This is a genomic window from Amycolatopsis sp. NPDC051045, from assembly GCF_040682955.1.
Classification (GTDB): Bacteria; Actinomycetota; Actinomycetes; order Mycobacteriales; family Pseudonocardiaceae; genus Amycolatopsis.
In genome coordinates this window covers 132,951-188,076 of sequence record NZ_JBFBCC010000016.1, presented here as the reverse complement: position 1 = coordinate 188,076, position 55,126 = coordinate 132,951, and the positions used below count along the sequence as shown (strand labels likewise).

The following is a 55,126-nucleotide window of genomic DNA, read 5'->3' as shown; positions in this document are numbered from 1 at the left end:
GCCTTTGTCCAGGAGCCCGTCGCCGGCGCGCTGGTCGTGCAGCGTCCGCAGCACTTCCGGCAGGTTCGCGGCTTCGTTGTACACCGGCAGCACGACGCTCAGCCGCGTCGCCGCTCCCATCGGTGGCGGGTACAGCCGGTCGACCAGGTCGTCGACGACCCGCGCGCCGAACCGCGCCTGCCCGAGTTCGGAGTTCACCCGCACCACTTCCGCCCGTTTCCCTTCGTCGGTGATCAGCTCGGCCACTTCGCGGGCGAACGCCGCGTCCGGCAGGTCGCGGGCCCGGATGTCCAGCACCGGTGCCCGGAAGCCCTTGCTGCCGTAGACGACGTCGTACAGCTCGTACCCGCTGGTCACGTACGGCGTCCCGGACGCGATCGCCTCGCTGACCGGGTTGCCGTAGCTCTCGTAGTCGTAGGAGGTCAGGAACGACACGACCGTCGCGTGCGCGAGGAGGTCGCGCACGGAGTACCGGCCGGGGACGGCCGTGTCGTACGGGGTCAGCCAGCCACCGAACACGACGCGGTCGCGCACGCCCAGGCGGGTCGCGAGGTCGACGAGCCGGGCGTGCTCGGTGGGGGTCTCCCCGACGTCGCCGGCGACGAACAACCACACGCCCGGCAGCAGCGCCAGGAGGTGGAGGTCCCGGTCGATGCGCTTCTGCGGGATGACCCGGGTGATCCGGGCGAGCAGGGGGACGTCGCCGGGAACGCCGTGGTCGCGCCGGAACCCGGCGTTGCGCTCGTCGATCCGCGCGGGGGCGATGGTGAAGCTGTTGGGCAGGACGTCGATGTTCGCCAATCCCGGCACCCACTCCAGCGTCCGCGCCTTCGCCTGCTCGTGCAGGGCGAAGTAGTGGATGTGCGGGGAGTTCCGCGGCGCGGGGACGCCGGGGTACGGGAACGTGCCGTACTTGGCGATCCCGGGTTCGCTCTGCCACATCAGGTCGTGGTCGCGCCAGAACACGAACCGGCCGAGCCGGTGGCGGGCGCCGTAGCGGCCGATGGCCCGGTACAGCGCTTCGGTGTAGGCGAGGTTTTCGGGCAGGGTCCCGTTTTCCACCATCACCACGGTCACGCCGCGGCGCTCCCAGGTGGCCACGATCCGGTCCGCGAGCTCGTCGGCGATGCGGTCGATCTCGGGCCGCAGCGCGTCGTCGCCGGCCTGGACGACCCGGCTGAGCACCCGTTCGACGAACTCGCGGTCGTAGCCGCGGATCGCCCCGACGTCCTCGACGCGGTCGAGCGTGACCCACTCGGGCAGCAGCTGCGCCTCGTCGCGGTAGGGCCGGAAGAACGCGCCCTTGTCGGCTTTGATGTCGTATCCGAGGTCCAGGTGGACGCGGTGCCCGCGAGTGGCGAAGCGGCGCGCCGTCTTGAGGAACTCGACCACGACCCCGGACAGCGGGGTGGCGTCGAAGGACACGCCCCAGAGCACTGACATCGATGTCAAACCCCCGAATCGGCTTGGCCGTCGTCTCCAGGGTAAGCGCCGGGGTGTCGGGCGGCCGTGTGAGCGCTTTCCCGGTTGACCGCGCGGCGCCGCACCCCGCACAGTGACCGCATGAACCGGGCCCTCGGGGTGCTGACCTGCGGCGCCTTCCTCTCGATCGTGCTCGGGGTCCTCGGCTCCGGGGAGCCCCCGCTCGTCTTGGTGCTGGGCGCGGTCTTCACCGCGCTCGCCACGCTCGGCTTCGGTTGGGTGCGCGGCCGCGAGCGGCTCGCGTGGGGCGCGGCCTACGTCGCCGTCCAGCTTCCCCTGGCGTTCGTGCTCTTCACGATCGACGCCGGGGTCGGGACGACGCTGTTCCTGGTCGTGCTGGTCAGCCAGGCCGTGCTGCTGCGCCTGCCGCGGCCGGCGGTCGCGCTCGTCATCGCCGTGATCCCGCTCGTGCACCTCGGGATGTCGCTGGGAGAGGGACTGCGGGAAGGCGTCGGCACGCTCATGTCGGTGCTGTTCGCGGCCGTCATCACCGAACTTTTGCTGCGCGAACAGCGGTCGCGCGCCGAACTCGCCGAAGCGCACGCGAAGCTGCGCGACTACGCGGCCCAAGCCGAACGGCTGGCCACGGCGCAGGAGCGCAACCGGGTGGCGCGCGACATCCACGACGGGCTCGGGCACGCGCTCACCGTCGTCCAGATGCAGGTGAAGGCCGCGCGGGCGGTGCTGCCGGCCGATCCCGGCAAGGCCGACGACGTGCTGGGGAAAGCGCAGGACCAGGCGGAAGCCGCGCTGGCCGAGGTGCGCCGTTCGGTGCGGACGTTGCGCGAACCGCGGCTGGTACCGCCCTTGCCGGAAGCGCTCGAAGCCCTCGCGGAAGAGACGTCGGCGACCGGCGTCGCGGCGAGGCTCACGGTGTCCGGCACGGAACGTCCCCTGCCGGACGAGCAGCGCGAAGCCCTTTACCGGGCCGCGCAGGAGGGCCTGACGAACGTCCGCAAGCACGCCGGTGCCGCGAGCGCGGACGTCGTGCTGGACTACACCGGATCGGCCGTCCGGGTCGAGGTCCGCGACGACGGCCGGGGCACCGACGGCGGCGCGTCCGCGGGCTTCGGCCTGGTCGGGCTCCGGGAACGGGCCGACCACCTCGGTGGCAAACTGGCCTTCACTTCGACCCCCGGCCACGGCAGTGCCCTGAGCATGGAGATCCCCGGATGACGCCGGTCCGCGTCCTGCTGGTCGACGACCAGGCCCTCTTCCGCGAAGCCCTCGCCACCCTGCTCGCCACCCACGACGGCATCGACGTCACCGGCGAGGCCGGAAACGGGGCCGAAGCACTGAGCCAAGCCGCTTCGCTGGCCCCGGACGTCGTCCTGATGGACCTGCGCATGCCGGTCCTCGACGGCGTGGCCGCGACCCGGCGGCTGCGGGCCGAGCACCCTGGCATCCGGGTCATCGCGCTGACCACCTTCGACGACGACGAAGACGTCTTCGCCGCCCTGCGTGCGGGCGCCGTCGGCTACCTGCTGAAGGACGTCTCTTCGGCGCGCCTGGTGGAGGCGGTACTGGCCGCGGCCCGCGGGGAGTCCGTGCTGCAGCCATCGGTGGCGGCCAAGGTCGTCGCGCGGTTCGCGCAGCTGCCGGACGCGCCCGAGCCGCGCCCCCAGCCGCTGGTGGTGCCGCTGTCGGAGCGCGAGCTGGAAGTGCTGCGCCTGCTCGCCGACGGCCACAGCAACCGGGAGATCGCCGCGGCGCTGTTCCTCGCCGAAGGCACGGTCAAGAACCACGTCACGAACGTGCTGGGCAAGCTCGGGGCCCGTGACCGCACCCAGGCCGCGCTCAGAGCCAGGGACCTCGGCCTGCTCCGGTCATGACCCCCGGTCATGACTTCCGGCACCTGGCAGCACGGCTTCCAGGCGCGATTCTCGTCCAGGAGCAAACCTGGAGGGAAACCATGACCACCACCGAAGCCACCCGGACCACCACCCGCAAGCTCGCCCGGTTCACCGGCCACTACGTCGAAATGGTCGCCGCCATGCTCATCGGCATGGTGGCGCTCGGCCCGCTGTGGCCCTCCGCCTGGCTCGAGCGCCCGGGCGTCGACGCGCTCGTGATGGCCACGAACATGACCGTCGCGATGGTGCTCGCCATGGCCCTGCGCCGCCACTCGTGGCCGCGGATCGCCGAGATGGCCGCGGCGATGTACCTGCCGTTCGCGGCACTGCTCGTGCCGTACTGGCTGGGCGCGCTCTCCGGTACCACCCTGATGGTCGCCGGGCACGTGATCATGTTCCCGCTGATGCTGGCGGCCATGGTGTGGCGCCGCGCCGAGTACTGGCACTGATCATGCGAACCCTCGTGAAGCGCCTCGCCTTCGTCCTCGCCGCGGTGGCCGCCGTGCTGGTGGTCCCCGCCGTGGGCGCGACCGTCTCCGCGCTCGGAGCGTTCGGCGCCCTCTACGCCGCCGGGCCGCCGCGGCCCGTCCCCGCCGCGGCGCCGGCTCCCCACGACCCGGCCAAGCCGACCGCGGTGGTCGTCGTCGGCGACCGCGGTGCCGTCGTCTCCGACGCACTCGCCCCCTACGAGATCCTGGCCGCGACCGGCCGGTTCAACGTCTACACGGTCGCGTCGCACCGCGAGCCGAAGCCGCTGACCGGCGGCCTCGACCTGGTGCCCGACCTGAGCTTCGTCGACCTCGCCGTCCGGCTCGGCGGGACCGCGCCGGACGTCGTCGTCGTGCCCGCGTTCCCGGACGTCGGCGAGCCCAGCACCGAGCCGGTCAAGGCCTGGCTGCGGACGCAGGCGGCCCACGGCGCGAAACTGCTGAGCGTCTGCAACGGCGGTGCGGTGCTCGCCTCGGCGGGCTTGCTGGACGGGCGGCCGGCCACCGCGCACTGGCTGAAGCTCGACGCCTGGACCGACGAGTACCCGGCCGTGCACTGGGTCCGCGGACAGCGGTTCGTCGACGACGGCGACGTCGTCACCACCGCCGGGATCCTCTCGGGCATCGACGGCACGCTGCACTGGGTCGAGCGGGCGGCCGGGCCCGCGGTCGCGGCCGAAGCCGCGAAGGCGATCGGCTGGCGGCGCTACGGCACCGCCGTGCCGGTGACGCCCCCGGCCGGGATGCCGGACACCGCCGCCCTCGTCAACGCCGGTTTCCGCTGGAACCCCGACGAAATCGGCGTGCTGCTGGCGAACGGCGTCGGCGAGCTCGAGCTCGCGTCGGTGTTCGACACCGAGGGCCAGTCGCTGTCCTCGCGCACGCTCGCCGTGAGCGCCGACGGCGGCCCCATCCGGTCCCGGCACGGGCTGACCTTCCTGCCCCGCGCGGGCCTTGCCGCCGCCGCGCCGGAGCTGGACCGGCTGCTGGTGCCCGGCGCGGCGCGCGGGATCACGCCACCACCCGGCGGACCGGCGCCCGAGTACGTCCACGACCGGCCCGGCTTCGCCTACGACACCGCGGTGAGCGGGCTTTCCCGCCGCACCGACGTCGCGACCGCGCGCTGGACGGCGAAGGTGCTGGAGCTGCCCACCGACGGGGTCGTCTTCGAAGGCCGCGCCTGGCCCTGGCTGCCGACGGCGCTGCCGGTCGCGCTGGTCCTGCTGGGCGCGGCGGCCGTCACGGTGGTCGTCCGGCTCCGGCGGAAACGCCGGCGGAAGCAGGCACCTGAAACGATTTAGGAAATCCGCGAAAGGGGCAGCGTGGGGCGCCGGTGCGTACCAGCGGAGTATTGCCAATGCGTGAGCTGCTGATTACAGTCTCCTAGCACGCCTGGTTGAAACGTTCTAATCCGGCGTCCCATCCCCGCCGCAAGGGAGCCTGCATGCTGCCCTCGAAGCTCTGGCGCGCCACCACGACCACGCTCGCCGCGATCCTGGCCCTCACGGCCGCCGCGGCTCCCCCGGCCGGCGCCGCGCCGCCTCCGGAACTCTCCGGCGCGCACTGGATCTGGTACCCGGAGGGCGATGCCCGCGTCGCCGCGCCGGCCGGAACCCGGTACTTCCGCACGACGTTCACCGTCCCCGCCGGCGCGGTCACCGACGCCCGGCTCGTCCTCACCGGCGACGACGCCGCCGACGTCTGGCTCAACGGCACCCCGCTCGCCTCCTCGGCCCGCACGGCGGACTCGTGGCGCACGGCACTGCCGGTGGACCTGCGGCCCGCGCTCGGCCCCGGCGTCAACACCCTCGCCGTCGCCGTCCGCAACGCCGGCGGCCCGGCCGGCCTGCTCGGGCGGCTGCGGGTCACCACCGCGGCCGGCACCACCGACCTGACCACCGGGGCCGGCTGGAAGAGCGCGGTGACGGCGCCGGAGGGCTGGGAACAGCCCGGCTTCGCCGACGCGGCCTGGTCCGCGGCCGCGGACCTCGGCGCCTACGGCAGCGCGCCGTGGCGGACCGGCGTCACCACGCCGAACCCCGCTGCGCCGTCCCCGCTTTCGGTCGCGAGCGCCACGGTCGCGAACCGGGTGAACCCGCTCGGCGTCGATCCGGCGCAGCCGCGGTTCGGCTGGAAGCTGACCTCGGCGGCACCGCAGCAGCGGCAGTCGGCGTACCAGATCGTGGTGGCCGCCAAGGGAGTCGACGTCTGGGACAGCGGCCGCGTCACGTCCGCGCAGCAGGCCGACGTCGCCTACGGCGGCCCGGCGCTCGCCTCGCTGACCGCCTACACCTGGCGCGTCGGCGTCTGGGACGGCCAGGGCCGGACGACCGGCTGGAGTCCGGTGCAGCGCTTCGAAACCGCGCTGCGGGCCCCGGCGACCGAGTGGTCCGGCGCCTTCCTGGGCCGCGCCACGGCCGGCCCGGACCTGTCCGGAGCGAGCTGGATCTGGTACCCGGAAGGCGATCCGCTCGGCGGCGTGCCGCCGTCGACCCGGTTCTTCCGCAAGACCCTGGACCTGGCCGCGGCTCCGGCGAAGGCGACCTTGGTCGTGACCGGGGACGACACCGCCACCGTGTGGGTCAACGGCACCCGCGTCAGCGACTCGCCGCGGGTCGCCGACTCGTGGAAGACGGCCGCGGTCTCCGAGGTCGGCAGCCTGCTGACGGCCGGGGCGAACACCATCGCGGTCAGCACGGAGAACACGACGCAGAGCCCGGCCGGGACGATCGCGAAGCTGACCGTCCAAGGTGGACCGTCGCTGGTCACCGACGGCACGTGGAAGGCGAGCCAGAGCGGCCCGGAAGGCTGGCAGCAACGCGCCTTCGACGACAGCTCCTGGCCCGCGGCGCGGGCGCTGACCGCGTACGGCACCGGGCCGTGGGGTGCGAACGTCGCCGTCAGCGCTCCCGCTCCCCTGCTGCGCAAGAGCTTCACCGTCACGAAGCCGGTCGCGAGCGCGCGGCTGCTGACGACCGCGCTCGGGCTGCAGGAGACCCACCTCAACGGCGCCAAGGTCGGCGCCGAGGTCCTCGCGCCCGGCTGGACCGACTACGCGAAACGCCTGCAGTACCGGGTTTCCGACGTCACCGGGCAGGTCCGCCCCGGGGAGAACGTCCTCGGCGCGCTGGTGGGCAACGGCTGGTACTCCGGGAGCGTCGGCATCGCCGGGAGCCAGAAGTACGGCACCGAGCCGTGGTATTCCGCCCAGCTGCGGCTGACCTTCACCGACGGCACCAGCACCACGATCGCGACCGACGGCACCTGGAAGGCCGGTGACGGCCCGATCCGCGCCGACGACCTCTACCACGGCGAAACCTACGACGCGCGGCTCGCGGCAGCCGGCTGGGACCGGCCCGGCTTCGACGACCGCGGCTGGGCGGCCCCGCGCGTGCGCGGCGGCGACCGGCCGAACCTGGTGGCCCAAGTGGACAACGGCGTCACGGTGCAGCAGGAGTTCAAGCCCGTCGCGTGGACCCAGCCGAAGCCCGGCGTGTGGGTGGCCGACCTGGGCCAGAACTTCAGCGGCTGGAACCGGCTGTCGGTGACCGGCCCGGCCGGCACGACGGTCACCATGCGGCACGCGGAGGTGCTCGACCCCGACGGCACGATCTACACCACCAACCTCCGCGCGGCGCAGGCGACCGACCGGTTCACCCTGGCGGGCACCGGGGGCGCCGAGACGTACGAACCGCGGTTCACCGTGCACGGCTACCGGTACGTCGAGCTGACCGGCCTGCCCTCGGCGCCGACGGCGGCGACGCTGACCGGGCGGGCGATGTGGACCTCCGGCGCGCAGACCGGGACCTTCACGACGTCGGACGCGCTGGTGAACCAGCTGCAGCACAACATCCTGTGGGGTGAGCGCTCCAACATGCTGTCGGTGCCCAGCGACTGCCCGCAGCGCGACGAGCGGCTCGGCTGGACCGGCGACATCGGGATCTTCGCCGGGACGTCGACGTTCAACCTCGACGTCGCCAACTTCCTGGGCAAGTTCAGCGACGACCTGGTCGACGCCCAGCACGACGACGGGTCGTTCACCGACGTCGCGCCGGGTGTGCTGGGCGGCTCGGGCACGGCGGGCTGGGGCGACGCGGGCGTCATCGTGCCGTACACGCTGTGGCAGCGCTACGGCGACACCGGCGTGATCCAGGAGCTTTTCGCCGCGATGGTCCGGTGGGTCGAGTACCTGCGCTCGACCTCCGGTGCCGACCTGATCCGCGACCACCAGACCTACGGGGACTGGCTCAACGTCGACGACGAGACCCCGCACGACCTGATCTCGACGGCGTTCGTCGCGTGGTCGTCCCGGTTGCTGTCGCGGATGGCCGCGGCCACCGGGCACACCGCGGAGGCGGCGAAGTACGGGACGCTCGCCGACCAGGTCGGCGCCGCGTTCACGAACCGGTTCGTGACGGCGGACGGCACGGTCGGCTCGAACACGCAGACCGGGTACGTCCTGGCGCTGGCGTTCGGGCTGCTCCCGGCCGAGCGCGTACAGGCGGCGGCCGACAAGCTCGCGGCCCGTGTCACAGCCGCCAACGGGCACCTGAGCGTCGGCTTCCTCGGCGTCGAGAACCTCCTGCCGGTGCTGGCCGCGCACGGCCACGCCGACGTCGCCTACCGGGTGCTGCTGCAGCCGGGCTTCCCGGGCTGGGGCTACATGATCGGCCACGGCGCGACGACGATCTGGGAGCGCTGGGACGGCATCAAGCCGGACGGCTCGTTCAACGACCCGGGGATGAACTCGTTCAACCACTACGGCCTCGGCTCGGTGGGCGACTTCCTGTACCGCTCGGTGGGTGGGCTGGCCCCGGCGTCACCGGGCTACGCGTCGCTGCGGATCGCGCCCGCCCCGGGTGGCGGCCTGACCTCGGCGAAGTCGGCGTACGAGACGCCGTACGGCGGAGCGGTCAGCGACTGGTCGATCACGGCCGGGAAGCTGACGCTGCGGGTGACGGTCCCGGCGGGAGCCTCGGCGACGGTGGTGGTGCCGACGTCCCGGCCGGCGGGGGTCACCGCACCGGCCGAAGCGGTGCCGTCGGCGCCGGGGACGTACTTCGTGCCGTCGGGTTCGTACGTCTTCACGGCTCCGGTGTGACCGGCTGACAAGCGCCCCGAGGCGGCCTTGGGCCGCTTGTCAGCCCGGCAGGAGCTTCAGGCGGAGGTGGAAGTTGTCCAGGGTCGCCGGGAGGGGGCGGTCCGGGGCCAGCACCGGACCCGACGCCTGCTCGAAGCGGTGGTTGCGCAGCAGGTTCGCCAGCGTCGTGCTCGCGCAGAACTGGACCAGGTCACGGCCCGGGCAGATGGCCGGGCCCGCGCTGAACGGGACCAGCGCCGGGTTCTCCGCCGCCCGGCCGTCGAGCCACAGTTCCGGCTCGAAGCGGTCGGCGTAGGGCAGGTCCGGGTCGCGGTGGAAGAACGGGGTGAAGATCAGCACCGTGGTGCCCGCCGGGCCCCAGGACGTCTCTTCGGTGGTCTCCCGCAGGATCATCGGCGTGGTCGGCCACAGCCGCACCGCATCCAGCACGCACGCGCGCAAGTAGCTCAGCTGGTTCGGTTCGGCCGGGTCGGTGCCCTCGAGGTCCGTGCGGGCACGGTCCAGCGCCGCGGGGTGGCTCGCCAGCAGGGCCAGGGTCCGGTACGTCGCCATGCCCGCCGCGTCGAACGCGAACAGCCAGTGCGCCACCTGGTCGGGCGCGCTGACCGCCGCATCGGCACCGGCTTCGGCGATCACGGCGGCGAGGCTGCCCGGCTCGGCGCGGCCGAGGTGGGCGGTCAGCCGCTGCCGGAACTGTGCGCGCAGCTGCTTGCGTTGCGGGTGCAGGTACGCCCAGTTGGCGTCGAGCCGCAGGCGTTCGAGCAGATCGGTGAGCGTGGCGTCCTCACGGGCGCCCGAGCCGAGTACGACGCGCCGGACCAGCCGCCACCAAGCGACGTTGAAGGCGTCCCAATCGAGTTCCCCGTCGCGGGTGGCTTCGCTCAGCAGGACGGCCGCTTCGTCCGCGATGGCCTGGGCGAACGGCGCCGCGAGCTCGTGCAGCGGGCGGCCGGGCTCGAGCACGGCCTCGGTGAACCGGCGGCGGGGCACGCGGTCGTCGGCACCGGAAATCAGGACACCGTGCGGCTGGAAGTGGCTCAGCGCGGCGCGTTTCTCCACTGTGGACGGACTGAACGGCGTCGGCGCGCCGGCCAGCAGCTTCTTCACGTCCGCACCGGACAGGGCCAGCCGCACCGACCGGCCGGGGACGCGCAGCTTCAGCGGGCGCCCGTAGTGGCGCTCGCGCAGCCGGCGCAGCAGCCGGACGGCCGGGCGGTCGAACTGCAGCTTCCCGGCCAGCGCCATCGCCGCGGGACGGCGCTTGATGACCCCACCGGCCAATGTGGGCAGGGCCACCTCGACCGCGACACGCAGGGTTTCGGCCACCGAAGCGGTCTCAGGTCGCGTGTGTTCCCGAGTGGACATCATGGCGCCCGGCTACCCGCGGCGGCCGGACCGGAAACGCCGTCAGCCGCGCAGGGCGACGTTCAGCACATCGCCGGCGTGGTCCAGGCAGTCCACGCAGATCACCGCGTCCCGCGCCGCGCAGTCCACGCGCAGCAGCGGACGGCGGAGCCCGAGGAACGTCCGGCGCTCGCGGCGGCCGCAGAAGTCGCAGACCGCGGCCAACGGCGACGTCACCGCCGCCAGCACGTCACCCGCCCCGCTCTGCCGGTCCGCACCGTCACGCGCCACCCGGAGGCCGGCCCGGACGCAGTCCACGCAGATCGGCCCGTTCCGGCCGGGCACCCGGGGGTCGCGCCGCCTGCCGCAGAACCGGCACGGCCCGCCCGCCCCGTTCGTCGCCGTCACCGCGGCCTCCTCGTCGGTTTCGCCGCTCGCACGCCGGGAATCCGGGCCGCGGCGCGCCTCACCCCGGCCACGCTACCCGGCCCACGGGTACCCGGCCGATCGCGGTGCGCCCCGGTGGAACCCGGACTCGCGCTCGACCGGGTCTCCCGGCCGCGGTGGTGCGGGTACGAGCGGTCAGGAGGAGACCTTTGTCGTCGTTGACGGTGTGGTTCGGAGTGGCCGGCCTGCTGGCGCTCGCCGCGGCCATCGTGCCGAAGCTGGTCGCCGACCGGCCGTTTTCGGTGCCGCTGGTGATGCTCGTCGCCGGCGTCGTGCTGGGGCTGCTGCCGTTGCCCGCCCCCTACGGGGACGGCTGGGGAGATCCCGCCGCCCACCTGCACGGCGTGGAGTCCTTCACCCAGCTGGGCATCCTGGTCGCGCTCGCCGGGGCGGGCCTGTCCGTCGACCGCCCGTTCGGCCTGCGCCGGTGGGGTTCGACGTGGCGGCTGCTGGCCGTGACCATGCCGGTGTCGATCCTCGCGATCGCCGCGCTCGGCTACTGGTGGCTCGCGCTCGCACCCGGCGTGGCGCTGCTGCTGGCCGCGGCGCTGGCGCCGACCGACCCGGTGCTGGCGGGCGACATCGGCGTGCCGCACCCCGACGTCGAGCCGGAACTGGCCAGGGACAACGAGATCCGCTTCACCCTGACCACGGAAGCCGGGCTCAACGACGGCCTCACCATGCCGTTCGTGCTGCTCGGCCTGGCCCTGGCGGGCAGCGAGCCCCGGCTGGACCTCTCCTGGGCACTGGTGGACCTGGTGCTGCCCCTGGTCATCGGCGTCGTGATCGGCCTGGTCACCGGGCGGCTGCTCGGCTGGGCCATCTTCCGGACCCCCTCGGACCGGCTGCGGCTGGCCGAATACGCCGACGGGCTGGTCCTGCTCGCCCTCGCCTTCGTGCCCTACGCGCTCGCCGAAGTGAGCCACGGCAACGGGTTCGTCGCCGTGTTCGTGGCGGCGGTCGCGGTGCGGACGCAGGAGCGCGAGCACGAGTACCACGGCGTCCTGCACGCGTTCGGCCACCAGCTGGAACGGCTGTTCGTCCCGCTCGCCCTGCTGGGGCTGGGCCTCGCGATCGGCGACGGCCTGCTCCGCGGGCTGCGCCTCCTGGAAGTGGTGATCGCCGTCGTCGCGGTGCTGGTGGTCCGGCCGGTGGTCGGCTGGCTCTCCCTGCTCGGCGCGCCGTCGCCGGGACGGCCCGCCACCGCGGCGATCGCGTTCTTCGGCGTCCGCGGCATCGGCACGCTCTACTACCTCGCCTACGCGCTCAACCGCCTCCCGGTCCCGCAGCAGGACGTGCTGTGGCGGGTCGGCGCGCTCGCCGTCGCCGTGTCGGTGATCGTGCACGGCGTCCTCGCGGAGCCGGCGATCCAGCGGCTCGAGCGGATGGGCGAGCACCTGCCGGCCGATGTGTAGCCCGCGAGCAAGTGGGTACTTCTGCAGCAAGGCCCTTTTGGCGACTGGCCGATCCGGAAATGTCGCCGCAGCGGAAGGTGCACTCCATGAACGACAAGCTGGAAAACAAGGGCGAAGAGCTCAAGGGCCGGGCCAAGGAAGCCGTCGGCGACGCCACCGACAACGAGCAGTGGCAGGCCGAGGGCAAGTCCGACCAGGCCAAGGGCTCGCTCAAGCAGGCCGGCGAGAAGATCAAGGACGCCGTGAAGGGCGTTACGGACAAGAAGTGACCTGTTCTCCGCTGCCGCACCCCGGACGCCGGGGTGCGGCAGCGGCGTCATGTTCGGGGGCAGCCCGTGTTCGACGGCTTCACGCTGGACCGCATCGACGTCGGTGACGTGACCCTGCGGGTACGCCACGGTGGCTCGGGGCCGCCGGTCCTGCTGGTGCACGGGCACCCGCGCACGCACACGACCTGGCACCGCGTCGCCCCGCTCCTCGCCGAGCGGTTCACGGTCGTGTGCGCGGACACCCGCGGCTACGGCGAATCCACCAAACCGCCGACCGACGAAGACCACACGCCCTACAGCAAGCGCGTCATGGCGGCGGACTTCGTCGCGTTGATGCGTCACCTCGGGCACGACCGGTTCTTCGTGGCGGGCCACGACCGCGGCGCGTACGTGGCCACCCGCCTGGCACTCGACCACCCGTCGGCCGTCCGCGGCGCGGCGATCCTCGACGCCGTCCCGATCGGTGAAGCCCTCGCCCGCTGCGACGCGCGGTTCGCGCAGGAGTGGTTCCACTGGTTCTTCTTCGCCCAGCCGGAAAAGCCCGAACGAGCGATCACCGCCGACCCCGACGCTTGGTACGACGTCGGCACGAGGAACACCCCCGAGCGGCTCGGCGAGGAGAACTTCGCCGACTTCCACCGCGCGATCCACGACCCCGCCACGGTCACCGCGATGCTCGAGGACTACCGCGCGGGCTTGGGCGTCGACCGCGCCCACGATGAGGCGGACCGCGCCGCCGGGCGGCGGATCACCTGCCCGGCCCTGGTGCTCTGGTCCAGCGAAGACGACATGGAAGACCTCTACGGCGACGTCCTGGGCGTCTGGCGCCCCTGGACGACCGACCTGCGCGGGCACCCCGTCAAGGCGGGGCACCACGTGGCCGAGGAGAACCCCGAAGCACTGGCGGCCGCGCTGGGTGAGTTCTTCGGTGGGGTTCAGCGGTAGCGGGAGGCGAGTTCCGGGCTTTGCCCGCCGAAGGCGGCGAGGTCGGCCCGGAAGACGGCGTCGAGCAGGCCGGCGTCCTCCACACCGGGAGCACTGACCACCTCGCCGAGCTCGAAACCGCGCAGGGACGCGGTGACGACGTCGGCGGCGGACATGCGCGGCACGGCGCTGAGGTCGAGTCCCTGGCGCTCGTGGAACTCGGTGGCGACGACGCCCGGGCACAGGACCTGAACCCGGACGCCGGTGCCCTCGATCTCGGCGCCGAGGGTCTGGGAGAGGGCGACGAGGTAGGCCAGTGAACCGGCGTAGACGGCCCGGCGGGGCATGACGGAGTGGCCGGCGGGACCGCTGAACGCGATCATCCCGGCCACGTTGACGATTCGGCCGTCGCCGCGTTCCTGCATGCCCGCGACCGCGGCGCGGGTGAGCATGGTGGGTGCGGTGACCTTGACGTGGACGAGTTCACGGGCCTGGGCGGCGGGCAGCTGGGCCAGCGGCATGTAGTGCGCGACGCCGGCGTTGTTGACGAGCATCGTCAGCGGCTCGGCGGCACAGACGGCGGCGACGGTGTCGACGCCGTCGCCGGTGGACAGGTCGGCGGTCACCGTGCGGACCTCGACGTCGCGGTGGGCGGCGGCGAACTCCGTCAGGCGGTCCTCGCGGCGGCCGGTGATGATCAGGTCGAAGCCGTCCGCGGCGAGACGGTCGGCGAAGGCCCGGCCGATGCCGGAGGTGGCGCCGGTGACGAGGGCGAGCTGGCTCATGGGTCGTTCCTTCCGGGGGGGTTCCGGTACCACGATCGGCGGGAACCACGGTCGGCGGAAGCGGACCCGTTTTCCCGGGACCGGCAGTACCAGGACAACCGGCCGTCCGGCTTGCACAATCGACGGCATGGCGAACACCGCACTCGGCACGGCCCTGCGCCACTGGCGCGACCGCGTCTCGCCCCAGGCCGCCGGCCTGCCCGCGGGCGGTCGCCGGCGCGCCGCCGGTTTGCGCCGCGAGGAACTGGCCCAGCTGGCCGGCATCTCCGCCGACTACGTCATCCGGCTCGAGCAGGGCCGCGCCACGAACCCGTCGGCCCAGGTCGTCGAAGCACTGGCCCGGGCCCTGCGCCTCGCCCGGGACGAACGAACCCACCTCTTCCGCCTGGCCGGCCTCGCTCCCCCGGGCCCCGGCACGGTGCCGCGGCACATCACGCCCGGCATCCACCGCATGCTGGACCGGCTGTCCGGCACGCCCGTCGCCGTCTTCGACGCCGCGTGGACCCAGCTGCTCGCCAATCCGCTCTACACGGCGCTCATGGGCGAATGGCACGGCAAGGACCTCAACGGCGTCTGGCGCAACTTCGTCACACCGGGCAGCCGGGTGCGCGACTCGCCCGGATCGCGCAGCGCGCTGCAGGGGGCGTTGGTCGCCGACCTGCGCCGCACCGACGGCCGCTACCCCGACGACCTGGGCCTGCGGTCGCTCATCGCCGACCTCCGGCGGCACAGCACCCGCTTCGCCGGCCTCTGGGACTCGGGCACCGTCGAACAGCACGACGCCGCCCGCAAGACCATCGACCACCCGGACGTCGGCGCGCTGACCCTGGACTGCGACGTCCTCAGCGTCGCGGGCAGCGACCTGCGCATCATGGTGTACACCGCCGAACCCGGCACGGAAGACGCCGACCGCCTGGCCCTGCTGGGGGTCATCGGGACGCAGTCGCTCGGGGTCGGGGAACCGTCCCGCCGGACCTAACCCACGGTGCGGCGGGTTCCGTCGCCGAGCGGCACGGTCCGCCCCGCCGCGTCGAGGCGTTCCAGCAGGGGGATCATCACCCGCCGGGTGCTGTCGAGGGCGCTGCGGGCCTGCGAAACCGTGAACGGCTGCGGCAACCGGCGCAGCTCTTCCGCCGCTCGCTCCTGCGCGTCCGGGCCGAGGACGACCCCTTCGGCCACCGCGGTCAGCCGGCCGAGCCGGACGGCCGCGGCCAGTTCCCGCCGTCCGAGGCCCAGAGACCGCAACTCGTCCGCTTCCGGTGCGCGGAACGGGTGCTCCGCGAGCCGCTTCGCCACCGTTGCCAGAGCCTTCTCGACGGCGGGGGCGAGCCCGGCGCCGGGGCGGCGGACGAGCCCGCCCGCCACCTCGAACCCGGTGCCCGCCAGCACGGGCACGACCAGCTCCGCGGCGGGCAGGCCGAGCCGCTGCCGCAACGCCTCCACCGGTACGCCCGCGGCCGTGCTGTCCCACGCGCCCACGATCTGCGCGGCCTGGGTGCGCAACTCGGCGAACCGGCCGGGGTCGGCGCACCATTCGCCCAGGCGCTCCCCCGTCTCCGGCAGGCCCATCGCGGCGAAGTCGCCCGCGCGCACGAAACCCTTGCGGCGCAGGTACGTCCGCGCGAGGTCGGGGTCGGCCAGCTCGCGGCCGCGGGCCCGCGCCGCACCCCGGCGGGACAACGCGGGCGGGTCGACGTCGAGGACGTCGAACCCGGCGGCGATCCGGTGCTCGCCGGGGTCGCGCACCAAGCCACGGTCCCCGGCGCGCAGCGGCAGCGCGGTGGCCGTGGTGAGCCGTGCGGTGTCCGTCCCGAGTGGACGGACTCGCACCGGCACGGCCGCCGTACCCAGGTGCAGCACCAGCTCGCGGTGCAGGTCCGCAGCGGCCGCACCGCGCAGCCGGACGTCGAACTCGGCCGTGGTGCGCCACCGGCCGGGGGTGAGCAGGACGTCGCCGCGGCGGACCTCGGTCCGCGCGGTTCCCCGCAGGTTCACCGCCACCCTGGCCACGGCGCCCACGCGGGCGTGGGGTTCGCCGAGCGCCTGCAGGCCGCGGACCTTCACCCGCGCCGCGCCGAGCTGCAGCTCGTCGCCCGCGGCGATCGTGCCGGCGGCCAGCGTGCCGGTGACGACCGTGCCCGCTCCGGAAACGGTGAAGGCGCGGTCGATCCACAACCGGACGTCGGCACTCGGGTCCGGTAGCGGCAGTCCGGCGGTCAGCTCCCCGATCGCCGCGCGCAGCCGGTCGAGGCCCGCGCCCGTGGTGCCGCTGACGGCGACGCTCGGGACGGCCCCCAACGACGTCGCCGCGATCTCCCGCCGCGCGAGGGCCGTCGCGGCGGCGGGGTCGGCCCGGTCGGCCTTGGTGACGACCAGCAGGCCGCGGCGGACGCCGAACGCGTCCAGCGCCGCGAGGTGCTCGGCCGACTGCGGCATCCAGCCTTCGTCCGCGGCGACGACGAACAGCACCGCCGGGGCCGGCCCGGCGCCGGCGAGCATGTTCGGCACGAACCGCTCGTGGCCGGGCACGTCGACGAACGCGACGTCTTCGCCGCCGATGCGGGTCCACGCGAAGCCGAGGTCGATGGTGAGACCGCGGCGGCGTTCCTCCGCCCACCGGTCCGGCTCCATCCCGGTCAGCCGCCGCACCAGCGTGGACTTCCCGTGGTCGACGTGCCCGGCGGTGACGATCACCCGCATCGGCGGACGGCTTCCAGCAGCTTCGCGTCCTCTTCCGGCCGCACGGTCCGCAGGTCCAGCAGGCAGCGGTCCTTGACGACCCGGGCGGCCACGGCGGGCTCGCCCGTCCGCAGCGCGGCCGCGTACCGGGCGGGCAGGCTCACCGCGGCGCTGGGCAGTTCGACGCCGGGCGCGCCGCCACCGCCGACGGCCGCCACCGACGCCACCACGCGCGCGTCGGCGCTCCCGAGCGCCTTGACCAGCGTCTCGGCTCGGTCCCGCAAGCTCGCGACCGGTGCTTCGAGCGCGGCGCGCACCGGGGGTTCCGGCCCGCGCAGCGTCGCTTCGAGGGCGGCAAGGGTGAGCTTGTCGACGCGCAGGGCCCGCGCGGCGGGGTGCCGCCGCAGCCGTTCGACGACGTCCGCGTCGCCGAACAGCAGCCCGGCCTGCGGGCCGCCGAGCAGCTTGTCCCCGCTCGCGGTGACGATCGTGGCGCCCGCCCGCAGCGCGCTCGCCGCGTCCGGCTCGTCCGGCAGGAGCGGGTGCGGGGCCAGCAGGCCGGAGCCGATGTCGGCGACCAAGGGCACGCCGAACCCGGCCAGTTCGCCGAGCGCCGCTTCCGAGGTGAACCCGCTGACGCGGTAGTTCGACGGGTGGACCTTGAGCACGAACCCGGTGTCCGGGCCGATCGCCGCGGCGTAGTCGCGGGCCGACGTCCGGTTCGTGGTGCCGACCTCGCGCAGCCGCGCCCCGGCCGATTCCAGCAGGTCCGGGATGCGGAAGCCGTCGCCGATCTCGACCAGCTCGCCCCGGCTGACGACGATCTCCCGGCCCGGGGCCAGCGCGAGCGCGCAGAGCAGCAGGGCGGCGGCGTTGTTGTTGACCACGTGCACCGCCCCGGCCTCCGGCACGGCCGCGGCCAAGGCCGCCAGCGCGCCGCGGCCGCGGCGGGCCCGGTCACCGGTCGCGAGGTCGAATTCGACATCGGTGGCGCCGCCGGCCGCGACGAGGGCGTCGAGCGCGGCCACCGACAGCGGGGCCCGGCCGAGGTTGGTGTGCACGACGACGCCGGTCGCGTTGATCACCGGCCGCAGCGAGGACGCGCTCGCCGGGAGCCGCGCGAGCACCGCGTCGGCGACGTCTGCCGGGGCGATCTCCCCGGCCCGCGCGGCCTGCTGGGCGGCGACGACCACGGCTTTCACCAGGTCACGCCCGAGCGCCCCGGTGGCCTTCGCGATGCGCGGGTCGGCCAGCAGCGCGTCGGTCCGCGGGATCGCGCGGCGGGGGTCAGGCATGGCGGAGGCGGACGGGAATCGAACCCGCCAGCGGCAGAACCTGCCGTTCGACGGTTTTGAAGACCGCGCCGGTCACCAGGCCGGATACGCCTCCCTGCACCATGGTGGTCATCCTGCCAAGGTCGCGGCCGGAGGGCAGGATGAACGGGTGGGTTACCGACTGACGCAGTACGCGCACGGCGGCGGCTGCGCGTGCAAGATCCCGCCCGGCGAACTGGAAGCGGCGGTGGCCGGCCTCACCGGCGCCGCGCCCGTCGATCCGCCGGGCGAGCTGCTCGTCGGCCTCGACACCGGCGACGACGCGGCCGTGGTCCGGATCTCCGGGGACACCGCGCTGATCGCCACCACGGACTTCTTCACCCCGGTCGTCGACGACGCCTACGACTGGGGCCGGATCGCCGCGGCCAACGCGCTTTCCGACGTCTACGCCATGGGCGGCACGCCGGTCGTGGCCGTCAACCTGCTCGGCTGGCCGCGGGAGACGCTGCCGTTCGAGCTCGCCGCCGAGGTCCTGCGCGGCGGCCTCGACGTCTGCGGCGAGGCGGGCTGCCACCTCGCCGGGGGGCACAGCATCGACGACCCGGAACCGAAGTACGGCCTGGCCGTCACGGGCATCGCCGACCCGGCGCGGCTGCTGCGCAACGACGCCGGCCGCGCGGGCCTGCCGCTGACGCTCACCAAGCCGCTCGGCATCGGCGTGCTCAACTCGCGGCACAAGGCCACCGGCGAGCGGTTCGGGCAGGCGATCGACGCCATGACGACGCTGAACGCCGCGGCGTCGGAGGCCGCGCTGGCCGCCGGGGCGGTGTGCGCCACCGACGTCACCGGGTTCGGCCTGCTCGGCCACCTGCACAAGCTGGCCAGGGCCAGCGGCGTCACCGCCCGCCTCGACCCGGCGGCCGTGCCCTACCTCGACGGCGCGCGCGAAGCCCTGCGCGACGGGTACGTCAGCGGCGGCACCCGGCGCAACCTCGACTGGGTCCGTCCGCACGCCGACCTGTCCCGGGTTTCCGAGGACGAAGCACTGCTGCTGGCCGACGCGCAGACGTCCGGCGGCCTGCTGGTCGCCGGGGAGCTGCCGGGCCATCCGGTGATCGGGTCGCTCGAGCCGCGGTCGGACCACACGATCGTCGTCGGCTGAGTTTCCCGGCCGGACGGGCCGGGTACGCCCGGGAAGAGAACGATCAGGAGGTGTGCGATGCCCGCTGAGGACCGGACCAGCCTGGAACAGCACCTGGCCGAGGCCGAGTACCCGTGCGGCCGCGACGAGCTCCTGCGGCGCGCGGCCGCGGCGGGCGGCGGCGACTCCGTGCTCGGCTCGCTCGGCGGGCTGCCGGACAGCGACCGGTACGACAACTTCGACGCCGTCTGGGAAGCGGTGTCCGCCAAGCACATCGGCGGGGCGCCCTGAGCCTTCAGGCGAGCCGCTCCACGGCGTCGCGGGCTTCCCTCAGATCCGCGCCCGTGCTCTCGCGGTAGGCCTTGATCGCCTCGATCTTCTTGCCCTGCCGCAGCAAGGCGGCCACCTCGGCGAGTTCCGGCTCCACGACGGACACCCCGAGCCGGTCGGCGATCGCGTCCAGCTTCCGTTCCACCCGCGCGAGGCGGCGATCGACCCGCCCCAGCCTGCGGTCCGTGGCCGAGGACCCCAGTGCGACGACCGCGACCAGCACGACGACACCGAGCAAGAGCATCCCGTAGTCCATGCCGGGCATGCTACTTCCGAAAACTGTCGGTGCCCGTGGTTAAGGTGTCGCCATGACCACGCTGACCGGCCGCCCGCACACCGCCCTGCTCGTCATCGACGTGCAGAACGGCGTGATGAAGACGGCCCACGACCGCGAAACCGTCCTCGCCAACATCGTCACCCTGGTGGAGAAAGCCCGGGCGGCCGGCACCGAGGTGGTGTGGGTGCAGCACACCAGCGAGGAGCTGCCGCGCGGCAGCGAAACGTGGGAGTACGTGCCGGAACTGGTGCGCCGCGAACCGGAACCCCTGGTGCACAAGACCTACGGCGACTCGTTCGAGGACACCGACCTCGAGGACCTGCTGGCGGCCCGCGGCATCGGGGCGCTGGTGGTGGCGGGCGCGCAGACGGACGCGTGCATCCGGTCCACTCTGCACGGCGCGCTCACCCGCGGCTACGACGTGACCCTGGTGGCCGACGCGCACACGACGGAGGACTTGTCGGCGTATGGCGCCCCGGCGCCGGGGGAGGTCATCGCGCACACGAACATGTATTGGCAGTATCAGACGGCGCCCGGCCGGACGGCGGGAGTGGTGCAGACGGCCGATATGGAGTTCGGGGTGAAGACACCGGCCTGAGGCTCGCGGCGGCCAGTGGGCGGTGGGCGGTGGGCGGTGTTCCCAGCGACCGCGGAGGTGTGGAAGAGGCGTGCCGCTGGTTGGGGTGGCGGGGTTGGTTCCGGCTGGCCGGGCAGGTTCCGGCCGGGCGAGTTCAGCGTCGCCGCGGCCCTTTTCCCAAGCGGTCCCTCACGCGCCGCGCAGGTGGTCGCGCAGCGACCGTGCCACCCTCGCCATCAGCACCTCCGCCTCCGGCTGGAGGACCGCCGGGACCCGGGACTCCGTCAGCGCCACCACCCCGAACGTGCCGCCGTCCGCGTGCTCGACCACGCCCGCCTCGTGGCGCAGGTTCAGCAACGTGCCCGTCTTCGAGGACCAGCGGGCCGCGTCGGAGGCGAAGTCGGGCGTCAGCCGGTGGCGGATCATGTTGTTCGCCATCAGTGCGCGCACGCCCGCGGCCACCGACGGGTCGATCTTCGACGGCGTCCACAGCGCCTGCAGCAACTCGAGCAGCGCCCGCGCGGAGGCGGCGTTCGCGCGGGTGACGTCGAGCTGCGGGAGCCGGTGTCCCTGGCCGGCCGTCGCCGCGCCGATGGCGAGTGAATGCGCCAAGTCGGCCTCGTCCGCCTCGAAGCGCTCGGCCGGGGTCTCGACGAGGTCGCGCATGACGTGGCGCACCGCGATCCCGCCCAGCCCCCACTCGCCCAGCATGCGCGTGACGTCGGCCGGCGGCGTCAGGCCGAACAGGACGTCGGCCGCCGTCCCGTCGCTCAGGGATGTGCTCAGGTAGAGCAGGTCGTCGATGGCCAAGCGGGCCGGGTGGCGGAAGCGGGTCAACCCGATCGGCCCGGGGGTGGTGACGCCGCCGGGAGTCACCTCCAGCTGCGTCGCGCCGTCGAGCTCGCCCCGGCGGATGCGCTCCAGCGTCGCCGCCGCCAGCGGGACCTTGACCAGGGAGGCGATCGGGTACTCGTGGTCGGGGTCGATCCCGAGCTCGGCGCCGGACCGCAGGTCGCGGACCAGGAACGAGCCGCGCAGCCCGCCTTCGCCCAGCGCGGTGCGCAGGTCGCGGACCAGCGCTTCGGCGGTCACCGGCTCGCCCCCAGGCAGCGTCCGACGGCCGTCCGCAACGTCGTGCGCAGCCGGTCGGCGTCCTCGCCGAGCGCGGCGGCGACGCCGAAACCGCGCGCCAGGTCGAGCTCGCCGATCGGCCACCAGTGCACCTGCAGCTCGTCGGCCTGCGCCACCGAGCACAGCAGCAGGTCCGCCGAGGCGAACACCTCCGCGGCCGCCGAGGTCAGCGAAGTGGCCACAGCCACCTGGGCCGGGGACAGGCCCACGGCGTCACGCACCCGCAACACCCGGTCCCGGACGTGCGGGACGTCGTCTTCGGGCTGGATCCAGACGCGCCGCCGCGGGCCGGCGGACCGACCCGCCCGCAGCGTCTCCAGGTGCACGACCCGGCCCGGCGGCGGCGCGACCCCGGCGACGCCCAGCGGCACCGACCACACACCTTCCTCGGCCGGAACGGCGGTGAGCGCGGCCCGCACCTCACTGGTGCGGACGAGCTCGGCGCGCTCCCCCGGCCCGGCGGCGCGGAACTCGAGGTGGACCTCCGACGCCCGGGCTTCGGCGGCGAGCACGGCGAGCTCCCGCACCCCGCAGGTGGCGGGCACGGCCACGCGCATCGGCCGCAGCCGGGCGCGTTTCGCGTCGTGTTCCAGCGCGTCGGCCAGCTGCACGAGCCGGTGCGCCGACGGCAGCACGTCCCGTCCGAACGGGGTGAGCCGGGCCCGCCGGGTCGACCGGTCGAAGAGCCGTTCGCCGAAGTGCCGCTCGAGCGCGGCGATGCGCCGGCTGGCAACCGGCTGCGGGATGCGGGCGAGCGCCGCGCCCGCCGTGAAGCTCCCCGTCTCACTCACACTCACGAACGCCCTGCAGCCGCCGACCAGGTCCACGGCCTCACTTTATGCGATTCCGGCATCGAACCGCGCATTTCCGTCTTGGACAGCATGAGCCAACGCGGCCAGACTGCGGATGCCGATCAAGACCGGAAGGAATCCCCGTGCCGTTCACCCACGTCCGGCGGGCCGCGCTCGCCGCGCTGGCCCTCCTGGCGCTCATCGCCTGCGCCGCCGAAGCCCCGGCACCCGCGCCGGCACCCGCGTCGTCGCCGCCGTCGACCACCGCTGTGGCGCCGCAGCCGCAGCCGGACTTCGGCCCGCTCGAACGCGACTTCGACGCCCGCCTGGGTGTGTACGCGGTCGACACCGGCTCCGGCCGCGAGATCGCCCACCGCGCCGACGAGCGCTTCGGCTACGCCTCGACGCACAAGGCGTTCTCCGCCGCCGCCGTGCTCCAGCGCACCAGCATCGAAGGGCTGGCGAAGGTGCTGACCTACACCCGCGGCGATCTGCAGCCGAACTCGCCCGTCACCGAAAAGCACGTCGCCACCGGCCTTCCGCTGCGTGACGCGCTCGACGCGGCGTTGCGCTACAGCGACAACACCGCCGCGAACCTGCTGTTCCGGGAGCTCGGCGGCCCGGCGGGACTCGCCGCCGCACTGCGCGGGATCGGCGACACGACCACCCACGTCGACCGGATCGAACCCGGCCTCAACGACCTGGCGCCGGGCGACGTCCGGGACACCAGCACCCCGCGCGCGATGACCGGCAGCCTGCGCGCCTTCACCCTCGGCACGGCGCTGACGCCGGAGAAGCGGACCGTGCTCACGGACATGATGCGCGCCAACACGACCGGCGCGGCCCTGATCCGGGCCGGCGCGCCGGCGGGCTGGGCGGTCGCCGACAAGACCGGTACCGGCAGCTACGCCACGCGCAACGACATCGCCGTCGTCTGGCCGCCCGGCCGGGCGCCGATCGTGCTGGTGGTCATGTCCGCTCGCCAGGCCGAGAACGCCGAGCACGACGACCGGCTGATCGCGCAGGCGGCGAAGCTGGTCCTCGACGCCCTCCGCTGACGCTAACGACCGCCGAAGAGCCGCCGCGCCTCCGCTTCGACCTCGTCCAGCCACGCGGCACGCCGAGCCGGACCGGCGTCGGCCAGCACCCGCAGCACCACCCGGCGCACCTCCGGCTCGCCGAGGTACGGCGGCAGGCACCGCCGCCAGATCGCGTCGAGCGGGTCACCGAACAGCGTGCGCTCCCGGTCCTCCGTGGTGTCGGAGGTGTTGACCACCAGCAGCCGCCGCAGGGCCAGCAACGACTCGGGCGCGCCGCCGGCGTCGTCGAGGCGGTAGGCCACGCCGGGGACGAGGATCCGGTCGAGCCAGCCGCTGAGGATGGCGGGCGGCTTGCCCCACCAGTTCGGGTGGACCGCGACGAGCCCGCTCGCCTCGCGCAGTTCGTCGCGGTGGCGTTGCACCAGCGGATCCGGTTCGGCGGCGAGGAACTCCTCGGCCCGGGTCCCGCTGGTGTAGGCCTCGTCCGCGGTCAGGACCGGGTCGAAGCCTTCGGCGTACAGGTCGTGGAACCGCACCGGCCGCCCCGCCTCGGTCAGCGCGGCGACGACCCGGTCGGCGAGTGCGTGGTTGAAGCTCCCCGGCCGGGGATGGGCCAGCAGGACGAGCACCGGCTTGTCGTCGATCAGCATGGTGTCCCCATCCTGCCACGCCGCCGCGGTGTCCACACCGGACCGCGCGTTCCGGGCCCGGAGATCGCTCCGGCTCAGCCCGCGTTGGCCAGGAAGCCCTGTCCCGACGGGGCACTGCGCACCAGGCACGCGTGGCACGGCATCCCGCGCAACCCGTCGAGCACCTCGGCTTCGCCGGGGAAGATCGACTCGCCGCACAGCGCCGTCAGGTGCTCGGGCACCGGGCCGCCGGGAACGGGGATCAGGTGGCAGACGCGTCTGCTCTCGCCGACGACACCTCGGCGTAGCCGCACCAACGCGAGCATTCCACCGTTCTCACCCATGGGAAAACGGTAAGGGAAGATCACCGCGCCGACTTCGTGTCCGCGACCCAACGATCTTGGGCCCCGGTGGTCCCGGACACCAAAGTCACGCCGGGGAGAGCACCGCCGCGCCCAGCCGCCGGCACAGGGCGAGCGCCAGCTCGACGTCCAGCCGCCCCTCGGCGAGCCCGCGGGGCAGCAGTTCCTGCGCCTTGCGGACGCGGTACTGCACGGAGTTCTTGTGCATCGTCAGCTCGGCGGCCGCCGCGGTGTAGCTGCCGCCGGAGGTCAGGAACACCCGCAGCGTCTCGCGCAGCCGCCCGCAGTTCTCGTCGTCGGCGGCCAGCGGCCCGAGCGTGCTCGTGACCCACAGCCGGGCCGCGTTCAGGTCGCTGGTCATCAGCGCCACCGTGCCGACCTCCCGGAAGGTCAGCACGCGGTCGCAGTGCTCCCCGGCGGCCAGGGCCAGCGCGTGCACCCGGCGGGCCTGCTGGTGGGTGTCCCGGAAGCCGCCGACCCCGGTGCCGGGGTCGCCGACGGTCACCCGCACACCGCCGTCGGCTTCCGCGAGCACCGCGTCGAGGTGTTCGCGGCCCACCGACGTACCCGGCGCGACCGGGAGCCACACCCAGGCACTGGCCTCGTCCCGGGGCACGAACAGCGGACGCCCCTGCCCGCGCACGCGCTCGAACACCGCCCCCGCGACCGACTCCAGCAACGACAGCGCGTCGTCGACGAACGCCTCCGACGTGTGCCAGACGATCATCCCCACGTGCGTGCCGCGCAGGCGGTAGCCGATCACCGTCTCGGCCGCGTCGACGTCGGGCGGGCCGCCGTTCTCGCCCAGCAGCTCCGCCACCTTCGCCGCCCGCGCGGCGCTGCGGTTGAGCAGCCAGCGGTCGCGCTCGTCCTGGTAGACGGAGACGAGCTGGCGGACGACCCGGGTGATGAACTCGTAGGCGACCCGGAGCAGCCGGCGCATCATGGCCCCGAGCAGGGCCGCGTCGTCGACCAGCCGGGTGCACTCCTCGAACCCGAAGTCGAGCATCGCGGCCTGGCCGAGGTCGTACGCGCGGATCAGGTCGAACACCGGGGTGCCGCGCTGCGCCAGCCGGCGCGCGTACTCCATCGCCGCGGCCGGCGGCTCGACGGTGGCCGGGTCGATGCCGTGCCGGAAGATCTGCAGGGCGGTCTCGATGTTCTGGTAGACGCTCGCCGACAGCAGGCTCACCATGCGCTCGTCGTCGTTGACCAGCTGCGGCAGGTCGGCGGCGTACAGCTGGACCAGTTCCCCGGTCAGTTCGCCCGCGCGGCCCTCGAGGGTGGCGGCAATCTGCCGGATGCGCTCCGAGACGACTTCTTCGTCCACCATGGAGCCACCTTAGGGGGTGCTGCCTCAAGCCGGTCGTGGAACTCGTCGATCAAGTCGAACGTCGCCTCCGGGCGAGCCGGCGCACGGTGACGCGTCCACACCTCCGGCGCGCATCACCGACGGCGGCCGCCACGCGTTAACGGGTCATTCGGGTGAAGGGAATGCGGCAATCGGATCCGCGATTTTGTTAAGTCGGCCGTTAAGTCGCCGCTTCGAAAGACTCGAAAAAAATCCCGAAAGAGCGGACCTGATTCCGCACTGGTCTGGACCAGCACTTGAAGATCACCCGTACGGCGGCTTTTTCTTGTCCACCAGGGATGCCGGACCACCGTAACCGGCGGATCGCAATTTTCGAAACGCGTTTACACGACGTTTGGAGCTTGTGGCAACTCCCCACGAGCGGTATATCTGGGTGATCGAATCCGCAGCGGCCGGCCCACCGCCGGCCGGTTCGATGCCGCCCTCTCCCCCGCTCACCGGAGGCACCATGCATCGCCTTGACCCGGCCCGAGAACACGTCATCGGGCTCTACCGCATCGTCATCGGCTTCCTCTTCGCCTGCCACGGCCTCAAGACGCTGTTCGGCCTCTTCGGCGCGAAGTCCACCGCCGCCGTCGGGGCTTGGCCCGGCTGGTGGGCCGCGGTCATCCAGCTCGTGTGCGGCGCACTCGTCTGCGTCGGCTTCGGCAGCCGGGTCGCCGCCGTGCTCGGTTCCGGCTCGATGGCCTACGCGTTCTTCGCCGTCCACCTGCCGACCGGCCTGTTGCCGATCCAGAACGGCGGCGAAGCGGCCACCCTGTTCTGCTGGTCCCTGCTCCTCATCGCGTTCGTCGGCCCGGGCCGCTTCGCGCTCGGCAACCTTCCCGCCCGGCAGCGGACCTCCCGGCAGCGGGCCTCGGAGCCGACGCGGGCGGACGCCACGATCTAAGAGCGGGAAATCCCGACGCCGCTGCGCGCGTCGGGACCGTACTTCGCCAGCTCCGCCGCGAGGTCGAGCCGTCCGGTGGACTTGCTCTTGGCCCGGTCTTCGTCGGTCAGCAGTGCCCGGGGGATGATCCAGACGACCTCGAACTCGATCCCGCTGGGATCCTTGGCGTACAAGGACTTCGTGGTTCCGTGGTCGGACGAGCCGACCAGCGCGCCCGCTTCGGTGAGCCGGGCCGCGAGCCGCTCGAGGTCCCCGAGGGTGTCGACCTCCCACGCGAGGTGGTACAGCCCCACCGACGTCCGCCCGGCGCCCGGATCCGCGGCGTCGGCGCCGATCTCGAAGAGACCGAGGTCGTGGTCGTTGACCGACCCGGGCGCCCGCAGGAACGCCGCGCCGCGATGCGCGTCACCGCCGTCGATGTACCCGAAGCCCAGCACGTCCCGGTAGAACGCCACACTTTCGGCCAGGTCCCGGACGTAGAGCACGGCGTGGTTCAGGCGGAAGATCGACATCGGTGCTCCACGGTCCGCGCTGCGCGCCAATCGATTGAAGTTTCAACTTGAGGCTAGGCGCGCACCCCCGGGCCGGTCAAGCTCACGAAGACCCACTCTCGGTACGCCCGGTGACCGACCGGGCGACAAACCTTCGACACCGCATCGAGGCCCTGGTCAGCGCACCCGGGGGTTCGTAGGGTGGGTCCACCGCAGGACGCCGTGTCAGCCGTCCCGCGGGCGGTGATGCCCCGGATCCGACCTTTCCCCGAAGCCACGTCCGGGGCATCACCGCAACCTCGGCCGATCGTGCCCTTCCCTCCATCGTCCACGCTCCGCCCGCGCCTTCGATTCGCTTACCTTAGCTCTAAGCTATACTCTTTAGCGCTAAGCAATCGATCGAAGGAGTCCCATGCGCATCACCGTGTTCGGCGCCGCCGGCGCCGTCGGCCGCCGGGTCGTCGCCGAAGCCTTCACCCGCGGTCACGAGGTCACCGCCGTCGTGCGCGACCCGCGCCGCGCTGCGGACCTGCCGGCGGAGGCCACCGTGCGCACCGGCGACGCCGCGAACCCCAGTGACGTCGCCTCGCTCGCCCGCGGCCAGGACCTCGTGATCACCGCGACCCGGCCGGCAGCGGGCCGCGAAGCGGAACTCGTCCAGACCACCCGGAGCCTGCTCGAGGGCCTGGCCGGAACCGGCGTGCGGCTCCTGGCCGTGGGCGGCGCGGCCACCCTGCGCACTCCCGGCGGGACGACAGTGCTCGACGACCCGGCCTTCCCCGCCGAACTGCGGCCGATCGCCTCGGCCTGCCGAGACCAGCACGAGGTGTACCGCGCCGGCACCGGGGTCGACTGGACCTACGCCAGCCCGCCCCTGCTCCTGGAACCCGGCGAGCGGACCGGCCACTACCGGCTCGGCGGTGACGACCTGCTCGCCGACGCCGGCGGCCGCTCGGCGATCTCGATGGAGGACTTCGCGATCGCCCTGCTGGACGAGGCCGAACGGCCGCGCCACCACCGGACCCGCTTCACCGTCGCCTACTGAACTCTTTACATACATACACAATGTATGTAACCTGACCGCATGACAACCCGCAGCGAAGCCCTGGGTCAGGAGCACCGCGTCCGGCTGCCCGCCGGCGAAGTGCGGTACTGCGAGCGGGGCACCGGGGCCCCGGTGGTGTTCGTGCACGGGGTGCTGACGAACGCGGAACTGTGGCGGAAGGTCGTCCCCGACGTCGCCGCGGCCGGGTTCCGGTGCCTGGCCCCGGATCTGCCGCTCGGCTCGCACGACCTCCCGATGCGGGCGGACGCCGACCTCTCCCCCGCGGGCAACGCCGACGTCATCGCCGACTTCCTCGAGGCGCTGGATCTGCGGGACGTCACGCTCGTCGCGAACGACACCGGCGGCGCGCTGACGCAGATCCTGCTCAGCCGCCGTCCGGAGCGGGTCGGCCGGGTCGTGCTCACGCCGTCCGACTGCTTCGAGTACTTCTTCCCGCCGATCTTCAAGGCGCTGCCGCCGCTGGCCCGGATCCCCGGGTCGATGGCGGTGCTCGGGCAGCTCCTGCGGGTGCGGGCGCTGTACCCGCTGCCGATCCTCTTCGGCTGGGTGGTCAAGCGGCCGCTGCCGGCCGCCGTCGCGCAGGCCTACCTCGCGCCGCTGCGCCGGTCGGCCGGGGTCCGCCGGGACCTGCGCAAGCTCCTGCGGGACGTGCACCCGCGGCACACGCTGGCGGCCGCCGAGGCGCTGCGCACGTTCGACCGGCCGGTGCTGCTCGCGTGGGCGCCGGAGGACCGGCTGTTCCCGATCCGGCTGGCCCACCGGCTCGCCGCCCTGCTGCCGGACGCGAAACTCGTCGAGGTGCCGGACTCCTACACCTTCGTCTCCGAGGACCAGCCCGCGGTGCTGGCCCGCCACGTCGCCGAGTTCGCGGGCGTCATGGCAGATTAGGCGAGTGCGACGTACCCAGCAGGACCGTTCCGCCGGCACGAAGGCCGCCCTGGTCGCCGCCGCGCGGGAACTGTTCGCCGACCGCGGCTACCAAGCCGTGCCGGCCGACGAGATCACCCGCGCCGCCGGGGTCACCCGCGGCGCGCTGTACCACCACTACGCCGACAAGCAGGGCTTGTTCCGCGCCGTCGTCGAAGAGCTGGAACGCGAACTGACCGAAGAGGTCCGGGCCGCGTTCGTCGCCGGCGCGGACCCGCTTTCCGGCATGCTGCAGGGCCTCGGCGTCTTCCTCGACGCCTGCCTGCGCAAGGAGGTCCGCCGCATCTCGCTCACCGACGCACCCGCGGTGCTCGGCTGGGACGTCTGGCGCGAGATCGAGGCGGAGTACGGCCTCGGCCTGATCGTCGCCGTGCTGGAGCAGGCCAGTGCGGACGGGCTCATCGTCGAGATGCCCGTCCGCGCCCTGGCCCAGCTGGTGCTCAGCGCGGTGATGGAGGCGGCGCGGATGATCGCCGCGGCCGACGACCCGGCCCGGACCCGCGCCGAGGTCCAGCAGGTCCTCGGCGGGTGGCTCGGCAGCCTCCTGCGGACCTAGCGCGTCCGGTAGGTGGTCAGCACCCCGGCCCCGGCCTGCGTGCACGACACGAGCCGGAAGTGGGCAACGCCCTCGAAGAACCGCCGGCCTTCGCCGACCACGCTGGGGCACACCAGCAGGCGGTACTCGTCGACCAGGTCGTGCCGGGCCAGTGTCCGCACGACCTCGATCGAGCCGATGACGATGACGTCCCGCTCTTCGCGGGCGACCGCCTCGGTGAGCTCGCCGTGCAGCAGCGCGGAGTTCTGCCAGGCGGTGACGTCGGCCAGGGTGCGGGAGGCCACCAGTTTCGGCATCGCGTTGAGGCGGTCGGCGAACTCGCCCGAACGGCCGGGCCAGAGCTTCGCGAACAGCTCCCACGTGGTCCGGCCGAGCAGCAGGATCCCGGTGTCGAGCAGGGGGCCGAGCCGGAACTTGTCCCCGGCCACCGTCTCCGGCCCGTGCCGGAACGCCCAGCCGCCGGTGGCCGTGCCGGCGGAGCCGTCCGGATCCTCGACGACGCCGTCCAGGGTGGTGAACTCGACGACGATCACGCTCATGTCCGCTCCCGGTGCCTTCTCGCCGCGCCCCGGTGGCGCGGCCGCACCGGTACCTACCGGCGGCGGCCGCCGGATTCATCGGCCGCCGCCGGAACGGTCACGCCGTGACGAGTGACAGGCCGTAGGTCTGCAGGATCTCGTTCACCGGCTGGAACCACGTTTCCCCGCCGGAGCCGCAGTTGCCCCAGCCACCGGAGGTGACGCCCTGGGCCTGGTCACCGGTGATGAACGAGCCGCCGGAGTCGCCGGGCTCGGCGCAGACGTTGGTGCGGGTCATCTGGTAGACCGCGCCCTGGGCGTAGTTGACCGTCTCGTTCTGGCCCAGCACCGTGCCGCAGTGCCAGTGCGTGGTCGAGCCCGAGCGGCACACCGACGTGCCGACCGGCGCGACCCAGGACCCGCGGACGAGCGCGTCGCTCACCGTGCCCCAGCCGAGCACGACCGGCGCGGTCCACCAGCCGTTGCCGATGCGGATGAACGAGTAGTCGTTGCCGGGGAAGGAAGAACCGGCGAAGCTGCCCATCGCCGAGCCGTCCCAGCCGACGACCGAGCTGCCCGCGCCGCCGCAGTGCCCGGCGCTGACGAACCCGCCCTGCACGGAGAAGCCGATCGAGCAGCGGGTGTTGCCGTTGATGTAGTACGGGTCGCCGCCGACGGTGCCGGCCGAGAACGGCTCGGCGGCCGGTGCGGTCGCCACCGTGACCGGGCCGGCCTTCGCCGCCCGGGCCAGGAAGGCGTCGACGTCGGCACCGTGCGCACCGGGCCGCAGGGTGACCACGACGCTGCCGGCCCGCGGATCGGCGCGCCAGCCGCTGACGGCGGCGGGCGCGGGGTCCGCCTTGGCCGACGCGTCGATCGCGGCTTTCGCGGCGTCGAGCTTCGCCGCGCTGGTCCGGGCGGCCGTGGGTTCGGCCCCGGCCTGCCGGACGGCGGCGGCCGCGGCCGGATCGGTCACGCCGACGACGAGCTTGCCCAGCGCCGGGTCGAACCACGCGCCGCCGAACGCGGTGCCGGCGGCCCGCTGCGCGGCGGGCAGCACCCGGGCGGCGGACATTTCCTGGGTGAGCCGGGCCGACGCCTGGGTGGCGGTGAGCCCGAGGTCCCGCTGCATGGCGGCGATGAGCCCGGGCGAGGCCTGGGCGGCAGCGGGGGTGAGGGAGGCGGAAGCGAGCGACGCGGTGAGGACGGCGACGCCGCCGAGAGCCAGGGCGATTCTTCGACGCATGGGAACTCCTCCAAGGCCGGGGGAAAGAAACACACCGTCGCCTCGAGTGTGCGGGCGGCACCCGGGCCAGGTCCAGATTTTGTCCGGTATCCTGTCCGGAATTTTCAGCGTCCACTTTGGAGGGATGGACGCAACTCGCTGACATGCAAGGGTTTCTTGCGCACGACAGGGGCGCGGACCGGCCATCGGCTCGTCCGCGCCCGTGCCGCCACCGGAGCAATCCCGCAGCGTCGCAGAAAGGTCTGAACCAAGTAGAACACGGCTCCCGGCCGCGGCGACCCGAGCGAGGGACTGCCGGGCACCGGACGTGCCCGGCAGTCCCTCGGCGGCCGCTTCGCGGACGCGAACGGCCTTGCCCGCAGCCCGGAGAGCACCCGCACACGCCCCTGGGTCCAGCTCGGGCTCCGCCGCCCGGCACCCCCACGACACGCGGCGCGGGAGTCCGAGTGTCCGCGGGTCCGAACAGGACGGTCAGCGGGCGAAGGCGGTGAGGAAGCGGTCGCGGAAGGAGTCCATCTTCCAGACCGGCGCCTGCGCGCCCGGGTGGAGGCCGTCCTGCCAGCCCCAGCCGGCGATCCGGTCCAGCACCTTCGGGTCCTTGGCCACGATGGTGATCGGCACGTCGTGGACCGCGCCCTGCGGGGTGACCACCGGCGGCTGGTGGTCGCCGAGGAACACCAGCACGAGGTCGTCGCCGCCGTAGTGCTGCACGAACGAGATCAGCGTCTTCAGGGAGTAGTCGGTGGCGTCGCGGTAGGCGTCCCGGATCTTCGCCGGGTCCTGCCAGACCGATTCCGGCGCTTCGCCCGCCGCGGGCATCGGCGCGAAGACCGAGCCGTCGCCGACCTGGTTCCAGTCGACCAGCCAGGGCCGCGGCGACCACGGTGCGTGGCTGGAGACGAGGTCGACCTCGGCCATCACCGGCCGCTGCCCGGCCTTCGCGAGCTCGGTGCGCTGCAGCATCGAGAACGTGAACTGGTCGGGCATGGTGGCGTAGGCGAAGCCGGGCCCGTGGTAACCGATCGAGCGGGCGTCGTAGTAGGCGTCCGGGTGGTAGAACTTCTGCCCTTCCGGCCAGTCCTTGGTGTGCGCGGGCACGTCCCAGACGGTGCGCCAGCCCGCCCGCTGGAACGCCCCGCCGAGGGTCAGCCGGTCACTGGCGAGCAGGTCGTTGTACCGCTGCTGGTTGTCGATCCACATCCCCGACTGCACGGTCGAGTGCGCCAGCCAGCTGCCGCCGCCGAACGTCGAGGACGACAGGAACGCGCTCTTCGCGCCGATGCCCGCCGCGCGCAGCTCGGCGGTGCCCGTGTCGAGCGTCGCGCCGATCTTCGCCCCGAAGGCCGGGTCGTCGAGCGCGATCCGGCCGTAGCTCTCCACGAAGGTCAGCACGACGTTCTTGCCGCGCAGCCCGGTCAGCAACTGGGCGCCCGGGGTGGCCCGGAACGCGTCTTCGGCGGCCACCTCCCCGAACGGCCGCTGGTCCCGCAGGTCGGCGCCGACCTGGCGCAGGTCGCCGTAGGCCAGCGCCGCGGCGCTCTGCGCGGCGACCGGCTGTCCCGGCGCGAGCTCCACGCCGAACACCGAGCAGACGATCCAGATCACCCCGAGCACGGCCACGACGCGGGTCGCCCCGGTCCGCCGTCCGGCGGCGACCCGGCTCAGCCGCAGCATCGCGAGGACCATGAACACCACGACGGCGATCGCGAGCAGCCCGGCGCCGGCGAGCGCGGCGGCGGTGGCCGCGTCCCCGATCTGCCCGGCGAGGAACTCGACCCCGGCGTGGAAGAAGCTCCAGTCGTAGATCGGGTCGAACGGCTTCTCGAGGGTGGCGTAGAACCCGGTGTCGAGGGCCTTCATCAGGGTGAGCAGCCCCAGCCCCAGGCCGACGGCCACCGCGGCGACGCGGCGCGCCCGCGGCGGCAGGACCAGCATGAACGCGGCGACGACGAGCCCTTCGACCGGCACGCGCACGAGCGCCCCGACGGAGAACGAGTTGAGGTCGTCCGGGGCGAGGAGCCCGAACAGCACGAGCAGCGCGGCCAGCACGGTGAGGATCCGGCTCGCGACGACGTGGCGCCGCCGGCCCGGCCGCGGCAGCCCGAAGTCGGGCAGGGCCGCCGCCCCCGGAACCGGGGTGCGGCGGCGGGCGCGCCGCACCAGGGGCAGACCGATGTTTCCAACCATGGCGAGCCTCACGTCGGGTGCACGGTGGTGATCGCCGGCCCCTGCGGCGGGGCGGCGATCGTCACCGGATATACGGGCCGCGGCGGCGCGCGGTTCACGCGCCGCCGGGTCCCTCACGCCGACGGCGGCCAGAGGGACTGCTTTTCCGGGACGATCTCCGACGATCAGCCGCTCGGCGTCCGGTTCCGGCGGCGGCGTGGCCCCGGCGACTGCGGCCGTCCGTCGGCGTTCGAGGTACCGACCCGGGCACGCACCGGGAAGGAACCGGGCCTACCCGGACGAGCCCGCCTCAAACCCCGCACACCGCCTTTCACCCGCGAAAACCCGCGGAACCCCCGGGACAGGTGAAGGAGCGTTGCGGGCCCGGGCCACTGGTGGTCTCCTCGGGGGGTCCGCAGCTCGGATTCCGAACGGAGGCCCACCGATGAATCTGTTCGACAAGGCGAAGGAAGCGCTCGGGAAGCACCCGGACCAGGCCGACCAGGGGGTCGACAAGGCGGCCGAAGCCGCCAAGCAGCGCTTCGGCGACCACGCCGACAAGATCGACCAGGGGTCGGACAAGGCGAAGGAGTTCCTGCGCAAGCAGGGCGGCGGCCAGCAGGAGCCGCCTCCTCAGTGAGCCCGGGCCGGTGATCGCCCAGCCGTCCGGGGGAAGCACGCTTCGCCTCCCCCGCGGCTGGGTACCACCGGCTCCGTGGTCGCCACCTACCTCGTCCCCGTCCGGACTGCCCTCCTCCTCTTCCCGCTCGTCGCGCTGGCCGTCATGCTCCCGGCCGCCTTCGTCAGCTACCGCCGCCGCGGCCGCGCCGGCGGGTGGCCGACGTTCGTCTTCTACGCCTTCCTGTTCTACCTGCTGGCGATCGCGATGCAGACGGTCCTGCCGCTGCCCGCCGACCCCGGCTACTGCACGGGCCACACCTACGCCAGCTCACCGCAGTTGCGGCCCTTCTACTTCGTCGAGGTCGTTTCCCAGCGGGCCCGCGGCCACTGGAGCCCCGGTGCGCTGCTGCACAACCCGGCGGTCTGGACCACGGCGCTCAACGTCGTGATGCTGGTGCCGCTCGGGTTCTACTTCCGGTACGCCCAGCGGATGCGGCTGCTGCCCGCGACCCTGATCGGCTTCGGCGCGTCGCTGTTCTTCGAACTGACGCAGCTGACCGGCCTGTGGTTCGTCTACCCGTGCCCGTACCGGCTCTTCAGCGTCGACGACCTGCTGCTCAACACTGCGGGCGTCGTCGCGGGCTGGCTGCTGGCCGGCCCGCTCGGCCGGCTCCTCCCGTCTCCGGAACCGGAGCACGAGCGGCGCCGCTACGCCACGAAGGTCACCTTCACCCGGCGGCTGTTCGCGCTGGCCACCGACCTGCTCGGGTTCGCCGCGCTGCTCGGGTTCCTCTTCGGCCTGCTGACGCTGTTCGGCGAGGACCTGCGCCACCGCGACACCCCGGTCGTCATCCTCGCCCTCGTGTGGTTCGTGGTGCTGCCCGCCGTGACCGGGTCGACGCCCGGCAAGCGGGCGATGCTCCTGCGGGTGGCGCGCCGGGGCGGCCGCCGGGCCGGACCGGTGGCGCTGCTGGTCCGCAACGGCGTCCTGCTCTCGCCGCTGTGGCTCACCTGGCTGCTGCTGGACCTGGACCGCTGGGACCTGGGAAATCACCCCGAGCAGCTGCTCCTGCCCGTCGCGCTGGCCGCGTCGGTGTTCGTGGTGGGCATCTGGACGCCGCTGGCCGTGCTGCTCGACGACGAGCACCGGGCGCCCTACGAACGGCTGACCCGCACCGTCAACGTCGCCGTCGTGCCCCCGGCCACCGCGGCACCGGTGCCGGCACCCGCCCAGCCGGAGGAAGTCCTCAAAGGACGGTGAGCGGACACCACGCTGCCCGTGGTCGACAGCGCTGGTAGATTGCGTGCGGAACGGGTTGAGCCGCCAGCTCGTGTCCCGAATCCCCATTCTGGAGCTGGTCATGACCACCGACGCAGCGCGGCCCCGGCAGCGGTCCTCCGCGGACCCGCTCCCGGCGGATCCCGGCGCCGCGCGGGTCGTCCTGGACCTGGCCGAGATGCGGTTCCGCGACGCCGGCTGCCTGCCGGTCCCGCCGGCTCGCCGGGTGGACGCGCCGGGCGGCCGGCTCGCCGTCGTGTCGGCCGTGACCCGGCCCATCGCCCTGCTCGGCCTCGGCGACCTCATGCCCGTGCGCCCCGCTCGTGAAGCGGTCGAAGCTTCCCGGGTTGTGCCATGACGACCCCCGATTCCGGTGTCGGCGGGCCCGGTTCCGGGCATCAAGAAGGGGAGGGCCTCCCCGCGGAGGCCGGCACGGCGAAGGAGGCGGACGTGAAACTCCGATTTGTCCGGCACGAAATCGGCATCTCCCCCGAACTGTCCGAGCTGGCCCGGGTCCGCCACTGGGTCCGGACGGTCCTGCGCGGCTTCCCGGCGAACGTGGTCGGCACCGCGGTCATGGTGGTGGACGAGCTGACGTCGAACGCGCTGCGCCACGGCCGTGCGCCCTACCACGTGCGGCTGTTGCCCGGTGCCGCCAAGCTGCGGATCGAGGTCGACGACAGCGGGGGCGAGCCCGCCCGGCGCCGGGCGCCGTCCGACCACGGCGGACGCGGGCTCCTGCTGGTGGAACGCTGCGCCGCGGCCTGGGGCCAGCTGCGCCGGCCCAGCGGCAAGACCCTGTGGGCGGAGCTGGCCACCGACCCCGATCCTGCGAGCGCCTGTGGCTGACCCGGCGCGCCCCGCGCTCGCCGTCGCGATCGACGGCACCAGGGGCTGAACGGCCGCTCAACGAGGCCGCCCGCCTGCTGTTCCCCGCCGAACTCGAACAACTACCGGAGGCGTCGAGCCGACAAGGCAGGACGCCCGGCTAAGCCTCCCGCCGTGCCGGCTTCGACGGCCACCAGATGCGGCGCCCGACGTCGACGGTCAGCGCGGGTACCAGCAGCGAGCGCACCAGCAGGGTGTCCAGCAGGACCCCGAAGGCGACGATGAACGCGATCTGCGCCAGGAACAGGATCGGGATCACGGCGAGCGCGGAGAACGTCGCCGCGAGCACGACGCCGGCCGAGGTGATGACCCCGCCGGTCAGCGACAGCCCGCGCAGGGTGCCCTCCCGCGTTCCGCGGGTCAGCGCCTCTTCGCGGACGCGGGTCATCAGGAAGATGTTGTAGTCGATCCCCAGTGCCACCAGGAAGACGAACCCGAACAGCGGCACCACCGGGTCCGCACCGGGGAAGCCGAGAACGTGGTTGAACACCAGCGCCGAGACGCCCATCGTCGCCGCGAACGACAGCACCACGGTGGCGATCAGCAGCAACGGCGCCAGCAGCGACCGCAGCAGCAGGGCCAGCACCAGGAAGATCACCAGCAGCACGATCGGGATGATCAGCGCGCGGTCGCTCTTGGACGTCTCCTGCGTGTCGAGCTGGATCGCCGTCGGGCCGCCGACCTTCGCGTTCGCGCCGGGCACCGCGTGCACGGCGGCGCGCAGCCTGCCGACGGTCGCGACCGCCGCTTCCGAGTCCGCCGGATCGGTCAGCACGGACAGGATCTGCACCCGGCCGCCGGCCACCTTGGGGCGGCCGTCGGGGCCGGGCAGCGGGACCGACTGCGCCACCCCGTCTGTTGCGGACGCCTTCAGCACGGCCGGCAGCGCGCCGGCGTCGGCGATCGTGATCGCGGGCGCGCCGAGGCCGCCGGGGAAGTGCCTGCCCAGGATCTCCTGCCCCGTCCCGGATTCGACCTCGGTGAGGAAGACGTCGGACTGCGCGGTGCCGGACGCCTTGAGCTGCGGCAGGAACGCGACGCCGATGCCGAGCACGAGCGCCGTCACCACCCAGACCGTGCGCGGGCGGCGGCCGACCAGGCGCGCGATCCGCCCCCAGATCCCCGCGGTCTCCGGGTGCGGCGAGCCCAGCGCCGGCTTGAACGGCCAGAACGCACCGCGCCCGCACAGGGCCAGCGCGGCGGGCAGGAACGTGGTGGACGCCAGCAGCGCGGCGCCGATGCCGATCGCCGCGACCGGGCCGAGCCCCTTGTTCGAGTTGAGGTCGCTGAACAGCAGGCACAGCACGCCGAGCACGACGGTGCCCGCCGAAGCGGCGATCGGTTCGAGCGTCGCGCGCCAGGCGAGTTTCAGGGCGTCGAACCGGCTCGGGGTGTCGCGCAGCTGCTCGCGGAACCGCGCGACGAGCAGGAGCGCGTAGTCGGTCGCCGCGCCGAAGACGAGGATCGAGAGGATGCCCTGGCTCTGGCCGTTGAGCGCGAGGACGTCGTGTTTCGCGAGCAGGTAGACGACGAGGCTGGCGAGCCCGAGCGCGAACACCGCCGAGAGCAGCACCAGGAACGGCAGCAGCGGGCTGCGGTAGACCGCGACGAGGATCAGCGCGACGACGCCGCCGGCGACGAGCAGCAGGATGCCGTCGATGCCGCCGAACGCCGTCACCAGGTCGGCGATCTGCCCGGCCGGCCCGGTGACGAGCACGGTCAGCCCGGCCGGGGCCCCGCCGAGGCGGGCCCGGACCTCCTTGACGACGTCGGCGGGGTTGCCGTCGGCGAAGACCGGCACGGCGAGCTGCACAGCCTGGTCGTCCCGCGGTGCCCGCTGCGGCTCGCCGAGCGGGCCGGCCACCCCGGGCACGCTGCCCAGTTCCCGCGCCTTCGCCTCGAGGAACCGGCGGTCGTCCGCGGTCAGGCCGCTCGTGCGCTCGGCGACGACGGTCGCGGGCAGCACCTGGCGTGCGCTGAACGTCTTCTGCTCGTCGGAGACCTCGGTGGCTTCGGCCGAGCGCGGCAGGAAGGCGGCATTGTCGTTCTTCGCGACCTCGCTGAGCTTCCCGGCGAACGGCCCGCCGAACCCGCCCAGCCCCAGCCAGGCGATCACCAGGAGGGCCGGGATCAGCCAGCGGAGGCGGCGCGGGTTCTCGTTCATGGTCGCTAAGGTCCTTTCGAGGGCGAACACGCCCAATTGTTCAGCAAGCTGAACATTCTGCACGACGACCCGGAGTGACGGTGAGCACAAACCCCGACCCCGACCTGAGCACCTGGCCCACGGGCCGGTTGCTGGCCGTGGCCGCGCGGCTGGTGGAGCAGCGCTGGGCGGCCGTGCTCGACGGCATGGGACTGACCCACGCGGGGCTCATCGCGTTGCACCTCCTGCGCGACGGGCCCCTGCCCCAGCGGACGCTCGCCCAGCGCTGCCAGGTGACGGACCAGACGATGAGCCGCACGCTCGACCGCCTGGCCAAGGCCGGGTTCGTCACCCGGGCCGCGGACCCGGCCGACGGCCGCCGCCAGCTGACCCGGCTGACCGCGGGCGGCCGGGCCGTGCACGAGCAGGCCGTCCGCGCCGAGCCCGCCGTGCTCGGCGACCTCGGCGACGACGGCTCGTTCCGCGCCGGGCTGCTGGATCTGGTCACCCGGCTGTCCGCGGGCGATTGAGAGCCCACGGAGCTGGGTAGCTTTTCTTCATGTGGATCGCGGTGAGCACCCCAGTGGCCGTCCTGATCGCTACCGTGCTGATGGAGCGGTTCGAGCGACGATGCAGCCTGGTGCGCACCGCCGAAGCCGAACGCCGCCCGGTCCGCCGCTGACGCAGGCCGCCACCCCCCTCATGTGATCCACGTCTCACTCTCCTCCCGAGAGAACCCCGACCACCCCCGTCGGCGACCGACTGGGCAGCCCCGGCGTGCAGGAACCGGGTTCAAGGGAGGAGAACACCATGCGTGGCACCACGAAATCCACCCGCACGGTCACCGGTCTGGCCCTCGCGGCCGGGCTGGTGACGGCGGCGAGCATCGGGATCGCCGGCGGCGCGTCGGCGGGCCAGGGATCCACGGAGGGGACGATGACGAACGCGAATCAGCCGCCGAAGGGCGCGCGGGCCACCGTGCAGGTGAGCCCGAACCCGACCACCCGGCGGGGCCAAGAAGTGACCATCACCGGGAACTGCGGCGGCGGCACCGGCCTGAAGTCCGTGCTCGGCGGGTTTCCCGACCGGCCGGCCCTGGAGAACATCCGGATCCTGGAATCCGGACCGGATCGGTTCGTGGCCAAGGCGAATGTGGCCGGCCACATCGGGAACGGCGTCGGGCCCGTGTTCGTCGACTGCGGCGGCGAGGCGGGCGTGACCCTGCTGGTCACCCACGTCTGAGGCGGTACGGCAAACCCGCTCACCGGCCGGGGTTCCGGTGAGCGGGCGCCGTCGAAATAGCCGCGAATTCAGCAGGTCTTCCACGCGAAGTGGTAAATCGTGTCCACGCTCGCGTGTTCGGAATCCATTTCGATGTAACTCAGGCCGGACGACGTGCCCGCGTCCGCCCGCAGTTCCGCATTGATGTTCAGGTTGCGGCTCTCTCCGCACGGCGCGAACACCAGCTCGGCCACCTCGGTGGTGTCGGTGGCCCGCCACACGCCGTGGAACGGACCCGGGAAGGTGTGCCGCTCACGGGCGGTCGGCGCGGTCCCGGTGAAGTAGTAGTTGGCCTGCTCGAGGGCGCTGGCCCCGCTCTCGATGTGCGCGAAGCCGCGGTACTCCGCCTCGGCGATCGCGTACGTGAATCCCTGCGGCACGTGGACGACCACGTTGATCTGGCAGTTCTTCCGGGCTTCGAGCGCCGACGCGCCACCACCGGACTTCGCGGTGAAGTTCGTGTAGTGCACCGTGAACGACGTGTTGTCGGACGCGACGTCGGCCGACGCGGTGGCCGTGCCCGCCGGGCAGCCGGAGCCGTTGATGGTCTTGATGTCGAGCGTGATTTTTTCGGCCGGAGCCGACGCCGCCGAAAAATCGACGGGTGCGGCGAGGGTGGACAGAGTCATTGCGGCTACGACCGAAATACCGAGCATGACGCTCCTCCAAATGGGCCACGGTGCCTGGTGGTGATGATGATCGGCGCGCGGAGAGGATCGTAGCGCAATCGAAACCTTTTCGACGGCCACTGAACGGAGTAACACGACATGCCGGATGACGGGAAATCCATTTCCCGCTATTTCTCCTCGGCCGGGGTCCGATATTCGCGGAATCCAAGGTCAAGACTGGTTCGGGCCACCGCCGTGCCGGAGCGAATACGGCGGGGTGCAGCCACCGAGCAGCGCTTCGGCGTCCAGCGTCGCGGCGCCGCTCCCCCGCTCCGCGAACCGCCGCGCCACCAGCGCGCCCGGGTCCGCGACCCGGTCCACGCGGCCGGTCAGGAAGGCCCACTCGTGCTCGTCGGAACCGAAGTACAGCACCGTCGGAAACACCTCGCGGAACCGCGGCCACGCCGCGCGCAGCGTCTCGTTGCGCCACAACGTCGGGCAGCCGGCCTGGCCGGTCACCACCCCGCCGGGGGCCAGCAGCCGGGCGCAGCGGGCGAGGAAATCCGTGCCGTACAAGCGATTGTGCTGCGCGTCCGCGTCAGTGTTTTCGTCCGGCAGGTCGATCACGACCACGTCGTAGGTCTCGCCCCGCCTTCCGGCCGCGGCCAGGAACGCCCAGCCGTCCTCATAGGACACCCGGACTGGCCCGTCCCCGCGCTCGGCCCGGGCGAGGCCGGCCGGGGTGTAGCCGTAGGGCAGGTGCTCCGCGCAGGCGCGCACGGCTTCGGAGTCGATGTCGACGTGGTCGACGTGCGCAGCACCCGCGGCTACCGCCAGCTCGGACGCGACGCCCTCGCTCGACCCGATGACGAGCACCCGCCGCACCCGCTCGGCCAGCAGGAGAGCGGGCACCATCAGCGCTTCGTGGTACACCAGCTGGCTCGCCTCGGTGCTCTGGCGCTCGCCGTCGCAGAACAGCGAAACCCCTTGCGCGGTCGTTCCGATCAGCACCTCCTGGTAGGGCGTGCGCGCGTGGAACCGCACGTCGCCGACCTCCCAGACGCGGGTGAGGCCGGGACCGACCGGTTCGTGGATCAGGGGCATCAGCGTTCTCCCCGGTGGAGGACCGACAGGTGGACCGAAGCGGCGTTCAGCGAAGTGGCCAGCAACCGCAGGGCGTGCTCGGGATCGGCGCGTTCCCCGCAGGTGAACACGTCGGCGAAGAGGGACCCGTGTTCCGGGTAGGTGTGCACCGACGCGTGCGACTCGGCCAGCAGCGCGATCACCGTGGCGCCCTGCGGCGCGAACCGCTGCGCCACGACGTCGAGGACCGTCGCCCCCGCCTGCGTCACCGCCGCCCGGAGCAGCTCCCCGAGGCGGACGGGGTCGTCGAGCAGGGCCGGGTCGACGCCGTGCAGCTCGGCGAGCACGTGCCGGCCGGTGAACCGGCCGACGTCAGACATCGCCCCACCGGCCGATGCAGTGCGTGCGCAGCGGCTCGATCCCGTTGAACCCCACCGACGCGTAGCTCGCGGTGTAGGCCCCGGTGCCCGGCAGGTCGAGCCGGTCGCCGGTGCGCAGCGACCGGGGCAGCTCGTACGGCGTCCGCTGGTAGAGCACGTCGTCGCCGTCGCAGGTCGGCCCGGCGAGCACCACCGGGCCGCCGGGGCCGTCGTGCTCGTCCACCGGTTCGAACCGGTAGGCGATCGCTTCGTTCTCGGCCTCGGCGAGGCCGTTGTAGCGACCGATGTCGAGGTACACCCAGCGTCGCTCGTCCCGGTGCGCCACCAGCACGACCTCGGTCCGCAACAGGCCGGCGTCCGCGACGAGCACCCGGCCGGGCTCCAGCAGCAGCTCCGGCCGGCCCGCCGGGAAGGACATCGCCAGCGCCGACTCGATCGTCGCCGCGTAGGCGGCCAGCGGCGGGACGGCGGTGCGGTGGGCGGTCGCGAAGCCGCCACCGAGGTTGAGCCGGGTCATCGGCACGCCGTGCGCCGCGGCTTCGCCGAACAGCTTCGCCGCCGTGGCGATGCCGATCTCCCAGGCGGTGACGTCCGGCTGCTGCGAGCCGACGTGGAAGGCGATGCCGGGCCGCAGCCCCCGCTCGGCCGCACGCAGCACCAGGTCGAGGGCCTCGGCCGGAGCGCAGCCGAACTTCCGGCCGAACGGCGTCGCCGAGTCCGGCGCGTCGAGCACGACGCGGATCGACACGGCCGAACCCGGCGCGTACTCGCCCAAGTGGTCGACGTCGCCGGGAGCGTCGGAAGTGAACTCCCGGACCCCGCGTTCGAACGCGAAGGCGATGTCCCGGGGTTTCTTGATCGGGTTGCCGTAGGCGAGGTCCGCCGGGCCGGCGCCGCGCTCGAGGCACAGCTCGAGCTCGGCGGGCCCGGCGACGTCGAAGCCGATCCCGGCCGCCACCAGCGCGTCGAGCACCGGTGGCGCCGGGTTGGCCTTGACCGCGTACCGGATCAGCGCGCCGGGGAACGCCGCGCCGAACTCCCGCGCCCGGGCCGCGACGACGTCGGTGTCGACGACCAGGCACGGCGTCGGCGGGTCCCGCTCCTCGAGGTACCGGCGGATCCGGGTGAAGTCGGCGCACACGGGCGCCAGTGTCGCAAACGGCGGTCAGGCGAACCGCCACAGGTGGTCCGGCGTCCCGTTGTCGTCCCACTGGGTCACCTGGGCACCGTCCGCCGTGGACTGCTGGTCGACCGCCAGCACCTTGCCGCTGCGGACGTTGACGACCTTCGACCAGCCGCCGCCCGCGTCGACGATCCGCCAGTCGTGGTCGGGCGTGCCGTTGTCGCGGTACTGCTGGACGTGGGCGCCGTTGTCGAGGCTCTGGTCGTGCACGGCGAGGACCTTGCCGCTGTTGCGGTTGACGATCCGCACGGTGCCGTCCCCGTTGTCCACCACGGTCCAGAGGTGGTCGGCGGTGCCGTTGTCCGACCACTGCGTCACCTCGGCCATGTCGGCCAGCGACATGTTCGAGACGGCGAGCACCTTGCCCGACCGCTGGTTCTGGAGCTTCCGCCACCCGGTCGTCGACGCGGCCGGGCGCGTCAGCAGCGCCAGGTAGCCACCGGCGACCGGGCGGGCCTGGAAGCCGCGCTGGGTGGCGTCGGCGACGACGTACCAGTCGCTGAACGGCACGCGCTGCGGAGTGGTGTTCGCGTAGCTGTAGACGCCTTCGACCAGCGTGTTCCGGATGTTCGGCTGGTCGGTGAGCCACGCCGCGGTCCACAGCTCCCAGTCGGCCTTCGTGTAGTTGTTGCGTGGGTCGAGCAGCACGCCGTGGGCGCCCGCCCGGGCCTGGTACCAGGCGGCTTCCTGCGCCGCGACACCCAGCGGGACCAGGTCGAGACCGAGTACGCGGTCGGCGAAGCCGTTGTACTTCAGGCTCCAGGTGCCCGGCTGGTCGTAGGCCAGCTTGAGGTGCTGGTTCGACGAGTCCTGCGCGAGGGTCACCCACTGGCTGATGTAGCTGCGCGAGGTCGACCGGTACCGCTGGGCGTCGGCGGTGTTGCCGGTCGCGGCGGCGATGATCCCCATCGCGCCGACGCCGACGATGCCCTTCAGCGCGAGGTTCGCGCTGTGCGCGATGAACCCGGTGAAGTCGTCGGTCTGGTTCTGGAAGCCGGGGTCGAGGGTGTTGGCGACCAGGTACTCGGCCCACTGCCGCAGGATCCGGTAGTGGGCGTTCGCGAAGGCCACGGCGTCGGCCGACGGGAGCCGCTGCACCAGCGCGGCGGCCATGATCAGCAGGTTGGCCGACTCCTCGACCGGCATGCTCTCTTCGTTGCCGTCGTTGTGCCCGGTCGCGTCCGGGTAGTGGGTGCCGAGGTCGTGCTCGGCGAACGGCATCGGCCAGCCGCCGCGCTCGGCGTAGTCGAGCAACGGCTCCAGCAACAGCCGCAGGTAGGCGGGCGAGGAGTAGAGGTAGGCCGGGAACGCGGGATAGGTGACGTCCACTGTGGACATGTTGCCGTTGGAGGAGGTCTCCTTGAGGAACGCCCAGGGCGCGCCGCCCCGGTCGACCAGCTCGGTGCCGCCGAACGCCTGGCGCAGGGCGAGCGCGCAGATCCCGGCGTAGTGCTCCCCCGTGCTGCCACCGCCCGCCGCGGCGACGGCGTCGTCGTGCAGGCGCTGGTCGATCGCGGTCGCGGCCGACAGCGCGGCGGCGTAGTCGTTCGCGAACCACACGGCCATGTCCTGCCAGCTGCCCCAGTAGTGCGTCCACCACGGCCGCAGCTCGGTGCCGAGGTAGCGGACCGCGGGTGTGCGGACGTGCCCGATCGAGAGCGTGAACGGCGCCGACGTGCCACCGGCCGGGATCGTGCCGAGGTTCCTGTTGAAGGCCAGCACCGGCCAGCGGTCGTTGATCGCGCGCGGCTGGGCGGTGTCGCTCGTGTTCGGCAGCCCGCCTTGGCCGGCGGAGGCGGCACGCACGACGGTGTCCTGCCCGATCTGCCAGCTGACTCCGGACGCCGGTGCGGCCAGCACGAGCGAGCCCCAGCTCGCCTGGTCGCCGTTCTCCTGCAGCACACCCGGGCTTGCCGGGGTGCAGCTGAGCAGCGTGTAGCCGTTCGATTGCTGCTGCGTCCAGGTGACCGGGGTGGCGGTGTTGCCGTGCACCCACTCGGCGGAGGTGTCGAAGTGCAGGTCGACGGCGTGCGCGCGGCCGTCGGCGCTGGCGGCCTGGATGGTCACGTAGCCGAACGGCACGCACTGGCGCTGCAGGTTCGCCGGGTCGACCGGGGAGAAGAACGTGACGGTGAGGTTCACCCCGCCGCCGGTCAGGACGTAGGTCGAGCGGGTGCCGGTGACCTGCAGGCTGACCTGCGTCATCGGGGTGAGGGCCGGCCCGGACGGCAAGGCGGGTGCCCCGGCGAAGACGTAGGCGGCACCGTCGATGCGTGCGAGACCGCACATCGCCGTGATGTGGCCGGTCCAGAAGCCGGCCCAGGTGCCGGGGAGGTTGTCGGCGGGCTGCCAGGTGGACAGGTACGGGGAGCGGACGATCAGCGGGGTGGCGGGCGGCCGGATCGGGCTGAAGGTGCCCGCAGCGGCGGTCCCGGGCAGCCAGAGTGCGGCGGCGACGGCGGCGGCCGTGCCCCCGGCGAGCCGGAGCAGGTCGCGGCGGGTGAGGTGATCGCGTTCTCGGGAGGACATCGGTGGCCCCTTCCAACGGCGTGCGAGCCGGGCGGCGAACAACGCAGGGTCACTTTTACATCGTTGGTACAACGTTGTAAATCCGCCGAAGGTCGGTGCGGCCGCAAGGTGCGGACCAGTGCGACCGCAGGTCCGGTGCCGGTTTCGGGCCGCTGCTCTCAGGCGACGCGCTTCGGCCGGTCCGACGGCGGCCACACGTAAGGCAGGTCCGACGGCACCCCGGGGAACAGCGCCGCGTAGTGATCCGGGTCCTTCCGCACCAGCGCCGACTGGTGACTGCGGTGGAGCGCTTCGTCCCCCAGCCAGGGCGGCAGTTCACCGGCGGCGGTGAGTTCGGCTTGCGTCCGGATGTCGGCACCGCCCACCGACCGGGTGAACTCGTCGGTCAGTTTCACCGCACACGTGTCCGCCGCGCCCAGTTCGCACCACACCGCGCACACCTCGAGGCCGTAGCGCGTCAACGCCTCTTCGTACCCCGTCCACATCTTCGCCGCCGGGTGGTGGCGCCAGCCGTAGCCGGGGATGACGAGCGCGCGCAGCACCTGCAGCGCCTCCACGCGCTGCTTGCCGAGGCGGCGGCGGTCGAGCGCGCGGGCGCTGGCGGTGAAGTCGGCACACGGGAGGAACGTCTGCATCCGGGCCGGATACCCCGGCACCCGCCCGCCGATGCGGGAAGATCGGCCGCCCTTCGCGGCTCCGACCGCGAGATCGGGGCCGCGAAGGGGGCGGTGGCGGTCACCGGAGACCGGTGCGCCCACGGCAGGTGTCGGCCGCTTCCGGTTCGACGCTCACCCGGGCGCGCAGGGGCCGGGCTTCGAGGCCCTCGACGTCGATCACCAGGAACCAGTGGGCGTTGGCCGGGATGTGGATCTTGAACATCGGTGCGGTGGCCACCCCGCCGTGCATCCGGTAGTACTGCCGGCGCCGGTAGGCCTGGAAGTTGACCGCGGTCAGCAGCCTGACGTTGGCCATGGCGTCCAGGCGGACGGTGACCACCGCGTCTCTTCGCACCTTTCCCAGGTCGAACACGCTCGCTTCCATTTCGTCCCTCTTCCACGCGTGGTTTTCCGGTTCGATTTCTGCGGTCGCGGGCAGCGCGGAACGCGCCGCGGAGCACACGACGGGAGCGGAAGATCGGGACGTGCCTAGCCGGGGCCGGTGCCCGGTTCGCAGGGCCGCCACAGCGGCAGGAAGGTCTCGTGCGCCCGCGTGGCCGCCTGGAAGCCGTGCGATGCGTGGCCGGCGGTCAGGAAGGCGGGCGGGATCGTGGAACCGGTGCCGGAGGCGACATCGGGCGACACGGGCGCCCGGGGGTGCGCCGGAGCCGGGGCATCCCCGGGAACGTGACCGCCGAGCCGCGGCCGGGCGTGCTGAGCCGCCACCGCGCCGCCGCGCTGCTCGCCGGCGGCGGCGGTGGTCCCGGCACAGGCCGGGCCGGGCGCGACCGGCCGGGCCGGGCTGGTGGAGGCGACCACCGCCGTCGCCGTCACCGGCTCTGCGGACGCGGTGGGGATGAACTTCCGGGACAGCGGCGGAGTGCCGGCCGCACCACGGGCGGGCGGGACGACGGAGCCGGCCACGGGCGGCCCGACGACATCGCCCACCGGCGCCACGATGGGCCGGCCGACCCCATCGACGACGGGAGCGACAACGCCGGCCACGGGAGTGAGGAGATCGGTCAGGACGGGGGAAGCGGCCTCGAGCACCGGTCCGACGAGGTGCGCGGTCACCGGTCTGACGACACCGGCCAGCGGACCAACGAGGCCGGCGACCGGCCGGGCAACGACGGAGACCAGCGGATCGGCGGAGCGCAGAAGCTGCGCCACCGGCTTGACGACCGTGGTGGCGGTCTGGGTCACCGGGGTGAGCACCGCCTGCGTAGTGCCCGATATCGGCTCGAGCACCGGCACGGCCGAACGCACCACCCGCGACACCGGCGCCACGACTGTGGCAGCGCTCGCGGTCACGGGCGAAAGCACCGCCTTCGCAGCGCCCGATATCGGCTCGAGCACCGGCACGGCCGAACGCACCACCCGCGACACCGGCGCCACGACTGCGGTAGCGCTCGCGGCCACCGGCGACACCGCCGCCTTCGCAGCGCCCGATATCGGCTCGAGCACCGGCACGGCGGAACGCACCACCTGCGACACCGGCGCCACGACTGTGGCAGCGCTCGCGGCCACCGGCGCCTTCGCAGCACGCCCCACGGGCTCGGCGATCGGCGCCGCAACACGCGCTGTTCGCGAAACCCGCTCAGCCACGACCGGCGGCACGACATCAGCGGCACTCGATCGCGCGGCGTGCGGGGCAGCCCGTTCCTTGCCCCGCCCCACCACTTCAGCCGCAGCAGGACGGGCCGCGTGGTCCGCCGGCTTCAGCGTGCCGACCACCACGCCGATCGGATCCGGCGGGCCCGGGGTCGCCGCGTCGGCGTCGCCGGACGTCAGCCACGACACCAGCCAGAGGCCCGCCACGGCCCCCGCCAGTACCAGCAGCCGCCGCGCGGCGGCTGGTGCGCCGCCCACGTTGCGAGCCCGGGTCACGTCGGCGAACCTCCACACTTAGAGCAGGCATGGGACGTACCCTTCAACGCCGCTAATCACACCCCCGCTACGGGCCGTCCGGCGCTTCCACTCGTCCGGCCTAGTCCTTCGGTGTCGGCGAACGTGACTGAAGACTCCAGGCGGGTGAAACCGCTGGACTAGCCGCCGGGCGCGGGGTGCGTCCGCCGAAATCAGGCTTCTTGAGCGCGGCGCTGTCCGGAGAGCGCGCCGAGCGCCGTGACGCCGTGCTGGAGCCCTTCGCGGAACGTCGTGCGCTGGCCCGGGGACAGGTCGGCCAGCAGCGCGTGTTCGACCTCGGCGACCGCGGGCGCGCAACCGGCCAGCAACGCGCGTCCGGCGTCGGTGAGACCGGCCAGCAGGACCCGCTTGTTGTCCGCCTTCGGCGTGCGGGCGATCAGCCCGCGCTTTTCCAGCGTCAGCACCATTTCGTGCATGGTCTGCGGGCGCAGGAAGGAGCGGCGGGCCAGCTGCGCCGAGGACAGCGCGCCGCTGGCTTCGAGCACGGTCAGCGCCGTGTACTGCAGCGTGGTGAGCCCGAGCGGCCGCAGGGCGTCGTCGAGCAGCGCCCTGATCACCAGCTCGAGCCGTTTGACCAGGTAGAGGGTCAACGGCGGGCCGGCGGGGTACTCCTGGGCGGAGGTGCTCACGGCGCCCATCATGGCACGGGCCCGCCACTATGCTCCGATCATGGACCTCGGCCGGCAGACCCGCGTGCGGCAGGCGCTCGACTCGTTTTTCGGGGACCCGGAACCGCCGTCCGGCGATCACGTCCTCGACCTCTTCCACCGCACCGCCGAGACCGTCCCCGCGTACCGGAAGTTCCTGCAGGAGCACGGGATCGAGCCGGAAAGCGTCGTGACGATGGCCGATTTCCGGAAGCTGCCGCCGGTGGACAAGGCCGGCTACCACCGGAAGTACCCGCTGCCCGAGCTGTGCCGCGACGGCACGTTCGACGAGCTCGACATGATCGCCGTCTCCTCCGGCTCCAGCGGCCGCCCGACCATCTGGCCGCGTGCCCTCGAAGACGAGCTGCACGTGGCCCGGCGGTTCGAGCAGGTGCTGGTGCACGCCTTCGGCGCCGACCGGCGCAGCACCCTCGCCGTCGTCTGCTTCCCGCTCGGCACCTGGGTGGGCGGGCTGTTCACCACGGCGTGCGTGCGCCACCTCGCGGCCAAGGGCTGCCCGATCACCGTCGTGGCGCCGGGCAACAACAAGGCGGAGATCCTGCGGGTGCTGCCCGAGCTCGCGCCGCACTTCGACCAGGTGGTGCTGCTGGGCTACCCGCCGTTCGTCAAGGACGTCGTCGACACCGGGCTCGCCGAGGGCGTCGACTGGCCCGCGTACGCGATCAAGCTGGTGCTGGCCGGCGAGGTGTTCAGCGAGCAGTGGCGCGAGCTGGTGGCCCGGCGCGCCGGGATCGCCGACCCGGTCCGCGACGTCGCGTCGCTGTACGGCACGGCCGACGCGGGGGTGCTCGGCACCGAAACCCCGCTGTCGGCGGGCATCCGCCGGTTCCTGGCCGGCCGCCCGGAGCTGGCGCGCGAAGTCTTCGGCGACGCACGGCTGCCGACGCTGGTGCAGTACGACCCGGCGAGCCGCTTCTTCGAGGTGCACGAGGGCACGCTCGTCTTCACCGCGGACGGCGGCATCCCGCTGATCCGCTACCACATCGCCGACGAGGGCGGGATCCTGCCGCACGCCGAGCTGCTCGCCCACTGCGCCCGGCACGGCTTCACGCCGCCGCCTGGTCCGGAACTGCCGTTCGTGTACGTGTTCGGCCGCTCGCTGTTCACGGTGTCGTTCTTCGGCGCGAACATCTACCCGGAGAACGTGACCGTGGGCCTGGAGCAGCCCGGCATCAGCGACACCGTGACCGGCAAGTTCGTCATCGAGTCGGTCGAGGACGCCGACCGCGACCGGCGGCTGCGCATCACGGTCGAGACGGCCCCGGGCGCGACCGCCGACGCGGCCGGGATCGCGGCGGCCGTGCGCGCGCAGCTGGTGCGGCTCAACAGCGAGTTCGCGCACTACGTCCCGCCGGAGCGGCAGCTGCCCGACGTCGTCCTGCGCCCGGCGGGTGATCCCGGGTACTTCCCGGTCGGGGTCAAGCACCGCTACACGCGGCCGGCCTAGGGCCGGGCCAGTTTGCGGAACCGTTCGCGGCGCTCGTCGGCGGACGAGCCGTCGGCGATGTCGTCGTCGAACCACGAACACAGGGCCGCCCACAGTTCGGCGCAGCCCGCGAAGTCGTCGATCACGGACTGCTCGGTGAGCTCGGCGATGTCGGCGATCAGGTGGTCGAGCCGGCGATCACAGAGCCGCACGTACTCCCGCACCACGATGTTCGCGTCGAGGCCGGTCTTCGCGCGCGGGCCGGCCGCGCCGCGCAGCTCGGCGTGCAGGCGGTCCTCGGAGTAGAGCGGGAACCCGGCGATCGAGCCCGGGTAGCCGGACTCGGCCGACCACTCGCGGAACGCGCAGATCGCCTGGTAGCGCGTGTACCAGTCCTGTTTCCCGGCGGCCAGCCTCGCCAGTTTCCGCCAGGCGTCGCGGTCGGCCGAGCGCCAGCGGTCGAGGGTGCGGCCGTCCGGGGCCGGACCGGGGTCGAGGGCGTGGACGCGCCAGAAGTGCGCGCGGCAGCCGGCGATCTCGGCGACGAGCCGGCGGACGTAGCTGACCTGTTCCCAGACGTGGGCGCGCTGCGGCCGCAGCGGCGCGGCGCGGTCCGGGGAGAACGTCACCATCTCGAAGACGCGGAACAGCTCGTGACCGCGCAGCGCCACGAGGTCGGGGTCCTCCCCCATCACCCAGGAACGGCGCTCCGGCAGCCGTCCGCTGTGGCTGATCGTCGCCGCGTGGTAGAGCTCGCGGACCGCGCGGCGGGCCACCTCGTCCCGCGCCTCGCCGACCAGACGCGGGTTGCGTGCGCGGTCGCGCAGGTCGCGTTCGCCGCGCGGGCCGACTTCGAGCATCGCGACCGCGTACACGCTCGCCGCGTTGTAGCACTCCTCCCACGACCGGCGGCGCCCGGCGGCTTCGACGGTGTCGTCGAGCGCTCGCGGGTCCGGCGGCCAGCGCCGGTCCGGGCAGACGTCGGCCAGCCGGACGCGGCTGCCGGGGTAGGCCGGCTGGGGCTCGGGCACCGCGCCGGTGACCGGCTCGACGTCCGCCATCGCGCGCCGCAGCACCGACCAGACCAGGGACAGGTCGAGGGCCCGGTTCGTCAGCTGCTGCCAGCTGCGCCGCCAGCGGCGGCGGAACCGGCGGTAGTCCTCGATGAGCCGTTCGATTTCGTACTGCGACAGCGCGCCGAAGTACGACCGCATCTCCGCCGCGCGCTGGTTGTACTCGGCCAGCTGCGCCGGTGTCGCCTCGTGGACGAGCAGTTCCTCGACCGGCACGCGCAGCACGCGCCGGTGCAGCTCGAGCCGCTTCTCCCGGGGGATCGCGTACGGGCGCGTCCGGACGTCGAGGTCGACGTAACGGCGGAAGCGCAGCTCCAGCGCCGCCCGCAGTTCGGCGCGGCGCTGCGCCCGCGCGTCGCCGGGGACGCCCGCGGTGGTGCGCCGCACCCACCAGGACCCGGCCACGGAATCGCCGTGGCCGAGGACGAGCGCGTGCCGGTAGCGGGCGATGAGCAGGGCGACGTCGCGGCCGCGGCCGGCGTGGCGGGGCTGGCGCGCGAAGTCAGGGCCGATCCACCAGCGGGCCAGCTCCGGGTGCCCGCGGCTGCACAGGGTGATCACGTCGTCGTAGGTGGCGAGCGCGTCGAGGTGCAGGTCGAGCTGTTCCTGCAGGGCGGCGATCTCCAGCCTGATGTAGACGTTGGCCGGGTCGAGGCTGAGCGCCCGGTAGTACTCGGCGAGAGCTTCGTCGTAGCGGCGGTAGGCGATGAAGTGGTTGGCGCGCTGGTAGGCGTCGAAGAGCTCGTACGGGATCTTCGCGCCGCGCCAGGCGGCCCAGTGGATGTTCGTGCGGACGTACGCGCTGCGCGGGATGACCAGCGCGGCGACGGCGTTCGCGGCGCGGTGCAGCACGCGCGGCCAGTTCGCGTCCTCGATCACCAGCGGGCTCGCGGCGAAGCGCGGGACGCGGACGAGTTCCAGGATGAGCTGGTGGCGGCCGGGGGTGTTGCCGGGCCGGACGGTGCCGGTGACGGTGAACGCGGCCGGGGGCTGGGCGAGCCGGATCAGCTTGGTGACGGCCTTCCACCAGCCGTCCGCGGAGTCGCCGGCGTGCTCGACGATCTGGAGGAAGTCGTAGGAACTGCCGGCGCCCGGGACCGGCGTCGGGGTGTAGAGGCGGGAGTCGTTGAGGAACCGCTTGAAGGTGGCGGTCAGCTCGACGGCGGAGTCGATTTCGCGGTCGTGGCTGCCTTCGGGCCGTTCGTCGGCGAACACCCGGATGTCGATCTGGTTGGCCCGGTACGCGGCGGCTTCCAGGCGCGCCTTGCCGACGAAGTACAGCGTGAGCACGGCGGAGATGAGCACGACGGACGTCTGGAGGACGGTCCAGGTGATGACACTGGCGACCTTCGGGTCCCGGACGAAGGTCCAGTTCTGGAAGAACGGCAGGTAGGGCACGACGGCGAAGCCGGTCGCGACCAGCCCGGCCGCCACCGCCGCCAGCCACCACCGGATCCGGTGGGCGGCGGGCAGTTCGGCCTGGTCGAAGCCGCCGAGTCGCCACGCGGACACATCGATCACCCCCTCGTGTCAGATTACTCGCGGAGGGAGTGCGTTTCGTTACGGCCCGTGATCCGGGCGTTCGGCGATGACCCGGGCGTGGGCTGCGCACCGCCCGCCGGCACCCGGAAATCCGCCTCCGTCACACCCCGGTGGTCCACCTAGTGCAAATGCACTATGCTGAAGTTTCACGGTTGAGCCGTCAGCCGCTGCCGGACGTTCCGCGCCCGGGCCGGCAGGCTGCCACTTTCGGCACCCCGTCCCGCGAACGTCCGGCCTGCCCCGCTGCCCGAGGAAGCTGCCCGACGAAAGGGTGTGCCGCGATGGTTCCCGAACCGCGCCCGGCCGACCACGAGCTCACCACCACCGATTGGATGAGCGCCGGCGGCCACATGTCGCTGCGCGTGCGCCGCCCCGAACCGCACACCGTCCTCGTCGAGGTGACCGGCGAGATCGACCTCAGCACGGCCCGCCGCTTGGACGAAGTCCTGCAGGCCCGCATCCGCAGCCAGGTCGACGAGATCGCCATCGACCTCTCCGGCGTCACGTTCTTCTCCGTCGCCGGGCTGAACTCGCTGCTGCGCGCCCGGCTGCTCGCCGACACGGCCGGAGCCCACCTCACCGTGGACGCCGGAGGGTCCCGCGCGGTGCGGCGGCTGTTCACGTTGCTCCCGGCGGGCTTCGACAGCGTCGCGAACGTCCGCCCGATCCGGTGACCGCTCACCCGGCCGACTGACGCCCCAGCCGCCGGACGGCGTCGACGATCGCCGTGTTCGGTGCGCCCTTCACCAGGTACTCGGTGACGCCGGCCGCGGCGAGCCCGGCGATCGAGGCCCGGTCGGCGTAGGCGGAGAACGCCAGGATGGCGGTGTCCGGGCTGCGCCGGGCGATCTCGCGCGCCGCTCTGGCCCCGCCGCCGCCCGGCATCCGGACGTCGAGGACGGCGACCGCGGGCCGGTGCCGCTCGGCGAGCCGGATCGCCTCGTCGGCGTCACCGGCGACGGCGACCACGGCGATGTCCGACTCGGAGTCGAGCACCTCCTTCAGGACGTCGCGGATCATCACGTCGTCGTCGGAGATCAGCACCCGCAGCTCGGTCACCGTTCGAGTCCCGTCGCGTCGGGCAGCATCGGCAGCCAGAACTCGACGACCGTGCCCTCGCCGGGCGTGCTGCGCACCGAAAGCCAGCCGTGCGCCGCTTCGGCGCGTTCGTGCATCTCGACCAGCCCGAAGTGGCCCGCGCCGGCGTCGCCCCCGGCCGTGCCGACGCCGTCGTCGGTGATCCGCACCAGGGTCCCACCGTCCACTGTGGACAGCGTGACCTCGATCCGGGTGGCCCGCGCGTGCTTGTGGACGTTGCTGAGCGCTTCCTGGCAGATCCGGTACACGGTGATCGCCGCCTCGGGGGACGGCTCGGCGGTGAGCTCGTCCCGCACCGAAGCCGTCAGCCCCCACCGGCCCGCGACGTCGTCGGTGTAGGCCGACACCGCCTCCACCAGCCCGTGCCGGTCGAGCTCCGGCGGCCGCAGCCGGGACACCAGGTCGCGCAGCCGGGCGATCGCGGCACCGACCGACTCGTCGAGGCCGCCGACCGCGCTCGCGTGCGGTTCCGGCAGCCGGGAGGCGAGCAGCTGCAGGCGCATGCCGACGGCCACCATGGACTGGATCGACTCGTCGTGGACGTCCCAGGCGATCCGGCGCCGCTCCACCTCCTGCGCTTCCACGAGGTGCCCGACCAGCCGGCGGCGTTCGCGCAGGGCCTGCTCGGCGTTGCGGCGTTCGGTCATGTCTCGGGTGACCTTCCCGAACCCCTGCAACTCGCCCTGCTCGTCGAACAACGCCGTGATCACCACGTTCGCCCAGAACCGGGTGCCGTCCTTGCGCACCCGCCACCCCTCGTCCTCCAGCCGCCCCTCCTCGACCGCGACCTCCAGCTCCCACGCCGGCTTCCCCGCCGCCACGTCCTCAGCCGGGTAGAACACCGAAAAATGCTGCCCGATGATCTCCCCCGCCGACCACCCCTTGATCCGCTCCGCCCCCGCGTTCCAGCTCGAAATCCGGCCCTCGGTGTCCAGCATGAAAATCCCGTAATCCTGAACGCTCTGCACGAGCAGGCGGAACCGCTCTTCGCTCTCCCGCAACGCCAGCTCGGCCGCGCGGCGTTCGGTCACGTCTCGGGTGACCTTCCCGAACCCGCGCAACTCGCCCTGCTCATCGAACAACGCCGTGATCACCACGTTCGCCCAGAACCGGGTGCCGTCCTTGCGCACCCGCCACCCCTCGTCCTCCAGCCGCCCCTCCTCGACCGCGAC

55 protein-coding genes and 1 tRNA gene (1 of these 56 running past the window's edge) are annotated in these 55,126 nt (G+C 73.1%); 26 read left to right on the top strand and 30 right to left on the bottom strand.

Annotated elements, in window-relative coordinates; translation table 11 throughout:
* Positions 1–1,443 carry the 5' portion of a glycosyltransferase gene (locus AB0M80_RS32365; RefSeq protein WP_364572525.1) on the bottom strand. The gene continues 1,143 nt to the left of window position 1, outside the view, so the window shows 1,443 of its 2,586 coding nt (coding positions 1–1,443); its start codon is at positions 1,441–1,443; its stop codon lies off the left edge, out of view.
* A 120-nt stretch (positions 1,444–1,563) separates the two neighbouring features.
* Between AB0M80_RS32365 and AB0M80_RS32360 the strand changes: the two genes are divergently transcribed.
* The 5 genes from AB0M80_RS32360 to AB0M80_RS32340 all read left to right on the top strand — a co-directional run bounded on the left by AB0M80_RS32360 (position 1,564) and on the right by AB0M80_RS32340 (position 8,924).
* Complete coding sequence (locus AB0M80_RS32360; protein ID WP_364572523.1) at positions 1,564–2,658, top strand: sensor histidine kinase; 1,095 nt, start codon at positions 1,564–1,566, stop codon at positions 2,656–2,658.
* Complete coding sequence (locus AB0M80_RS32355; protein WP_364572521.1) at positions 2,655–3,314, top strand: response regulator transcription factor; 660 nt, start codon at positions 2,655–2,657, stop codon at positions 3,312–3,314. The genes AB0M80_RS32360 and AB0M80_RS32355 overlap by 4 nt, the downstream gene beginning before the upstream one ends.
* Before the next feature lie 80 nt (positions 3,315–3,394).
* The gene (locus tag AB0M80_RS32350; protein WP_364572519.1) at positions 3,395–3,784 is read left to right on the top strand and encodes a hypothetical protein; all 390 of its coding nucleotides are present in this window, start codon (positions 3,395–3,397) and stop codon (positions 3,782–3,784) included.
* A gap of 2 nt (positions 3,785–3,786) precedes the next feature.
* Positions 3,787–5,124, top strand: coding sequence for a DJ-1/PfpI family protein (locus tag AB0M80_RS32345; RefSeq protein WP_364572517.1), 1,338 nt, complete (start codon positions 3,787–3,789; stop codon positions 5,122–5,124).
* A 143-nt stretch (positions 5,125–5,267) separates the two neighbouring features.
* The gene (locus AB0M80_RS32340; protein ID WP_364572515.1) at positions 5,268–8,924 is read left to right on the top strand and encodes a family 78 glycoside hydrolase catalytic domain; all 3,657 of its coding nucleotides are present in this window, start codon (positions 5,268–5,270) and stop codon (positions 8,922–8,924) included.
* Between the two features lie 39 nt (positions 8,925–8,963).
* Here the strand turns inward: AB0M80_RS32340 and AB0M80_RS32335 are convergent, their stop codons facing one another.
* Positions 8,964–10,292 (bottom strand): cytochrome P450, encoded by a 1,329-nt coding sequence (locus AB0M80_RS32335; RefSeq protein ID WP_364572513.1) that lies wholly within the window; start codon positions 10,290–10,292, stop codon positions 8,964–8,966.
* Positions 10,293–10,331: 39 nt separating this feature from the next.
* Complete coding sequence (locus AB0M80_RS32330) at positions 10,332–10,676, bottom strand: hypothetical protein (RefSeq protein WP_364572511.1); 345 nt, start codon at positions 10,674–10,676, stop codon at positions 10,332–10,334.
* A gap of 188 nt (positions 10,677–10,864) precedes the next feature.
* On the opposite strand from AB0M80_RS32330, the gene AB0M80_RS32325 reads away from it, so the two are divergent.
* The 3 genes from AB0M80_RS32325 (at position 10,865) to AB0M80_RS32315 (ending at position 13,344) form a co-directional block, all read left to right on the top strand.
* On the top strand, positions 10,865–12,130 hold the full coding sequence (locus AB0M80_RS32325; protein ID WP_364572509.1) for a cation:proton antiporter: 1,266 nt from the start codon (positions 10,865–10,867) through the stop codon (positions 12,128–12,130).
* A gap of 86 nt (positions 12,131–12,216) precedes the next feature.
* Positions 12,217–12,399 (top strand): CsbD family protein, encoded by a 183-nt coding sequence (locus AB0M80_RS32320; RefSeq protein ID WP_043784207.1) that lies wholly within the window; start codon positions 12,217–12,219, stop codon positions 12,397–12,399.
* A gap of 66 nt (positions 12,400–12,465) precedes the next feature.
* Complete coding sequence (locus AB0M80_RS32315) at positions 12,466–13,344, top strand: alpha/beta hydrolase (protein WP_364572507.1); 879 nt, start codon at positions 12,466–12,468, stop codon at positions 13,342–13,344.
* Here AB0M80_RS32315 and AB0M80_RS32310 read toward each other — a convergent pair.
* Positions 13,335–14,108 carry an SDR family NAD(P)-dependent oxidoreductase gene (locus AB0M80_RS32310; RefSeq protein WP_364572505.1) on the bottom strand — a complete coding sequence of 258 codons (774 nt, stop codon included), beginning with the start codon at positions 14,106–14,108 and terminating at the stop codon, positions 13,335–13,337. The two genes, AB0M80_RS32315 and AB0M80_RS32310, sit on opposite strands and share 10 nt — an antisense overlap.
* 127 nt (positions 14,109–14,235) lie before the next feature.
* Between AB0M80_RS32310 and AB0M80_RS32305 the strand changes: the two genes are divergently transcribed.
* On the top strand, positions 14,236–15,087 hold the full coding sequence (locus tag AB0M80_RS32305; RefSeq protein WP_364572503.1) for a helix-turn-helix transcriptional regulator: 852 nt from the start codon (positions 14,236–14,238) through the stop codon (positions 15,085–15,087).
* Here AB0M80_RS32305 and AB0M80_RS32300 read toward each other — a convergent pair.
* The 3 genes from AB0M80_RS32300 to AB0M80_RS32290 form a co-directional block, all read right to left on the bottom strand.
* Positions 15,084–16,808 carry a SelB C-terminal domain-containing protein gene (locus AB0M80_RS32300; RefSeq protein WP_364572501.1) on the bottom strand — a complete coding sequence of 575 codons (1,725 nt, stop codon included), beginning with the start codon at positions 16,806–16,808 and terminating at the stop codon, positions 15,084–15,086. The genes AB0M80_RS32305 and AB0M80_RS32300 overlap by 4 nt on opposite strands.
* A complete protein-coding gene (selA, locus tag AB0M80_RS32295; protein WP_364572500.1) occupies positions 16,799–18,082 on the bottom strand; it encodes an L-seryl-tRNA(Sec) selenium transferase in 1,284 nt (427 codons plus the stop codon). The genes AB0M80_RS32300 and selA overlap by 10 nt, the downstream gene beginning before the upstream one ends.
* A tRNA-Sec gene (locus tag AB0M80_RS32290) sits at positions 18,082–18,176 on the bottom strand. The genes selA and AB0M80_RS32290 overlap by 1 nt, the downstream gene beginning before the upstream one ends.
* 54 nt (positions 18,177–18,230) lie before the next feature.
* On the opposite strand from AB0M80_RS32290, the gene selD reads away from it, so the two are divergent.
* Together selD and AB0M80_RS32280 are read left to right on the top strand one after the other, a co-directional pair.
* The gene (selD, locus tag AB0M80_RS32285; RefSeq protein ID WP_364572498.1) at positions 18,231–19,223 is read left to right on the top strand and encodes a selenide, water dikinase SelD; all 993 of its coding nucleotides are present in this window, start codon (positions 18,231–18,233) and stop codon (positions 19,221–19,223) included.
* 57 nt (positions 19,224–19,280) lie between these two features.
* Positions 19,281–19,493 carry a DUF2795 domain-containing protein gene (locus tag AB0M80_RS32280; RefSeq protein WP_364572496.1) on the top strand — a complete coding sequence of 71 codons (213 nt, stop codon included), beginning with the start codon at positions 19,281–19,283 and terminating at the stop codon, positions 19,491–19,493.
* Between the two features lie 4 nt (positions 19,494–19,497).
* Here the strand turns inward: AB0M80_RS32280 and AB0M80_RS32275 are convergent, their stop codons facing one another.
* On the bottom strand, positions 19,498–19,788 hold the full coding sequence (locus AB0M80_RS32275; protein WP_364572494.1) for a hypothetical protein: 291 nt from the start codon (positions 19,786–19,788) through the stop codon (positions 19,498–19,500).
* Between the two features lie 52 nt (positions 19,789–19,840).
* Between AB0M80_RS32275 and AB0M80_RS32270 the strand changes: the two genes are divergently transcribed.
* On the top strand, positions 19,841–20,407 hold the full coding sequence (locus AB0M80_RS32270; protein ID WP_364572492.1) for a cysteine hydrolase family protein: 567 nt from the start codon (positions 19,841–19,843) through the stop codon (positions 20,405–20,407).
* Positions 20,408–20,575: 168 nt separating this feature from the next.
* Here AB0M80_RS32270 and AB0M80_RS32265 read toward each other — a convergent pair whose 3' ends face one another.
* Positions 20,576–21,478: a serine hydrolase gene (locus AB0M80_RS32265; RefSeq protein WP_364572490.1), complete on the bottom strand. Its 903-nt coding sequence runs from the start codon at positions 21,476–21,478 to the stop codon at positions 20,576–20,578.
* Complete coding sequence (locus tag AB0M80_RS32260; protein ID WP_364572488.1) at positions 21,475–22,344, bottom strand: LysR family transcriptional regulator; 870 nt, start codon at positions 22,342–22,344, stop codon at positions 21,475–21,477. The genes AB0M80_RS32265 and AB0M80_RS32260 overlap by 4 nt, the downstream gene beginning before the upstream one ends.
* Positions 22,345–22,451: 107 nt before the next feature.
* Here AB0M80_RS32260 and bla point away from each other — a divergent pair, with 107 nt between their 5' ends.
* Positions 22,452–23,366, top strand: a complete 915-nt coding sequence (gene bla / locus AB0M80_RS32255; RefSeq protein WP_364572486.1) for a class A beta-lactamase — start codon at positions 22,452–22,454, stop codon at positions 23,364–23,366.
* Positions 23,367–23,368: 2 nt separating this feature from the next.
* Here the strand turns inward: bla and AB0M80_RS32250 are convergent, their stop codons facing one another.
* The 3 genes from AB0M80_RS32250 to AB0M80_RS32240 form a co-directional block, all read right to left on the bottom strand.
* Complete coding sequence (locus AB0M80_RS32250; RefSeq protein WP_364572484.1) at positions 23,369–23,998, bottom strand: NAD(P)H-dependent oxidoreductase; 630 nt, start codon at positions 23,996–23,998, stop codon at positions 23,369–23,371.
* Positions 23,999–24,072: 74 nt separating this feature from the next.
* Complete coding sequence (locus AB0M80_RS32245; RefSeq protein ID WP_364572482.1) at positions 24,073–24,321, bottom strand: hypothetical protein; 249 nt, start codon at positions 24,319–24,321, stop codon at positions 24,073–24,075.
* A gap of 85 nt (positions 24,322–24,406) precedes the next feature.
* Entirely contained in the window at positions 24,407–25,672 is a 1,266-nt protein-coding gene (locus AB0M80_RS32240; RefSeq protein WP_364572480.1) for a helix-turn-helix domain-containing protein, read from the bottom strand.
* Between the two features lie 487 nt (positions 25,673–26,159).
* Between AB0M80_RS32240 and AB0M80_RS32235 the strand changes: the two genes are divergently transcribed.
* Positions 26,160–26,600 carry a DoxX family protein gene (locus AB0M80_RS32235; protein ID WP_364572478.1) on the top strand — a complete coding sequence of 147 codons (441 nt, stop codon included), beginning with the start codon at positions 26,160–26,162 and terminating at the stop codon, positions 26,598–26,600.
* Here the strand turns inward: AB0M80_RS32235 and AB0M80_RS32230 are convergent.
* On the bottom strand, positions 26,597–27,112 hold the full coding sequence (locus AB0M80_RS32230; protein ID WP_364572476.1) for a VOC family protein: 516 nt from the start codon (positions 27,110–27,112) through the stop codon (positions 26,597–26,599). The two genes, AB0M80_RS32235 and AB0M80_RS32230, sit on opposite strands and share 4 nt — an antisense overlap.
* 391 nt (positions 27,113–27,503) lie before the next feature.
* On the opposite strand from AB0M80_RS32230, the gene AB0M80_RS32225 reads away from it, so the two are divergent.
* From AB0M80_RS32225 to AB0M80_RS32215, 3 genes are read left to right on the top strand one after another with little or no spacing between them, the layout of a single operon-like run.
* Positions 27,504–28,136, top strand: coding sequence for an NAD(P)H-binding protein (locus tag AB0M80_RS32225; protein ID WP_364572474.1), 633 nt, complete (start codon positions 27,504–27,506; stop codon positions 28,134–28,136).
* Between the two features lie 39 nt (positions 28,137–28,175).
* Complete coding sequence (locus AB0M80_RS32220; protein ID WP_364572472.1) at positions 28,176–29,045, top strand: alpha/beta fold hydrolase; 870 nt, start codon at positions 28,176–28,178, stop codon at positions 29,043–29,045.
* Between the two features lie 4 nt (positions 29,046–29,049).
* Positions 29,050–29,640: a TetR/AcrR family transcriptional regulator gene (locus tag AB0M80_RS32215; protein ID WP_364572470.1), complete on the top strand. Its 591-nt coding sequence runs from the start codon at positions 29,050–29,052 to the stop codon at positions 29,638–29,640.
* Here the strand turns inward: AB0M80_RS32215 and AB0M80_RS32210 are convergent.
* The 3 genes from AB0M80_RS32210 to AB0M80_RS32200 all read right to left on the bottom strand — a co-directional run bounded on the left by AB0M80_RS32210 (position 29,637) and on the right by AB0M80_RS32200 (position 33,591).
* Positions 29,637–30,179, bottom strand: a complete 543-nt coding sequence (locus tag AB0M80_RS32210) for a dihydrofolate reductase family protein (RefSeq protein WP_364572468.1) — start codon at positions 30,177–30,179, stop codon at positions 29,637–29,639. The genes AB0M80_RS32215 and AB0M80_RS32210 overlap by 4 nt on opposite strands.
* Before the next feature lie 97 nt (positions 30,180–30,276).
* On the bottom strand, positions 30,277–31,404 hold the full coding sequence (locus AB0M80_RS32205) for a S1 family peptidase (protein WP_364572466.1): 1,128 nt from the start codon (positions 31,402–31,404) through the stop codon (positions 30,277–30,279).
* A 471-nt stretch (positions 31,405–31,875) separates the two neighbouring features.
* On the bottom strand, positions 31,876–33,591 hold the full coding sequence (locus tag AB0M80_RS32200) for a sulfatase (RefSeq protein ID WP_364572464.1): 1,716 nt from the start codon (positions 33,589–33,591) through the stop codon (positions 31,876–31,878).
* Positions 33,592–34,015: 424 nt separating this feature from the next.
* Between AB0M80_RS32200 and AB0M80_RS32195 the strand changes: the two genes are divergently transcribed.
* The 4 genes from AB0M80_RS32195 to AB0M80_RS32180 all read left to right on the top strand — a co-directional run bounded on the left by AB0M80_RS32195 (position 34,016) and on the right by AB0M80_RS32180 (position 36,319).
* Positions 34,016–34,210, top strand: coding sequence for an antitoxin (locus AB0M80_RS32195; RefSeq protein WP_364572463.1), 195 nt, complete (start codon positions 34,016–34,018; stop codon positions 34,208–34,210).
* A gap of 75 nt (positions 34,211–34,285) precedes the next feature.
* The gene (locus AB0M80_RS32190; protein WP_364572461.1) at positions 34,286–35,452 is read left to right on the top strand and encodes a VanZ family protein; all 1,167 of its coding nucleotides are present in this window, start codon (positions 34,286–34,288) and stop codon (positions 35,450–35,452) included.
* Between the two features lie 100 nt (positions 35,453–35,552).
* Positions 35,553–35,828: a hypothetical protein gene (locus AB0M80_RS32185; protein WP_364572459.1), complete on the top strand. Its 276-nt coding sequence runs from the start codon at positions 35,553–35,555 to the stop codon at positions 35,826–35,828.
* Positions 35,829–35,920: 92 nt separating this feature from the next.
* Entirely contained in the window at positions 35,921–36,319 is a 399-nt protein-coding gene (locus AB0M80_RS32180; protein WP_364572457.1) for an ATP-binding protein, read from the top strand.
* Between the two features lie 139 nt (positions 36,320–36,458).
* On the opposite strand, the gene AB0M80_RS32175 is transcribed toward AB0M80_RS32180, so the two are convergent.
* Positions 36,459–38,522, bottom strand: a complete 2,064-nt coding sequence (locus AB0M80_RS32175; RefSeq protein WP_364572455.1) for an MMPL family transporter — start codon at positions 38,520–38,522, stop codon at positions 36,459–36,461.
* 74 nt (positions 38,523–38,596) lie between these two features.
* Here AB0M80_RS32175 and AB0M80_RS32170 point away from each other — a divergent pair, with 74 nt between their 5' ends.
* The 3 genes from AB0M80_RS32170 (at position 38,597) to AB0M80_RS32160 (ending at position 39,743) form a co-directional block, all read left to right on the top strand.
* Entirely contained in the window at positions 38,597–39,031 is a 435-nt protein-coding gene (locus AB0M80_RS32170) for a MarR family transcriptional regulator (protein WP_364572453.1), read from the top strand.
* 29 nt (positions 39,032–39,060) lie between these two features.
* On the top strand, positions 39,061–39,183 hold the full coding sequence (locus tag AB0M80_RS32165; protein ID WP_364572451.1) for a hypothetical protein: 123 nt from the start codon (positions 39,061–39,063) through the stop codon (positions 39,181–39,183).
* Between the two features lie 128 nt (positions 39,184–39,311).
* Positions 39,312–39,743, top strand: a complete 432-nt coding sequence (locus tag AB0M80_RS32160; RefSeq protein WP_364572449.1) for a hypothetical protein — start codon at positions 39,312–39,314, stop codon at positions 39,741–39,743.
* Positions 39,744–39,811: 68 nt separating this feature from the next.
* On the opposite strand, the gene AB0M80_RS32155 is transcribed toward AB0M80_RS32160, so the two are convergent.
* The 9 genes from AB0M80_RS32155 to AB0M80_RS32115 form a co-directional block, all read right to left on the bottom strand.
* Positions 39,812–40,411 carry a DUF4360 domain-containing protein gene (locus tag AB0M80_RS32155; protein ID WP_364572447.1) on the bottom strand — a complete coding sequence of 200 codons (600 nt, stop codon included), beginning with the start codon at positions 40,409–40,411 and terminating at the stop codon, positions 39,812–39,814.
* Between the two features lie 210 nt (positions 40,412–40,621).
* A complete protein-coding gene (locus AB0M80_RS32150; protein ID WP_364572446.1) occupies positions 40,622–41,494 on the bottom strand; it encodes a spermidine synthase in 873 nt (290 codons plus the stop codon).
* Positions 41,494–41,853, bottom strand: a complete 360-nt coding sequence (gene speD, locus AB0M80_RS32145; protein ID WP_364572444.1) for an adenosylmethionine decarboxylase — start codon at positions 41,851–41,853, stop codon at positions 41,494–41,496. The genes AB0M80_RS32150 and speD overlap by 1 nt, the downstream gene beginning before the upstream one ends.
* A complete protein-coding gene (locus AB0M80_RS32140) occupies positions 41,846–42,994 on the bottom strand; it encodes a type III PLP-dependent enzyme (RefSeq protein WP_364572442.1) in 1,149 nt (382 codons plus the stop codon). Before AB0M80_RS32140 ends, speD begins: the two co-directional genes overlap by 8 nt.
* A gap of 24 nt (positions 42,995–43,018) precedes the next feature.
* Complete coding sequence (locus tag AB0M80_RS32135) at positions 43,019–45,565, bottom strand: DUF5127 domain-containing protein (RefSeq protein ID WP_364572440.1); 2,547 nt, start codon at positions 45,563–45,565, stop codon at positions 43,019–43,021.
* A gap of 158 nt (positions 45,566–45,723) precedes the next feature.
* Positions 45,724–46,200 (bottom strand): MSMEG_6728 family protein, encoded by a 477-nt coding sequence (locus AB0M80_RS32130; protein ID WP_364572438.1) that lies wholly within the window; start codon positions 46,198–46,200, stop codon positions 45,724–45,726.
* A gap of 100 nt (positions 46,201–46,300) precedes the next feature.
* A complete protein-coding gene (locus AB0M80_RS32125) occupies positions 46,301–46,594 on the bottom strand; it encodes a DUF1883 domain-containing protein (protein ID WP_364572436.1) in 294 nt (97 codons plus the stop codon).
* 116 nt (positions 46,595–46,710) lie between these two features.
* Positions 46,711–47,955: a hypothetical protein gene (locus tag AB0M80_RS32120; protein WP_364572435.1), complete on the bottom strand. Its 1,245-nt coding sequence runs from the start codon at positions 47,953–47,955 to the stop codon at positions 46,711–46,713.
* A 344-nt stretch (positions 47,956–48,299) separates the two neighbouring features.
* On the bottom strand, positions 48,300–48,788 hold the full coding sequence (locus AB0M80_RS32115) for a MarR family transcriptional regulator (protein ID WP_364572434.1): 489 nt from the start codon (positions 48,786–48,788) through the stop codon (positions 48,300–48,302).
* A 28-nt stretch (positions 48,789–48,816) separates the two neighbouring features.
* Between AB0M80_RS32115 and AB0M80_RS32110 the strand changes: the two genes are divergently transcribed.
* The gene (locus AB0M80_RS32110; RefSeq protein ID WP_364572433.1) at positions 48,817–50,262 is read left to right on the top strand and encodes a phenylacetate--CoA ligase family protein; all 1,446 of its coding nucleotides are present in this window, start codon (positions 48,817–48,819) and stop codon (positions 50,260–50,262) included.
* Here AB0M80_RS32110 and AB0M80_RS32105 read toward each other — a convergent pair.
* Positions 50,259–52,826 (bottom strand): hypothetical protein, encoded by a 2,568-nt coding sequence (locus AB0M80_RS32105; protein ID WP_364572432.1) that lies wholly within the window; start codon positions 52,824–52,826, stop codon positions 50,259–50,261. The two genes, AB0M80_RS32110 and AB0M80_RS32105, sit on opposite strands and share 4 nt — an antisense overlap.
* A gap of 311 nt (positions 52,827–53,137) precedes the next feature.
* Between AB0M80_RS32105 and AB0M80_RS32100 the strand changes: the two genes are divergently transcribed.
* Complete coding sequence (locus tag AB0M80_RS32100) at positions 53,138–53,530, top strand: STAS domain-containing protein (RefSeq protein ID WP_364572430.1); 393 nt, start codon at positions 53,138–53,140, stop codon at positions 53,528–53,530.
* A 4-nt stretch (positions 53,531–53,534) separates the two neighbouring features.
* On the opposite strand, the gene AB0M80_RS32095 is transcribed toward AB0M80_RS32100, so the two are convergent.
* Both AB0M80_RS32095 and AB0M80_RS32090 read right to left on the bottom strand, forming a co-directional pair.
* A complete protein-coding gene (locus tag AB0M80_RS32095) occupies positions 53,535–53,915 on the bottom strand; it encodes a response regulator transcription factor (protein ID WP_364572428.1) in 381 nt (126 codons plus the stop codon).
* Positions 53,912–55,126 (bottom strand): PAS domain S-box protein (locus tag AB0M80_RS32090; RefSeq protein ID WP_364572426.1); only part of this gene is annotated, 1,215 nt, incomplete at its 5' end. The genes AB0M80_RS32095 and AB0M80_RS32090, both read right to left, overlap by 4 nt.

Bases quoted from the DNA above. Each gene is read 5' to 3' on its own strand.
- AB0M80_RS32360 (WP_364572523.1), top strand. From the start codon at position 1,564: ATGAACCGGGCCCTCGGGGTGCTGACCTGCGGCGCCTTCCTCTCGATC.
- AB0M80_RS32355 (WP_364572521.1), top strand. From the start codon at position 2,655: ATGACGCCGGTCCGCGTCCTGCTGGTCGACGACCAGGCCCTCTTCCGC.
- AB0M80_RS32350 (WP_364572519.1), top strand. From the start codon at position 3,395: ATGACCACCACCGAAGCCACCCGGACCACCACCCGCAAGCTCGCCCGG.
- AB0M80_RS32345 (WP_364572517.1), top strand. From the start codon at position 3,787: ATGCGAACCCTCGTGAAGCGCCTCGCCTTCGTCCTCGCCGCGGTGGCC.
- AB0M80_RS32340 (WP_364572515.1), top strand. From the start codon at position 5,268: ATGCTGCCCTCGAAGCTCTGGCGCGCCACCACGACCACGCTCGCCGCG.
- AB0M80_RS32335 (WP_364572513.1), bottom strand. From the start codon at position 10,292: ATGATGTCCACTCGGGAACACACGCGACCTGAGACCGCTTCGGTGGCC.
- AB0M80_RS32320 (WP_043784207.1), top strand. From the start codon at position 12,217: ATGAACGACAAGCTGGAAAACAAGGGCGAAGAGCTCAAGGGCCGGGCC.
- AB0M80_RS32310 (WP_364572505.1), bottom strand. From the start codon at position 14,108: ATGAGCCAGCTCGCCCTCGTCACCGGCGCCACCTCCGGCATCGGCCGG.
- AB0M80_RS32305 (WP_364572503.1), top strand. From the start codon at position 14,236: ATGGCGAACACCGCACTCGGCACGGCCCTGCGCCACTGGCGCGACCGC.
- AB0M80_RS32300 (WP_364572501.1), bottom strand. From the start codon at position 16,808: ATGCGGGTGATCGTCACCGCCGGGCACGTCGACCACGGGAAGTCCACG.
- selA (WP_364572500.1), bottom strand. From the start codon at position 18,082: ATGCCTGACCCCCGCCGCGCGATCCCGCGGACCGACGCGCTGCTGGCC.
- AB0M80_RS32280 (WP_364572496.1), top strand. From the start codon at position 19,281: ATGCCCGCTGAGGACCGGACCAGCCTGGAACAGCACCTGGCCGAGGCC.
- AB0M80_RS32275 (WP_364572494.1), bottom strand. From the start codon at position 19,788: ATGGACTACGGGATGCTCTTGCTCGGTGTCGTCGTGCTGGTCGCGGTC.
- AB0M80_RS32270 (WP_364572492.1), top strand. From the start codon at position 19,841: ATGACCACGCTGACCGGCCGCCCGCACACCGCCCTGCTCGTCATCGAC.
- AB0M80_RS32250 (WP_364572484.1), bottom strand. From the start codon at position 23,998: ATGCTGATCGACGACAAGCCGGTGCTCGTCCTGCTGGCCCATCCCCGG.
- AB0M80_RS32245 (WP_364572482.1), bottom strand. From the start codon at position 24,321: ATGGGTGAGAACGGTGGAATGCTCGCGTTGGTGCGGCTACGCCGAGGT.
- AB0M80_RS32240 (WP_364572480.1), bottom strand. From the start codon at position 25,672: ATGGTGGACGAAGAAGTCGTCTCGGAGCGCATCCGGCAGATTGCCGCC.
- AB0M80_RS32235 (WP_364572478.1), top strand. From the start codon at position 26,160: ATGCATCGCCTTGACCCGGCCCGAGAACACGTCATCGGGCTCTACCGC.
- AB0M80_RS32230 (WP_364572476.1), bottom strand. From the start codon at position 27,112: ATGTCGATCTTCCGCCTGAACCACGCCGTGCTCTACGTCCGGGACCTG.
- AB0M80_RS32225 (WP_364572474.1), top strand. From the start codon at position 27,504: ATGCGCATCACCGTGTTCGGCGCCGCCGGCGCCGTCGGCCGCCGGGTC.
- AB0M80_RS32220 (WP_364572472.1), top strand. From the start codon at position 28,176: ATGACAACCCGCAGCGAAGCCCTGGGTCAGGAGCACCGCGTCCGGCTG.
- AB0M80_RS32210 (WP_364572468.1), bottom strand. From the start codon at position 30,179: ATGAGCGTGATCGTCGTCGAGTTCACCACCCTGGACGGCGTCGTCGAG.
- AB0M80_RS32205 (WP_364572466.1), bottom strand. From the start codon at position 31,404: ATGCGTCGAAGAATCGCCCTGGCTCTCGGCGGCGTCGCCGTCCTCACC.
- AB0M80_RS32200 (WP_364572464.1), bottom strand. From the start codon at position 33,591: ATGGTTGGAAACATCGGTCTGCCCCTGGTGCGGCGCGCCCGCCGCCGC.
- AB0M80_RS32195 (WP_364572463.1), top strand. From the start codon at position 34,016: ATGAATCTGTTCGACAAGGCGAAGGAAGCGCTCGGGAAGCACCCGGAC.
- AB0M80_RS32185 (WP_364572459.1), top strand. From the start codon at position 35,553: ATGACCACCGACGCAGCGCGGCCCCGGCAGCGGTCCTCCGCGGACCCG.
- AB0M80_RS32175 (WP_364572455.1), bottom strand. From the start codon at position 38,522: ATGAACGAGAACCCGCGCCGCCTCCGCTGGCTGATCCCGGCCCTCCTG.
- AB0M80_RS32165 (WP_364572451.1), top strand. From the start codon at position 39,061: ATGTGGATCGCGGTGAGCACCCCAGTGGCCGTCCTGATCGCTACCGTG.
- AB0M80_RS32160 (WP_364572449.1), top strand. From the start codon at position 39,312: ATGCGTGGCACCACGAAATCCACCCGCACGGTCACCGGTCTGGCCCTC.
- AB0M80_RS32155 (WP_364572447.1), bottom strand. From the start codon at position 40,411: ATGACTCTGTCCACCCTCGCCGCACCCGTCGATTTTTCGGCGGCGTCG.
- AB0M80_RS32150 (WP_364572446.1), bottom strand. From the start codon at position 41,494: ATGCCCCTGATCCACGAACCGGTCGGTCCCGGCCTCACCCGCGTCTGG.
- speD (WP_364572444.1), bottom strand. From the start codon at position 41,853: ATGTCTGACGTCGGCCGGTTCACCGGCCGGCACGTGCTCGCCGAGCTG.
- AB0M80_RS32135 (WP_364572440.1), bottom strand. From the start codon at position 45,565: ATGTCCTCCCGAGAACGCGATCACCTCACCCGCCGCGACCTGCTCCGG.
- AB0M80_RS32130 (WP_364572438.1), bottom strand. From the start codon at position 46,200: ATGCAGACGTTCCTCCCGTGTGCCGACTTCACCGCCAGCGCCCGCGCG.
- AB0M80_RS32115 (WP_364572434.1), bottom strand. From the start codon at position 48,788: ATGATGGGCGCCGTGAGCACCTCCGCCCAGGAGTACCCCGCCGGCCCG.
- AB0M80_RS32110 (WP_364572433.1), top strand. From the start codon at position 48,817: ATGGACCTCGGCCGGCAGACCCGCGTGCGGCAGGCGCTCGACTCGTTT.
- AB0M80_RS32100 (WP_364572430.1), top strand. From the start codon at position 53,138: ATGGTTCCCGAACCGCGCCCGGCCGACCACGAGCTCACCACCACCGAT.